Below are 57,671 nucleotides of genomic sequence, written 5' to 3' on the forward strand. Positions count from 1 at the left end.
TCTTTAGGATATTTAGAAGTATTCGCAAGTATCGGTATTATCGTAATCGTACTCGGATTAGTACTTCTTATGTTCTCTAAGAAAATTGCACATATGATGGAATAAGAAATAAAAAGACGCTTCTAAACATTTAGAAGCGTCTTTTCTATTACTTCTCCTCTAAAGCCGTCACGTTCACGTGGACGCTTTCTCCAGGATTAGATACATCATACACTTGAGCAACCCCACTCTGCTCGTCACAGCTCTCAATCCATACTGGTACACCTTCATATGTAACGTCGATTCTACTTGAAGAAGATAAAATTTGTTTCACACGTTTTACATCCATTCTACTATCCCTCCTTTTACTTATTACACTCCTTTCTATCTTTTCTTTTCCTTTTAGAATATATTCCATATAGCAACATTTTAATGGTTAGCCTTTTTTCCTTACATATTAACATTCTTTCTCATATCATCCTTCTAACAAAAAAAAGACGTAGATCCCATACGTCTTTTTCCATAATATTCAAATTTTAAGAAAGTAATGTTTTTACTACTTCACTTACTTTATCATTATGAATTTGATAATACACTTCCAGTCCTCGTCGTTCAAAGCGTACTACTTTATTTTGTTTTAATTTCGTTAAATGTTGCGAAACTGTTGATTGCGGAATTTCTAACACTTCCTGTAATTGTGTTACGTTACATGTTCCACGTTGCATTAGTTCCATTACTAGGCGTAGACGCAACGGATGCGCTAACGCTCTTAACATTTGTACATCTTCTTCTGAAATACGACATTCGAATTGATTTTGGCTCATAAAGTTCCCCTCATTTTCGTTTTTATTTTCTTTTTATTTATTTATATATCTGTTCTTATATTTCCTGTTACGACATAACTTTATCAACCTATAAAGCTGAAAATTTTTTCCACCTTAACCAGCAAAAAACTCAGGAAAAATTCCTTGCTGATTTTGAATATTATACTATATGATATAACGAAAAAGCAAAACAACGGGCTGCAAATACTTTGCTTGCAAACGTTGTTTTATCAGGCTTTTTGTTATATTTTCACCTCATTGCAACGTACAGTAATGATATTGTAAAATACCGTCTATAATTGATAACCTATCGTAACGTATTTGGGTTATATTTAACCTCTTTGTTACGCTAAAAGGAATTTTCAGTAAAAAGAGCTACCGTAACATTAAATATTAACTTATTACTTTTTAATTCATATTCACTAGCTTGAACTATGATGGAATACTTCCTATTAAATACATTTCCTGTCCCACTCCTAACTTGATCAAATGGGACAAGCGATACATTCTGCAGCTCTATATTCGATACAAAAACGGTCTCTACTATAGAGCTGTAGGATCAATAATGTATAAACAACTATAAGAAAAGAATATGCAAATCATTTATCTCGCCCACTCAAATAGATTTGAGTGGGCTTTTTGTCTACTTTATGAACAAAGCATTTCTTTTAACACTATTATGGAATAATTATACTTTTTTACGTTGACAATAGTGTTGAAGGAGAATATACTAAGCATGTAAGTTGATTGTGAATAGTTTCACAAATAATGTGAATTTCTTCACATAAAATAGATAGGAGTTGTCATTATTATGAGTACTTGGACACAAATTTATGACCCATTAAACAATATTTGGTTATCTGCTCTAATCGCAGCACTTCCAATTTTTTGCTTCATCATTTGTTTAATGGGACTGAAAATGAAAAGTTATATCGCTGGGCTTTACAGTGTGATTGTCGCTATTATTCTTGCTATATTCGTTTATAAAATGCCAGCAACAGTAGCTGTAGCATCTGCCGGATTCGGTATTTTATCCGGATTTTACCCAATTTGTACTATCGTTATCGCAGCAATTTTCCTTTACAAATTAACTGTTAAAACAGAGCAATTCAACATCATTCGTGATAGTATTTCAAGCATTACAAATGATCAACGTTTACAAGTATTATTAATCGCTTATTCTTTCGGTGCTTTCTTAGAAGGCGCAGCTGGTCTAGGGGTTCCAGTTGCTATTACAGCTGCACTACTTGTAGGTATGGGCTTTAATCCATTAAAAGCAGCAGGTATTTGTTTAGTAGCAAACATCGCTGGTGGTGCTATGGGTGCTATGGGTATCCCAGTTACAGTACCAGCACAATTAACTGAATTAGATGCATTAACTATCGGTCGTCAAACTGTTCTTATTCTACCATTCATTAGTATTGTATTACCTTTCTTACTTGTTTCAATGGTCGATGGAATTAAAGGTATTAAAGAAACTTGGCAAGGTATTCTTGTAAGTGGTATTTCTTTCGCAATTACTCAGTTCGTTGTAACTTACTTCTTAGGTGCAGAACTTACTAATATTTTCGCAGCCGTTGTAAGTATGATCTCTCTTGCATTATTCTTACGTGTTTGGCAGCCAAAATCTTCTGCTAAAGAAGAAAAACAAGAAGAAAAAGAATCTCATACATTCAATCAAATTTTATATGCTTGGTCTCCATTCGTATTCTTAACTGCATTTGTAACAATCTTTAATTTAAAACCAATTAAAGCTTTATTTGCTCCGGATGGCGCACTAGCAAACCTAGTATTTAACATTCAATTCCCTGGTCTTCATAACGCTGTTATGAAAACTACACCAATTACAAAAGCTGATACACCTTTCGCAGCGGTTTTCAAATTTGATGTATTCTCATCTACAACTACTGCAATCGTATTAGCAATTATCGTTTCACTTATCGTGTACCGCGTAAAAGGTAAAATGGTTAAAGAATTAATGGTTGAAACAATAAAAGAACTAAAAGCTCCAGTGTATACAATCTGTAGTGTTATCGCTTTAGCTTACGTGGAAAACTACTCTGGTATGTCATCTACACTTGGACTTGCATTCTCTTCTACTGGTAATGCATTCCCAGTTCTTTCTCCAATCTTAGGATGGATTGGCGTATTCATTACAGGTTCAGTAGTATCAAGTGGTTCATTATTCGCACCGCTTCAAGCAGTAACTGCAGATCAATTAAACATCGTTCCTTCTACTCTTGTTGCATTAAACGTAGTAGGTGGTACAATGGCAAAAATGGTTTCACCACAATCTGTAGCAGTTGCTTGTGCAGCAGTTGGACTAGTTGGTAAAGAATCTGCCCTATTTAAAACAGCAATGAAATACAGTTTAATCTTCTTAGCTATCATTAGCTTACTTCAATTAAACGCTGTATTTAATATCTTTTAAAAAAAGGAAAAAGTCTCGATTTGTAACGGGACTTTTTCCTTTTTTCAATTCAAAAAACATCTTTTTATAAGACGTTTTTTCTTGTTATATTGCTGTTCGTCTTATATAATCCCCCCCCTCTCAACATGAAGTAAATTTGAATAGTAATATAAAAACACCTCCTGAATTTGCATACTACGTATGTAAATTCAATGGAGGTGTTTTTTCACATTACATCTTCTTATTCTTTAGTAAAGAAGCACCAGCAATTTCAGGATGCGTCATTTCGAATGGATCTAAAATAATATCCAATTCTTCTTCTGTCAGTACACCATGTTCTAAACATAACTCCCGAACAGATTTTCCTGTTTCAATTGCTTCACGTGCAATACGTGATGCTGCTTCATAACCAATATGAGGGTTAACTGCTGTAATAATTCCAACACTTTTCTCAACATATTGTTTCAGCAGTTCTTCATTTGCTGTAATTCCTTTAATACAATATTCACGGAATACACGGAATCCGTTATTCATAATACTAATAGATTGAATTAAATTAAATACAAGCACAGGCTCCATTACGTTGAGCTCCAGTTGTCCTGCTTCTGACGCTAAGCAAATTGTATGATCGTTACCAATTACTTGGAAAGCGACTTGATTAATTACTTCTGCCATAACAGGATTTACTTTACCCGGCATAATAGATGAACCTGGTTGACGAGCTGGTAATTGAATTTCCGCCAATCCAACACGTGGACCAGATGCCATAATCCGAAGGTCGTTCGCAATTTTAGACATATTCATCATACATACTTTTAATGCTGCAGATACTTCTGTGTATGCATCTGTATTTTGCGTTGCATCAACTAAATGCTCTGCACCAACAAGTGGGAATCCGCTAAATGTTCGTAAGTGTTTAACCACTTGCTCAATGTAGGTAGGGTTTGCATTTAATCCCGTACCAACAGCTGTCGCCCCCATATTCACTTCATATAAATGTTGGCGAGATTGTTTAATTCTTTTTATATCACGCGCAAGCACTCGGCTATACGCTTCAAATTCTTGTCCAAGACGAATCGGAACAGCATCTTGTAAATGTGTACGTCCCATTTTAATGACGTGATCGAACTCTTTTGCTTTTGCACAAAAAGCAGCATGAAGTTCTTCCATTGTAATAAGAAGTTCTTCTAACATCATAAGAGTTGCAATATGAATCCCCGTTGGAAACGCATCATTCGTTGACTGAGCCATGTTTACATGGGTATTTGGGCTAATTTTTGCATACTCGCCTTTTTCATATCCCATACGTTCTAACGCTCGATTAGCGATTACTTCATTCGTATTCATATTAATAGAAGTTCCAGCACCGCCCTGAATTGGATCTACAATAAATTGATCATGAAATTTCCCATCAACAATTTCTTGTGCTGCCTCTGCAATTTCGTGTCCAATGTCTTTCGCTAAGTAACCAGTATCGATATTTGCAAGTGCCGCCGCTTTTTTCACAATTGCCATTGCCGTAATGAGTGACGGATGAATGCGATACCCTGTAATCGGGAAGTTTTCTACCGCACGTAATGTTTGTACACCGTAATAAGCTCTACTTGGTACTTCCTTTTCACCTAAAAAATCTTTTTCTATACGTATATCCTTCGTTGCTATCATTTTCATCACCTATACTTTTCATTCTAAATCCCTATTTAAAAAATTCGCCCTCTAAAAATACGAGTATCATTCAGAAGAATTTTTCAGTGTCCACCTTCACTATATAGCACCTTTTTTGAAAGCGCAAACATTTAATTTTCTATATATACCTTTTATAGAAAATCATTCTTCTCCCTTCTTTATTTCCACTCGTTTAATTTGATGCATATCTTTTTCCAGAACTTTAAAAGAAAAGCCGTGTTTTTCAATAATATCTCCTTCAGCAACGATTTGCTTTTGTACCATAATCCAGCCACCAATTGTATCTACATCATCAGCGATTAAGTGTATGCCAAATAAATCATTTACTTCACTAATAAGCACTTTCCCCTCTACAATTTTACAGCCTTCACTTATATGTTCTATAGGCGGGTGTTCATCTTCATCGTATTCATCTCGAATTTCTCCAACAATTTCTTCTAAAATATCTTCTAATGTAACAATCCCCGCTGTACCACCATATTCATCATACAACACAGCTAATGGAATGTGTTTTCTTTGCATTTGTAATAGTAAATCATGAATTGGAATATTTTCTAACACTTCAATAACCGGCCTTGTATATGGCATAATCGAGCACTCCTCGTCCCGATTACCATCCATATAACGAATAAATAAATCCTTTACATTAACCATTCCAATGATTTCATCTTTATCTTCACCAAATACAGGATACCTCGTATATTTTTCTTGTGCGATTATTTTAATATGTGTTTCAAATGGTTCGTCCTCATATAAACCTACAACTTCCGTACGAGGCACCATAATTTCCTTTGCTACTCTATTATCAAATTCAAAAATATTATTTACATATTTAAATTCCCTTTGATTAATCTCCCCGCTCTCATAACTCTCAGATAAGATTAATCGTAATTCTTCTTCCGAATGAGCAACTTCATGCTCAGAAGCTGGATGTAACCCGAATAGTCCTGTTACAAGCCTTGCAGAACCATTTAAAGCCCAAATAAACGGATACATTACTCTGTAAAAGTAAATAAGTGGCTTCGATAATAATAAGCTAACTTGCTCTGCTCTTTGTATGGCGAACGTCTTAGGAGCAAGTTCACCAATAACAACATGTAAAAACGTAATAACTGCAAAAGCAATAATAAATGAAACGGTACTTGCAATTGCAGAAGATAGGTGTAGTTTTAAAAACAACGGCTCAAGTAAATGTTTTATAGTCGGCTCGCCTAACCACCCAAGTCCTAAAGCGGTAATTGTAATACCTAACTGACATGCTGATAAATATTCATCTAAATTTGAAGTTACTTTTTTTGCTGCCAATGCTCCTCGTCGTTTCTCACTAACGAGTTGGTCAATACGACTGCTACGCACCTTAATAATTGCAAACTCAACAGCTACAAAAAAACCTGTTAATGCAATAAGAATGACTACCATCAGTAATTTTAAAATATCCACATATATCCTTTAGCTTTCTTAGCTAAAGTGACACCTCCTTTAAAAAAGAAGTTTCACTTTAGTTTCTTCATTTACTCAAAAGCAACCCTATATAAAATTCACCAATTTCAAACCTCATACAATTCTAAAGGTAGACCATCCGGATCTTGGAAAAAAACAAATTTCTTTCCGGTTATTTCATCAATACGTATCGACTCAGTCTCAACACCACATTCGTTTAAATGTTTTACAGCCTCTTCTATATTTGTAACAGCAAATGCTAAATGTCTAAGTCCAGACGCTTCTGGAAAACTCGGGCGCTCAGGTGGACTTGGGAATGAAAATAATTCAATTTGATACTCTCCCCCTACACATAAATCTAACTTATAAGAATCTCGTTCCTTTCTATATACCTCATTTACCTCTTTAAAACCTAATATCCTAGTATAAAAATCTTTTGATACATCATAATTTGAACAAATAATTGCAACGTGGTGTACTCTACATATATTCATACTCTCTCTATTCCTTTCTTTACCAAAGATGCATATTCTCCCTTGAAATGAAAAACATATATAGCAGAATATCTCTATTAGGGGGCTTACTATGAAATTCATTACTTTTTTCGTGGGACTTATCGTTGTTTTTTTCCTTGCTTATATTGCTAGTAACAATAAGAAACATATTAAATTGAAACCTATTTTCATCATGCTTATTATACAGTTAATTTTAACCTATTTATTATTAAATACAGAATTTGGCCTCATACTTATTCGGGTCATTTCTAGTCTGTTTACAAAGCTACTCGAGTATGCTGCTGATGGTATAAACTTCGTATTTGGCGGCCTTGCCAATAAAGGTGAAATGCCATTTTTCCTTACTGTCTTATTACCAATTGTCTTCATTTCCGTCTTAATTGGTATATTGCAACATTTCAAAATACTGCCATTTTTCATTCGTTGGATCGGTTACTTCCTTAGCAAAATAAATGGTCTTGGGAAATTAGAGTCTTACAATGCTATCGCATCTGCCATTGTCGGCCAATCAGAAGTTTTTATTACGGTCAAAAAACAATTAGCTCAAATTCCAAAACACCGTCTTTATACACTTTGTGCATCTGCCATGTCAACTGTATCTATGTCTATCGTAGGTGCCTATATGACAATGATCGAACCTAAATATGTAGTAACCGCACTCGTTCTCAATTTATTTAGCGGCTTTATTATCGTACTTATCATTAACCCTTATGACGTGAGGGATGACGAAGATATTTTAGAAATAAAAGGCGAAAAGCAAAGCTTTTTTGAAATGCTTGGAGAGTACATTCTAGATGGCTTTCGAGTAGCTATCGTTGTCGGTGCTATGCTTATCGGATTCGTCGCATTAATTAGCTGCATTAATGATCTATTCCTCATTATATTCGGCATTACTTTCCAGCAATTAATCGGCTACGTCTTTGCACCAATTGCGTTTCTTATCGGTGTACCAAGTACTGAAATTGTCACAGCTGGTAGCATTATGGCAACGAAGCTTGTAACGAATGAATTTGTAGCCATGATGGATCTTAGTAAAATTTCTAATAGCCTTTCTCCTCGTACAGTTGGTATTATTTCTGTCTTCCTCGTCTCTTTTGCCAACTTTTCTTCTATCGGCATTATTTCAGGTGCGGTAAAAGGATTAAACGAAGAACAAGGAAACGTCGTTGCCAGATTTGGCCTTAAATTACTATACGGAGCAACTCTCGTTAGCATTTTATCTGCAATTATCGTAAGCATTATGTTGTAATTAGGTAAAATTTTATCATTTTCTTCTCCCTATCTTTTGTATACAATAACGAATAGATGTCTTTATAAATAATCAAGACATCTATTTTTTATACATGTACAATCGCTTTTATTTAGCGTACAATATTTTTTATGTGTTTGAATGCGCTTCTAGATGTATATACTTTGATAGTTTTAAAGGAGAAAAAATGATGAAATCCGATATGAACAAAGATACTCGAGCCAAAAAAGGACGCTCAAAGAAAAAACGCCTACTTTGGTTCCTGCTTATTCCATTACTGGTTGTAGCACTTGGAGCTGGGGGCTATTCCTTCCATATATACAGTAAAGCAAAGTCTGTGTTAAGTAATGCCTATTCTGAACTGGGCCGTGGGGATAAATCCAGCAAACGTGAAAAAGCCGTTAAACCTATGACTGATAACATTTCTGTACTCATTATGGGGGTTGATGAAAGTGAAATCAGGGACAAAAATTACGGAAAAGCAACTCGTACAGATGCACTATTACTTGCCACAATTAATAAAAACGATAAATCTGTTAAGCTTGTCAGTATTCCACGTGATTCACGTGTATACATTAAATCACGTGATAAATACGATAAAATTACACATGCGCACGTATTCGGTGGTGTAGATAGCACGATTGATACGGTAGAGAACTTTTTAGATGTTCCAGTTGACTACTATGTAAAATTCAACTTTAAATCCTTTATCAAAATTGTTGATTCCCTTGGTGGGATTACTGTAGATGTTCCAGTGGAGTTCACAGAACAAAATAGTAAAGATGAAGCAGATGCAGTTCACCTTAAAAAGGGACGTCAACATTTAAATGGAGAGGAAGCACTGGCACTAGCAAGAACTCGTCATATCGATAGTGATTATATGCGCGGTCAACGACAACAGCTTGTTTTAGAAGCTATCGCTCAAAAAGCACTATCACTTAATTCCATTAATAAGATCGGTGGTCTATTAGACGCTGTCGATAAAGACTTAAAAACAAATTTAACTTTTGATGATATGATGACAATTGCAAAAAATTCAATGGATTCCAATTTAAAAATGGACAAAATGCAAGTAGAAGGTACTGATAAATATATAGGTGGTATTTATTATTACGTTCCAAAGGAAAAAAGCGTCAATACGATTTCGACAAAACTACAAGAACATCTCGGTGTTACGAATAAAAATGAACATAAAAAATTATAATAAAAAGGCTGCTAGAACTTTCTAGACAGCCTTTTTATTATAATTTTCAACATATTTTTCGTACATATTGTGACAAAAAGAGACAATTATTACAACAGTGTAACATTTTTTATAAAAACATTACACACATAGTGAAAATAATAGTATACTAGTACGTACATAATGTTATTTTCATCATTTTTATACAAAAAATGTAATACATATATTTATACAAAAATTTCTGGGGGGAAATAAATGAAGCTAAGTAAAATACTGATCGGTTCTGCAATTGCTGGAGGCATATTACTTTGTGTTGGCGGTGTTGGCGGATATCAATATGTATCCAAACTAAATAATCAATTAGATACTACTGCATTACCCAATACTTCATTTGAAGGTATTTCTCTCGATGGAAAAAATAAAAAAGATATTCAAGCTATTATTAATCAAAAAATCACTGAATTAGATCAAAAATCACTTACGTACATATTCCAAAACGATAAACAAACTTACACATGGAAAGATTTAGGGATAAATTATAAAGAAAAAGATATTATCGACAAAATCTTTAAAGAACAAGAAGGCAACGCAATAAATCGTTACAAAATGCGGAAACAAGCTGAGAACGGTGAAGTAAAACGTGACTATAAATTAACACCTCAATTAAATACAACTGCTTATAAAAACTTTATGAAGGATAAATATAATGAAACATTAAAAAATCCCGTTAATGCTGAATTAAGTATTGAAGGCACTACAGTAAATATTAGCCAGAGCCAAAATGGAGAAAAAATCGATAAAGAAAAGTTAACTGATTTAACGCAGCAAGCCATTACTTCTGGCACATCTGACGTTACATTACCCGTTACACTATTAAAGCCTGAACGTTCTACAGAAGATATACAGAAAATGGGGATTAAAGAAGTAATTGCTGAATATTCAACTCCAATGGCTGGTCGTAATGGGAATCAATCCTTTAACGTAAATAAGTCAGCTAATACTTTAAGTGGAGTGATTGTCGCACCTGATGAAACATTTAGTTTTAATGGCCGCGTTGGCGTAACGGATGCTGCTCATGGTTATAAATCCGCAGCTGTATATTCACAAGGGAAAGTTATACAAAGTGCAGGTGGAGGCGTTTGCCAAGTTAGTAGTACTTTATATAGCGCAGCTTTAAGAGCAGATTTAGGAATTGTTTCTCGAAGTAATCATTCTATGCCCGTAAATTATTTACCACTTGGGCAAGATGCAGCAGTAGCAGATTATGGTCCAGATTTAAAATTTAAAAACAATACAGGCAATCATATTTATATTCAAGCATTTTCAAATGGAGGTAGTATTACTACACGTATTTTCGGCACAAATACTGGTAAAAATGTTGAAGTTTCTTCTCAAGTAATTAGTAGAACTAATGATAAAATAACAGCAGTTACATATAAAAAAGTTACACAAAACGGTGAAGTAATATCTAATGGGCAAATTTCAAAAAGCGTATATAAAAGCGCTCCAAAAGAATAAGACACTATTAAACGAACAAATTTCAAAAAGAAAAAGGCGTGAATAAGTCACGCCTTTTTCTTTTGCAATAATACTAAAAAGGTTGCAAGATGGTCTTTCGTTTCTTCTAACGACCACATACGATTTCCTTGCTTCGCAGCTAATACGCACGCCTCTTCCCAAGCATCCTTTTTCTTCATATATAATAATTCATCGCGTAATTTCAAAACAATTTCTTCGTCCTCTTGCTCTATAAACTCTTCCATCACGCCTACTACTTCATCCTCATGGATACTTAACGTACAATACGATTTGAAAAAATATTGTAATGTCGTATACATATTTACTCCCCCTTCTTATTTATCAGATGGATAAGAAGTAATGATCTTATATCCTAAATCTCCTGACTTATCTCTCGCTAAAACAGTAACAGTTTTGACTAACTTGTCTTTTACATTCATATTTTTCTTTATTACCGTTTTTCCAACCGGGAATGAATGTGTTGTATTTAATACGAGACGAGCCTCTTTAGAATTTTTTAACCAATCTTGAATTTCCTTATCATGCTGCTTCAAACTATCTTTTACAGCTTTCGTTGCCGTTTCCTTGTCATAGTATGTACTTGCTGCTGATACTTTATCTGTCTTCAAGCGATTCTTCAAATCTTCTTCTGATTTGCCTACATGTCTTTCAATCGTGTGACCATTTTTAGGTGGCCCTTCCATTTCGTCTAAAATATTATCACTAATTTTTTCTACTGATGTCGATTGATTCCCTGTTTGTTTCTCTGTTTTTTGTTCTTTTCCTGCACATCCACTTAAGATCAGTATTAATGCCAATAAACTACTCAAGAAAAGACTACTTATTCGTTTCATCATATCACCTCTTTCATGATTATTATCGTAACTTCACTAAAAGTCAATTTCACACCGAAAAAACATATACATTTTTCAAATTCCTCATCTATTTTTCATAAAATCGCTATTTTTGACCTTTTATAAATATACCCCTATGTTTTTATAATTATTTCCCAAGTTTAAACACCTATAAAAAACACCAAATAAACCCTTTAAATAAAGGGTTTATTTGGTGTTTTTTAAGTTATATAAATATACCCCTTATTACATATACCCAATACCTATATAAGGTATATGAATGGTGTTTTATCAACGTTTTCTACATTATGTAAATTTGCACTTGCCTATACAATGGAAATATGGTGTAATGCAAAAAAAGATAAAGGATTTTAAACAATGGCTGAAACAATTCAAAACTTCTTAACAGACTATTATTCAATCGCAATTCCACTTAGCATCTTAATCAACATAGTCATTAGTCTTTTAGGCGTTATCCCTAGTATTTTTTTGACCGCTATTAACATACAGCTCTTTGGTGTAACAAATGGAACTATTATTTCGATCGCTGGTGAGGCATTAGGGGCTATTATCTCGTTTTATATTTATCGTATAGGTCTTCAGAAATTCACTCACAGCAAAGTAAATAAGTATCCAAAGGTAGAACGCCTACTTTATGTAGAAGGTAGAGAGGCCTTTCTACTCGTCCTATCGTTCCGCCTCATTCCTTTCATTCCGTCTAGTATCGTGACTTTATTTGCAGCTCTAGGCAAAATGTCATTACTATCCTTCAGTATTGCCAGTACAATAGGTAAAATACCGGCATTGTTAATCGAGGTATATTCTGCATACCATGTCATGAATGGCACAAATGAAGCGAAGTGGATTGTAACAATCGCAGGTTGCATTGGGTTGTATTATTTGTGGAAAAAATGGAGAAAAAAATAAAGAAGGAGCCTATGCTCCTTCTTTATTTTTGAGGTATTTTATTAATAGCTATCCTCTAAAGCCTTAGTTGATACCAACAGCACTAAATGATTGCTTAACTGCTGCTACTTCTGCAGAATTCGCACCATATAAGTCAGCTGCAGCTTGTACTGCACCAGCACGAGCTTGGCTAAATGTAGTAGATTGCGTGTAATATTGTGTGTTTGCACGGTAGTAAATTGCACCTAGCTTATCTTTACCGATACCAGTCACAGTTACACCGTAATGTGTTCCACCATTTGCTAATAAATAAGCTTGTTTATTAATAATACCACTGTTTGTATGAACCCCACCGTTATCACTTGAACCTGTGTAACGCTTAGAATAATGATCTGGATCACCATACTTCGTAGGGTCACTCATAGAACGAAGCGCATCTCCCGCTTTACCAGGTGTGTAAATATCTTCACCAATCTCCCAATCTGGGTTACGGTTATCATAGAATTCTACTAAAGTACCAAAGATATCAGAAATTGCTTCATTTAAAGCTCCTGATTCATTTTGATAAATTAAATTAGAACTATTTTCCGTAACTGCATGCGTTAATTCGTGACCAATTACATCAATTCCACCAGATAATGAAGTGAACGTTACACCATCACCATCTCCATATACCATTTGTGATCCGTTCCAGAATGCATTATTATAATTACTTCCGTAATGAACTGTTGATTTTAACGGTGCTCCTGCATCATTAATAGAATTTCTATTAAATGTAGCTTTATAGTAATCATATGTTTTACCTGCATAGTAATGAGCATCTACTGCTGCTGCATCATACGCTGCATTGAAAACATTATCTGCATCTGCCCATAATGTTCCTGGTAATGTTGAGCGGTTTTTCGCATCATATGTGAAAATCGTTGCTCCGCGCGTATTATCTTGTAAATAGTAAGAAGATCCAGATAATGTTGTATTAAGCGACTTCGTATCTCCTAATACCCCTTTACCAGTTCCTACTTTATTTGTTCCTGTTACAGGCTTTACAACTGCTTTTGCATCTTGCTTAGGAGCCTCTTGTTTAACTGGTGACTTATCATCATTTGTCACATGATCGATTGTATTAAACTTATTTAATACTTTACCGCTTTCTGCCTCAATGAAATAGTAGTAGTTTCCTGGACTTGGATCTAAGAAGTTTAAATTCACAACATATGCGTATGTTGTATCTTCACCGTTTTGATATACATATAAGTCCGCTTTTGGTTCTACCTCATATTTAGGTGTAATCCCTAAATCTTTTTGCGCAATTTCAATTGCTTTTGCGCCTTCAATCTTATTTTTATTTTTCAGCTTGTCTTTTTTGTCTAAATCAGCCGCAACTGTTCCAGACAATACTTTTAAAGAGCCATCTTTACTCACATGAGCTACTTGAGTAGAACCCCATACAGGTACTCCTTCGTATACTTGTTGCAAACGTACTACCGTTGAATCAGTTACAGCATCTTTCTTCACTTGTTTCACTTTGAAAGAATCTTGCGCACTCTTTTCCCCTAACTTGTAATCGCCTTTTGCCGCGTTTAAGTAATCAAACACAACAGATTCTGCTTTCTTACCAGTTGCTTCAGTTAGATCACCAGAAATAAACTCTGGTGACTGTACTGTCTCATTGTACTTCTTCGTAGAGAGCACATTTTTAGAATCCGCAAACGCAGAGCCTGTCCCTCCAAACGTAGTAACTGCCATTCCTGTCGCTAACACTAATGCTAAACTTTTCTTTTTCATGAACCTTCCCCCTAATAAATTATTTTTTGAAAAAGAGTAGTTTCATATTAGCATTATGTTTTCACTATTAATATACTAAAAATTCAAATAATTATTTTCTCAAGTTTTGTAGAATTTTGAGGAACAAATATTGAAAAACCCCTTTCCGGTTGGAAAGGGGTTTTTTATTAAGAATTTACCAATTCAACTACTTTTTCTCCTTGACCATAGATATCCGATGTCCAAGCATATTGTGGTTCCAATACTACCAATACAGCTATCAAAGCCAAAGCACCAATAATTATTTTCTTTTTCATACTATTTTCCTCCCTTTTCTTCTAATAAATTAATTGCTAGTTTATAGTAATTATTACTTTCCCTATACTCTAATAATTCTTCATGGTATCCCGCTAGTTCTAAATACACCATTTTTAATTCTTTTTTATTCTCTTCACTTCTAAAGAACGGGATTGCCTCAACCTCTAAAAACTTTTTATAAACATCTTTAGTTTCAAAATATTTATGCTTAAGTATTAAAAGTATATATAGCATACTTTTATACTTTTCATCCCTCTTCGCGACATCTATCCCTTTATCAATCCAATCTTTTGCTTCTTCAAATTCTTTTAATTCAATGCACTGCAAAGCGATCTCATATACTGCATCAATATAATTTAAATCCTCTTCCTTTTTGTACTTTAGACATTGCAAATAATAATCTTTAGCTTTCGCATAATCTTTTAAGTTATAGTACAAGAAGCCTAAATTATTTAAAGCAATAGCTATTATACTTTCTTTATCGGCAAAAGAATTTGCTTCTCTCAAAATATTATTATAAATAGCTAGTGCTTCATTATATTGTTTTTTTTGTATATAACTCAATGCAATAAGTAACTGGCAATTTATCACATAACGGAATTTATATTCATTCTTAAATCCTTCCATTGCTACATTAGCAAAATGTAAAGTCATATGTTCAACTTCCAATTCATTATAAACAAGAGCTAAGTTGAAATATATTCCATTTTCATGATAACCTTGTTCCTTTGCCATTACTTCTGTTCGAGTCAAATACTCCAATGCCCTCTTATATCTATGTTGTAAAAAATAATACAAGCCTTTGCTATACGTATATAATAATTTTTGGAATGGTGAATACTTTTTGTACATCTTCTTTAAGCTCTCTAATTCTTCTTTGACAGCAGGAAAATCTCTCTTCATAATTAAATACCGCGTATAAAGTAACTTATAATAATTTATAATTTCAAAATCCAAAACATGCTTCATTTCACCTTGTAATTCTTCATATATGCGCTCTACTTGTGGCTTGTCCAAATGAACTAATGCATTTAACCATTCATCCAGCTTCCCCTTCACATCTTCTTCTACATCTCTCAAATCCGTCACGGCAATTTCTAATCTTGCGCAGAGCAATTGTAGAATCTCTTCTGATGCTTCGATCTTTCCATTTTCGATTTTACTTAAGTATGAGACAGAACAAATGCCCTGACATAATTCTTCTTGTGTCATTTTTTGCTGTAGCCGCTTATAAAAGACTTGTTTGCCTATCTTTTCTAATGTTTGTTGCATTGTCCTCCTCCATTCTCATTTACCCCCATTACTTTAATAATACATAAAATCTTGAGAAATATAAATTGATAAATGTTAATTTTCTAAAAAATATGCAATATTTCATTTTTTTCCCACTTGACTATACTTTCATATCCATTCTTTGCTACGAGCCGTGAAAAATTGGTATACTATAACCAAATTATGGAGGTGTTTTCGCGATGACTTATTATAAAGACGATAGCTATGCCTTACATACAGATTTATATCAAATTAATATGGCTTATACATATTGGAAAGATGGTATTCATAACCGCCGCTCGGTGTTTGATTTATACTTTCGAAAACTTCCATTCGAGAATGGTTATGCTGTTTTTGCTGGTCTTGAAAAAATTGTAGAGTACATAGAAAACTTCAGCTTTACCGAAAGCGATATCGCTTATTTAGCAGAATTACAATTTGAAGAAGAATTTCTTCAGTATTTACAAAATATGAAATTCACTGGGACGATTCGAAGTATGCAAGAAGGTGAAGTTGTCTTTAATAACGAGCCTTTATTACGTGTCGATGCACCACTCGGCGAAGCACAAATTATTGAAACCGCCCTGTTAAACATTGTGAATTACCAAACATTAATTGCAACGAAAGCAGCTCGTATGAAGCACGCTGCAAATAACGATGAACTTTTAGAATTCGGCACAAGACGTGCCCACGAGTTCGATGCAGCCCTTTGGGGTACACGTGCTGCCTTTATCGGTGGTTTCTCATCTACGAGTAACGTACGGGCTGGGAAACGCTTCGGAATACCTGTAGCCGGCACACATGCACACTCTTTCGTTCAAGCATACCGTGATGAATATGTTGCGTTTAAGAAATACGCTGAAACTCATAAAAAATGCGTCTTTCTCGTTGATACATATGACACATTAAAATCTGGTGTTCCAAATGCAATTCGCGTGGCGAAAGAGTTCGGGGATCGCATCGATTTTTACGGAATTCGCCTTGATAGTGGTGATATGGCTTATTTATCTAAAAAGGCAAGAAAACTACTAGATGAAGCTGGCTTTACACATACAAAAATTATTGCTTCTAGCGATTTAGATGAATACACAATTATGCACTTAAAATCTCAAGGAGCAAAAATTGATGTATGGGGCGTTGGAACAAAATTGATTACCTCCTTTGAGCAACCAGCTTTAGGAGCTGTTTATAAACTCGTTGCGATTGAAGATACTGATGGAAAATTAAATGATACAATTAAAATTTCATCTAACCCTGAAAAAATTACTACTCCAGGACTGAAACGAATTTATCGCATTATCAATCGAGTGAACGATCATGCTGAAGGCGATTATATTGCATTAGATTGTGAAGAACCAGGAAAAGAAGAGCGCCTAAAAATGTTTCATCCTGTTCACACGTATATAAGTAAATTTGTAACCAACTTTGAAGCACGCGAACTGCATAAAGACATTTTCGTTAACGGTGAAAGAACATATGAACTACCAGGCATATTAGATATTCAAAAATATAATGAACAAAGTCTCGCACTATTTTGGGAAGAATATATGCGAACTTTAAATCCTGAAGAATACCCTGTCGATTTAAGTCAAGAATGCTGGGATCATAAAATGAATTACATTCAAACTGTTCGAGAACAAGTTGAAAAAAATATACAAAAATAAAACAGAGAAGCTGCCCTTCTCTGTTTTTTTCAATGCTATATATCTTTGTAAAAAATATATTAAAATAACAAGACGAATATTTTTTATTTGTAAATTTTAATATTACGTTATTTATTTTAAAAATAATATTTGTTATTATTTTATTGAGTCAATTTCAACAGAATAACCTAAAAAAGAGGACGCAGGTTGCGTCCTCTTTTTTATAAATCTTTCACTCTTAGTACACGCATTGCATTTAACACTGCCAGTAGTGTCACACCAACATCTGAGAAAACCGCTTCCCACATTGTTGCAATACCGAAAGCACCAAGTAGTAAAACTAATCCTTTTACCCCTAATGCAAAGATAATATTTTGCCACACAATGCGTCGTGTACGTTTTGCAATGTTTACAGCTGTTGCAATTTTTGAAGGCTCATCAGTCATAATAACAATATCTGCTGCTTCAATTGCTGCATCTGATCCTAAACCACCCATTGCAATACCAACATCGGCTCTTGCTAATACCGGTGTATCATTAATACCATCACCAACGAAAGCAACTTTTTCTTTTCCATGCTTCGCTGCATCAATTTTTTCAATCTCTTCTACTTTTTGTTGCGGTAATAGTTCTGCGTGAACTTCATCTAAACCTAATTCTTTACCAACAGCTTCACCAACTGGTTTTGCATCACCAGTTAACATGACTGTCTTCTTAATACCTAGTTCTTTTAACCTTTGAATTGCTTGTTTTGAATCTTCTTTTACCTCATCAGAGATAACAATATAACCTGCATATTTTCCATCTACAGCAACGTGAACTAATGTACCTACTGTTTCTGGTTGCTTAAATGTAATGTTCTCTTTTCTCATTAATTTAGCATTACCTGCAAAAATTTCTTTTCCTTGTACTTTTACGACTGTACCGTGACCAGAAATTTCGTTATAATCATCGATTATTTTTTCATCAACTGATTTTCCATATGCATTTCGAATCGATTGTGCAATTGGATGGTTAGAATACACTTCAGCAAATGCTGCATACTCTAATAATTCTTCATTTGTAATGCCTTCGCTTGGTTCCATTTTTGTAACTTTAAAGACACCTTTTGTTAATGTGCCTGTTTTATCAAAAACAATATATTTCACATCATTTAAAGCTTCTAAATAGTTACTTCCTTTTACTAACACACCACTTTTAGATGCGCCACCGATACCTCCAAAGAATCCAAGAGGAATAGATACAACTAACGCACATGGACAAGAGATTACTAAGAACACTAAAGCTCTATAAATCCAATCAGAGAATGTAGCTCCTTCTAGAATAAGTGGTGGAATAAACGCCATGATCGCTGCTGTAATTACTACAACTGGAGTGTAGTAACGCGCGAACTTCGTAATAAAGTTTTCTGTTGGCGCTTTTTTACTGCTTGCATTTTGAACTAAATCTAAAATTTTTGATACAGTTGATTCACCAAATTCTTTTGTAACTTCAATTGTTAATACACCATTTTGGTTCACAAAACCACTTAATACATCATTTCCAACTTCAACTTCACGTGGTACAGATTCACCAGTCAATGCTGAAGTATCTACCATTGATGTTCCTTCAACTACTTTTCCGTCTAACGGTACTTTCTCACCAGGTTTCACGATAATATAATCGCCGATTTGTACATCTTCTGGTGATACTTGTTTCGTTTCATTTCCAACCTTTACATTAGCGTAATCAGGACGAATATCCATTAATGAAGTAATTGATTTTCGAGAACGGTTTACCGCAATACTTTGGAATAGTTCTCCTACTTGATAGAATAACATTACTGCAACCGCTTCTGGGTATTGTTGAATTGCGAAAGCTCCTAGTGTTGCAATTGCCATTAAGAAGTTCTCATCAAACACTTGACCACGAGTTATGTTTCTTACTGCTCTCCAAACGATATCTCCACCGATTAATACATACGCAAGGACGAATAACGGAATTGTGATCATTTGTGGTAAGCCAGCTAATGCAGCAATTGCTGTCAAAATTCCGCCGACCACTAATCGTCCTACCATCTTTTTCACATTTGCTTCACCATGATCATGACTATGTCCATGGTCATGACCACCCTTTTCTTCACGAACAACTTTCACATCTGGTTCTAACTTTTGAACGACATTTGTTATATTAGCTACAGTCGCTTCTAGTTCCCTTTTATTCGCTACTTCAACTCGTAATTTCTTTGATACGAAATCAACAGTTGCTGCTGAAATGGTCGGCATTTCTTTCACTTTATTTTCAATCTTCATCGCACAATTTGCGCAATCTAAACCTTCTAATATAAACACTTCTTTTGCCATTTTTGTGTTTTTTTCTTCTTGCACTTTAATGTGCGGTTCTAATTTTGTAACGAGTTGTTTTGCTTCTGTAACAACTTCGCTTTCTTTATTTTGCGCTGTTTCTAAAACCATTGTTTTTGTCGCGAAATTTACAGAGCAAGAATTTACTCCTTCTATATTTCCAACACCTTTTTCAATTTTCATTGCACAGTTCGCACAATCTAAACCTTCTAACATCAGTTTCTTTTTCACTAATGCTTCAGCCATCGTTCTCCCTCCTCGCGTTCTATTTATTCTTCCTCGTTTACGTGTTCAAACGCTTGCTCGAAGATATGAATTACGTGTTGGTCAGCTAACGAATAATAAACGACCTTTCCTTCTTTACGATTCTTTACAAGTTTCGCTTGCTTTAACACACGAAGCTGATGTGAAATAGATGATTGTGTCATTCCTAATAAATACGCTAAATCACAAACACACATTTCAGCTTCAAATAACGCATGTAATATTCTCGTACGTGTACGATCGCCTAATACTTTAAATAATTCTGCTACTTTACTTAAACTTTCATCCGTTGGAATTGTTTGTTTTACTTGATCAACAACTTCTTCATGAATTATCGTTTGAGAACATGTCTCTTGTGGTGTTTCTACTTTATTTCCAGCCATTATAGCTCACCTCTTTATTTGAACATATGAACAATCATTCATATATCTTATACCTTTATTATATGAGCGTCCATTCATATGTGTCAATGAAATCTCATACATTTTTTTGAACATTTCGTTCACATTTAAAAAAGATCTACACATATTTTCCGCATCCATTACATTCTCATACAAAAAAGAATATACACTTTGCACAAAAGAAAAAGCCTTGCGCGTTCCCTAGACGCACAAGGCTTACTATACTTATATCCCTTTTAACTAAGCTTTTAATTAGCTTGTTCTAAATTATCCTGCGAACTTCCATCGTCTTTTAAATGACTATGTTTTTTCGAATAAACAAAGTATACAACTACTCCAATTGCTAACCAAATACCGAAGTAGATCCATGTTGTTAATGGTAGGTTAAACATTAAGAATAGACAACATGCGATTGAAATAAGCGGTAGCGTTGGTACAAGTGGTACCATAAAGCCACGTTTTAAGTTCGGATGTGTTTTACGAAGAATAATAACTGACACACCTACCATCGCAAATGTTAACAATGCTCCAATATTCGCTAAATTCGACAATTCTTTTAAATCGATAAATCCAGCAATTAAAGCACTACCAATACCTGTTAACCAAGTTGAAAATACTGGTGCTTCTGTCTTTTTATTAATTTTCGCAAATGATTTTGGTAATAAACCATCACGGCTCATCGCGAAGAATACACGTGTCGTTGCATAAATGTAAGCAAAGATTACAGCCATAATACCAATTACAGCTCCAACTGCGATTACACCCGCTACTTTATCTTGTCCTACAACTTCTAACACATATGCCATAGCTTCTGGTACATCTAATTCTTTATAAGAAACCATACCTGTCATAACGAGACATACTACAACATAAATAATTGTACAAATAACTAACGAAGCAATAATACCAATCGGTAAATCACGTTGTGGATTTTTTACTTCTTCAGCAGAAGTTGCTAATGCATCAAATCCTAAGAAAGCAAAGAATACTGCTGCTCCGCCGGCAAAGATTCCGCTAATACCGTATGGTGCAAATGGTGTCCAGTTTTCTGGTTGTACGTAGAACGCACCAACTGCAATGAATAAAATAACAATACCAATTTTAATTAATACCATTATGTTATTCACACGCTTACTTTCTTTCGTACCTCTTGATAGTAACCAAGTTAAAACTAATGTAATGACTACTGCTGGTAAATTCACGATCCCACCTTGTGATGGAATCTTTAACAACTCTGTTGGAATTTCTAATCCGAATCCACTCACTAAGTTATTAAAATAACCTGTCCATCCACCTGCTACTGCAGCAGTTGTTACGACATATACAGATAGTAATGTCCATCCCATTAGATGGGCAATAAACTCACCAATTGTCGCATATGAATATGTGTACACACTACCTGAAACCGGAAGTGTAGATGCAACTTCTGCATAACATAATGCTGCAAATCCACAAACAATCGCTGCAATCATGAATGAAAAGATAACTGCTGGACCAGCATCTCTTGCTGCTACTAATCCTGTTAATACTAGTACTCCTGTACCAATTATCGCACCAATCCCTAGCATTGTTAGGTCAAATGCCCCTAGCGTTTTCGTTAAAGTTTTACTTTTACTTTCCCCTAACAATTGCGTAACGGATTTCTTTTTAAATAGGTTGGCCACGATGTATGCCCCCTTTTGCCAAGAAGAGCTAAGAGATATTCACTCTTAGCTCTTATCATGTTGGTTTATATATTGTTCGATTTTGTTTTGTATAATGCTTCTATTAGCAAGATACTGTTTCTGCTTCTAATAATTCTTTAGCACCTTTGTACTCTACACCGTGAGCTTCTGCAACTGCTTCGAATGTTACATAGCCATCTAATGTGTTAATACCTTTTAGTAATGCAGAGTTGCCTAAGCAAGCTTCTTTGTAGCCTTTGTTAGCAATTTGTACTGCGTATGGTACTGTTACGTTTGTTAATGCAAGAGTTGATGTACGTGGAACCGCACCTGGCATGTTTGCAACTGCATAATGAACAACGCCGTGTTTTTCGTAAGTTGGGTTATCATGAGTTGTAATACGGTCAGTTGTTTCGAAAATACCACCTTGGTCAATCGCGATATCTACAACAACAGAACCTGGTTCCATTGATTTAATCATTTCTTCTGTTACAAGTTTTGGCGCTTTTGCACCTGGGATTAATACTGCACCAATTACAAGATCAGACTCTTTTACAGCTTCTGCAATATTGTACGGATTAGACATTAAAGTTTTTACTTGGTTTCCGAAAATGTCATCTAATTGACGAAGACGTTCTGCACTTAAGTCGATGATTGTTACATCCGCACCTAGTCCAACTGCAATTTTAGCAGCATTTGTACCAGCTTGTCCACCACCGATGATTGTTACTTTACCACGTTTAACCCCTGGAACACCTGCAAGTAAGATACCTTTACCGCCTTTGTTCTTCTCAAGGAATTGTGCACCAATTTGTGCAGCCATACGACCAGCTACTTCACTCATAGGTGCAAGTAATGGTAGAGAACGGTTTTCTAATTGTACTGTTTCATATGCAATAGAAACAACTTTCTTTTCGATTAATGCTTTTGTTAATTCTGGTTCTGGAGCTAAGTGTAAGTATGTGAATAAGATTAAACCTTCGCTGAAGTGTTTGTATTCGCTTTCAATTGGTTCCTTAACTTTCATAACCATTTCCATGTTCCAAGCTTCTTCAGCTGTATCAACAATTTTTGCTCCTGCTTCAACATACTGAGCATCTGTGAAACCAGATCCTAAACCTGCACCCTTTTGAATGAATACTTCGTGATTGTTACGAATTAAATGTACAACACCTGCTGGTGTCATTGCCACACGGTTTTCGTTGTTTTTAATTTCTGCTGGTACCCCAATACGCATAATGAAATGCCCCCTTATAATTAACAGAAAAAAGAAAGTCTTTTTTCTTTTTGTAATAATTAATAACTTATGTCCTTATTCTAGCATAACTTAAAAGTTATGAAAACGCTAACATACTATATTTTTAAAGTTTATATATTTAGAATAGTGTAAATATATGGAACATTGATTCTATTAGTCTCTTTGTTCCATCTCGTTATCTATCAATCTATTTTTATTATACTCCTTTAAAATAAACAGCAATCATTTATTATTCGACAATAATGTAACAATGTAAGAAACACCAATGATGCCGTATACATATACATCTATGAGTTTAAACAATACTTTAGGGATATATTCTTTCCAAAAAAAACAGCTGCTAGCATTTAGCTAGCAGCTGGATAACTTATAAATAACTTGGAAAATAAATCATCTGTTGTTTCAGTAATTTTATCAAACAGATCACTTTCTTCCTCTTCTTGCTCTTTTAACATCTTAATTGTTTCACGTGCATCTTCAGGATAATCGGTAATGATACCATCTACGTTCAATTTATAATATCCCTTTAAACTTTCCATATCATTTACTGTCCATACGTAAATTGGTTTGTTTAACTTCCTTGCTTCTTTTACTAATTTCTTATTTAACATGTATTCTTCTGCTACATAAAAATCAGCTTTCACATTCTTTAAGTTGGCTCTACTTGCATACAGTATATATCCGACTTTTATATCTGAATTTGCACGCTTAAACTCTTTTATAAGTGGGTAATGTAACGTTTGAATAACACATTGCTTCTCAAATTCATTATCTTTAATCGTTTTTAATACTTTATTTACAAAATCTTTTTCACCACCATGAAGCTTCACTTCAATGTTAAGTTTGATTTTACCCTTAGCCAGCTTAATGATTTCATCAAGTGTACTGATTTGTCCTGAAAACCCATCTTGACTAAGGGTAAGCTGCCTTAACTCGTCCATCGTTAAATCCGAAACATGAACATTAGCATTAGCAAGACGTTTCAACTTCAAATCATGTATAACTGCTAGTTCACCGTCTTTCGTTTGTAGTACATCAATTTCAGCGTAGTCTGCTTTCGCATCAATAGCTCCCTGCACAGCTTCTTTCGTATTTTCTACACCTTTTGAAATATAACCGCGATGAGCCATAATAATCGGTTCTTTATATGTGTTTGTAATAAAGGTCACAATGAAAGCAACAACCATTCCCGCCGTAATAATTCCTACAATATATACACCAATAAATTTCCAACGATGTTTTTGGAAGAAACATTTATCTGCCTTCGTCTTTGAATAATCTAATCCTTCTTCTAATAAAACATCTTCGACTGGAACCTTTTGTAAATACAATCTTGTTAACGCCATAATATAGAACGGCGTCATAATAAAGCTAAATAGATACAATGTACTTGTTAGGAAAACTGAAATAGTTGACTCTGCTAGTAGTGCAAATGTCCCTTCTGGGTTTGTAAATTCATATACTCCCCACAGACAAAGTAAATAAATTCCTACACATAAAAGAAAAACAATTCCTACAGATATGAAAAAACCTACTAAAAAGAACAACACTTTAAAGAAGCTTTCTTTTACTAAGTTTGCGCTTTTGCGTGCTGCCGTACGGAACGGCTTCTCCTCTAAAACAATAATAGGTAAAACAAAAATCCAACGAAGGTTCAAATAGGCAACTACAGCAAAGAAAGTATAATATCCAACTTGCCCCATTGTTGTCTTAAATAGTTCACCTGTAATAAAATTAGGAATTTGAATTTCAGGAATCAATGCAGATTTATATCCCATACTTAATAGTGGTAATAGTACAACCGCATATAAAACAAATCCAGGTAAGCAATATGTAAACAGAGAAGGTAAATACGTTACTGTTTTATATAAAATCGGACGTAATCTCACCTTTTGCCTTTTATGAGCGAAGTACGAAATGATAATAAGTACTGCAAACTCTGTAAAGATCAGAAACAATGCCAATATAGATAAAATTACAATCGCTAAAATCCCGTATGGTGTTTTCAAAAATGCTAATAACTCATCATTTGTTGCGTTTGCATACCCACCAAAGTACAACAACTTATTGAAAATAATACCGAAAAGTGGGATAAACACAATCGCTGCTAATAATTTATAAGCAAGTTGGAATGTTAACACATTCCAAAAAGCAAATCTAACAGTTTGAAAGGAATGTCTCATTACTCCTGGTATAGATAGTCTTTTACGGTGTTGCATATATTCCTCCACATTCTAAAACGATATTTGAGATGGATTCCACATTTCCATTTCTAACCCATCCCTTTAATAATAATATATTCCGCTTAACATGAACACTCTTATACATACAATGAAAAAAGTGATGGCTACTTCCCATCACTTTTTCACTTACTCTATTTTTTCTCTAACCCTTGCCCAAATGCTTTCAAAAAACTAAAACCGAATGTAATGGCTCTATTGATATCTGGATCTTTTAATACTTTAAAGAAATCCATCACTTTTGTTTTTTTACCACTATTTAATTCATCTGTTGCAAATTGCAATCCAGTGACTAAGCTCGATGTAATTTGCTTCGTTACTTCTGGGTCAACTGAGGATAGTGCTTCCCCCGCACCCATCATATTGTTAAGTGCATTTTTAACTGGTTCACGATTTAATTGCTCCACAGCGATTTTTGAAACATCTTCCTTCGCAGCAAGTAAACTAATCGCCGCATCTAATATTCCAGCCTTCTGCAACTGCGCTAACAGCTGCATCGTTTCTTCTACTGCTTCACGATTATTAGATAGCTCATTTAGAAGTTCATCTGCTACTTGCTGTTTCTGTTCTTCCTCTGTTACAACTTTCTTTTTAATTAAAGTAATTTCTTTCGCCACTATCTCCGCCCCCTAGTCCACGAGTGATACGTATTGTTTTCTTTGCCATTTTTGCTCGATTTCAACACCATTTTGCGGATTACGCTTTTTATCTCGCGGGTTTGAAGATGGTAACGGACGATTTCCTTTTTCACGTAATACACGCATTTTCACCATCGTTTGTTTGTACGCCGGTGTACACGTATAAAGGTCTGTTGCCGTCCCAGTTAAAATATTGATCGCTTCTTCATTTATCGTTGCATGCATCGGTAAGTATAGCTCTTTCCCCGTTACACGATCAGTAATAAGCGCTTGTACTTTAATTTTGCCAAATGGTGATGCTAATTCTACAAGACCACCATCTTTCACATTGCGTTCTATAGCAAGTTCAGGTGAAATTTCAACGAACACTTCAGATACTTTAGATAAAATACCAGCCGACTTATTCGTCATATTCCCTTCATGGAAATGTTCTAGCATACGTCCATTATTTAAAAGTAAATCATACTCATCTGGCGCTACAACTGGTGGTACCCATTCATCTAATGATAAACGAGCTAGTTTATCTGGGAAGTTAAATCCGTCTACATATAATAGCGGTGTATCACTACCATCATGGCTACCCCAACATAAACTATTCCATCCTTCTAGACGATCGTACGTTGCTTGAGAGTATAACGGTGCAAGCGATGCAATTTCGTCCATAATTTCACTTGGACTTTCGTAATTCCAATCCCCGCCGAGTGCACGAGCAACTTTTTGTAAAATCCACCAATCTGGTTTTGAATCACCCAGTGGTTTTAATACTTCATATAATCTTTGAATACGTCGCTCTGTATTCGTAAACGTTCCTTCTTTTTCTAAGCTTGGTGCCGCTGGTAAAATAACATCAGCAAAACGAGCTGTTTTTGATAAGAACATATCTTGAACAACGAGGAAGTCTAAATTCGCTAAAATATGTTGCACATGGTTCGCATTAGAATCGACTAAAGCCATTTCTTCTCCCATGACATACATACCACGTAGTTTTCCTTCTTCTGCCGCAAGTAACATTGCAATATTATTTAATCCTGGTGCTTTCGGAATCGTTGTGCCATATGCTTTTTCAAACTTAGCACGAAGCGTATCATCCGATACTGCTTGATAACCTGGAAGCCAGTTTGGTAATGTCGCCATATCACAGGCACCTTGTACATTATTATGACCTCGTAATGGATATGCGCCTGCACCAGGACGACGATAGTTCCCCGTAACAAGCAGTAAATTTGAAATAGCAGCAGATGTTGTACTTCCTCCTGTATTTTGCGTTACCCCCATTCCCCAAAGTATACAAGTTCCATCTGCTTCATATACCATACGAGCCATTTCTTTCAGGTTTTCTTTCGAAATCCCCGTAATTTCTTCTGTATAATCAAGCGTATACTTTTCTAACATTATGCTATATTCATCAAAGTTCTTCACATTTTCAGCTATGAACTTTTTATCATGCCAATCTTGATCAATAATATATTTCGTAATACCAGCAAGCCATACGTAATCCGTACCTTGGCGCGGATGAATAAATAAATCCGCACGCTCTGCCATTTCATGTTTACGAAGGTCTGCTACAATCAGTTTTTGCTCGTGTAATTTATGAGCACGTTTTACACGCGTCGCAAGTACAGGGTGTCCTTCTGTTGGATTCGCACCAACGATAATGACAAGGCCTGCTTCAGCTATATCTTTCACTGTTCCTGCATCGCCGCCCATACCGACAGTTTTAAATAAACCATCTGTTGCTGGAGATTGACAATAACGAGAACAATTGTCTACATTATTCGTTCCATATATTTGTCGAGCTAGTTTTTGCATAAGGTAATTTTCTTCATTCGTTACTTTCGATGAAGAAATGAATCCAAATGCATCGCTGCCGTATTCAGATTTAATATGCTGCATGTTAGAAGCAACAACTTCTAACGCTTCTTCCCATGAAGCTTCAACAAACATATCTCCTTGGCGAATTAATGGCTTCGTAATTCGATCTTCACTATTTACAAAGTCCCATCCAAATTTACCTTTTACACATGTGGAAATACCATTAACCGGTGCATCTGAAACAGGTTGCACTTTTAATATATGGCGATCTTTCGTCCATACTTCGAATGAACAACCGACACCACAAAATGTACAAACTGTTTTTGTTTTATTCACTTTCGTCTTACGCATCGCAGCCTCTACTTCTGAAACCGCTAAAATACTACTATATCCAGGTTCTACATCCTTTACAAAATCAATCATCGGATCTAACACGTCTGGTTTTAATCCTGTCATAAATCCAGCTTCACCTAACATTGATTTTTCCATTAACGCATTACATGGACATACTGTTACACACTGCCCACAACTTACACAAGATGAATCATTTATACTTACACCATTATCCCATATAACACGCGGACGATCTAAGCTCCAGTCTATCGATATAGTTTCATTAACCTGTAGGTTTTGACATACTTCTACACACTGTCCACAAGCAATACATTGATTTGGATCATACCGATAAAACGGATGTGACATATCCACTTCACAAGCACTTACTTTCGGCTCATACGGATATTTCTGTTCTTCAATTCCCATCATATGTACGGTGTTATGGACTTTACAATTACCATTATTGTTATCACACACGGTACAATACAATAAATGATTCTCTAATATTCGGTCCATCGCCTCAGTCTGTGCTTCTTTTGCACGCTGTGACTGTCTTTCAATATGCATACCGTTCTCTAATTTCGTTGAACAAGCACGCATTAACTTCCCATCTACTTCTACAATACACGTATCACAAGTTTGAATTGGATCTACTTCTGGTACATGACAAATTTGAGGATGTTCCAAATTACTCTCATTAAATAATTGTAGTATTGTCTTTTCACCTGATGCTGAAAATTCTTTACCATCCACGGTTACACGGACTGTCTGTTCTGCCATAGTTTCCCCTCTCCTTACAACCAACTGTACAACCCACTTGTGAATCCGTTTTCATAAGTGGGTTACTGTACATATTTTTGAAACGCTCTGCGCAAATACTTTTCTTATGAAGTCGATTCTAGATGTTATAAGGTATAACTACGAAAGCTTGAAAATATCACTATTCTACAGTTCTATTATATCGTACATATACAATAATAACCAAAATAATCTGTGATCTTCTTCCTAATAGGTGTTTTTATTTTTTCCATTGTTTTATGATAAATATGGGAGAGAAATACATAAAAAAGGGGAATTTAATATGGAGCCTACGCAAGAAACGTATACAATTGTACGCTATCAATCTGGTACATTTTCAAAACAACTGGATGAGATTGTTACAGAATCTCCTATTACAATTAAATTGAATGGTAAAGAATATGTAACAGTCGTATGCACACCAACCTATATTGAAGACATGGTCATTGGTTTTTTAATTTCTGAGGGGATTATTTCTTCTTATAAAGATGTTGAAGAACTATGGGTGCAAAAAGATAACGGAATTGTCCATGTAACATCATCAAAAATAAATCCGCTCTATCAAAATTTATATAATAAACGATACATCACTTCCTGCTGTGGAAAAGGTAGACAAGGTTTTATTTTCGTTAACGACGCAGCGAAAGCAAAAGATTTACATGATATACATGTAAAAATTACTCCTGAAGAATGCTTTTACTTAATGAATACTTTACAACAATCTTCCACTACCTTTCGTCAAACCGGCGGTGTTCACAATACCGCACTATGTGATCGAAACAATATCCTCCTATCAAGAATGGATATTGGAAGACATAATGCATTAGATAAAATATATGGACATTGTTTACGCAATGATATATCTGTTAAAGGAAAAATCATTGCATTTAGCGGGCGCATTTCATCCGAGATTTTACTCAAAGTTTCAAAAATCGGATGTGAAATTGTTCTATCTAAATCCGCACCAACAAAATTAGCATTGCAACTCGCTCACGATTTAGGCATTACTGTCGTAGGATTTATTAGAAATGAATCTTGTAATATTTACACACATCCACATCGAATTGATGGTTATCGATCGAATAACTAAAATAACTCCTCAATCGAGGAGTTATTTTAGTTATGAAAATGTAATATATTAAACACTTGAATAGTTAATAAAGTTAATATACAATTTCATTACATAATTAAAAACAAAATATTGTAGCATATATCTTTTCATTCTTTTACAAATTAAAAGAGACTGCTAACAAAACGCATACACATTCTTATATATGTAATGGATTTATTTGATTTAAAATCGACCAAGGAGGTTACAACGATGGAAATTCGCTTATTAACGACAGAGGACGCAGAAATATATTTAAAAGTTTGTATGGAAGGTTTAACGAAGAACCCGGAAGCTTTTAGCTCTTCTTATGAAGATGTTCTGAAACATGAGGATCCTGTAGCTGCTATGGCAAAACGATTAAGCAATCCGGATAAGTATACTCTAGGGGTCTTCAAAGATAATGATTTAATCGGCATTGCTACTTTAGAAACAAAGCCTTTCATTAAACAAGAACATAAAGCAAAAATCGGTTCCGTTTTTGTTTCCCCTAAAGCACGTGGCCTTGGAGCAGGACGGGCTCTCATTAAAGCAATTATCGAGAATGCCGATAAATTACATGTAGAACAACTTATGCTTGATGTTGTAGTTGGTAACGATGCAGCAAAAAAATTATATGAATCATTAGGTTTCCAAACTTACGGCGTACAAGAGCGTTCATTAAAACATAACGGTCAATATTGGGACGAGGAACATATGGTTCTATTCTTAAATGATTAATACTTCAATATAAAGTGAAACTTTACTAAATAGTTATTTTTTCCAAAAGCATCTTTTTATTAAGAAAGATGCTTTTTTCATTACAACAATGTAATCTTCATGTCACCTTTATCGATCGTACCAAACCTTTCCATTCATTATACTAAAAATATAAAGTGACACTTTACTCAGTGGGGAACTACATCCCACGCTGATCGCATGTACTTGATATGTAGAGGAGAATGTGACATGAAACAAAACAAACGAGCTATGGTTTTAATATTTACTACAGCAATTGTAACTTCTGGATTAGCAATTTTACCTTGGTTTATTATATAAAGTGACACTTTACTCAGTGGGGATTTTCTTCATCCCCCACTGATTATCAGCCCCCACCTAACTTCTTTGCTTTCGCTGAATTTTGAGGTGGGGTCTTACTACCCATTAAAGTCGGATAAAAATACTCCCCCTAACAACGAAAAAAGCTTATTACTTCTTAAGAAGCAATAAGCTTTTTTTATATTATAAAATCCCCAAAATTTTATTTACACAACTTATAATAATAGCCATAGATACGGCAACGCACATGACAACCGTATTACGATCTTGCTTTTCTTTTTTTGAAATTTCTTCTTTTGGATTCATGTGTATGATCTCCTTTTAAAAAAAGTGTGAGATAGGAAATTTTTCTTATCCGATGCGAGGTGAATACGAAAACCCTCTCTATCTCACATACACAATAGAATGGAATTGTCATTTTATAAATAAAATGACATGACGTTATGTCGCAACATAGGGTATTTTGTGTCGCTACGTTTTCTATTATAAAAAATAGTTGTGCAAAACTAGTGCATTTTTTATGTCAATTACTCTGAGCGAGAAATCACTCTTCCACTCAATCACATAAAAAGAGTTTTTTATCATTTTCATGTAAACTATACAAGTAGAATGAACAGTTTGGGGTGCACAAGATTATGGTAAAAATTTTATTAGTAGACGATGAAGAACGTATGTTACGATTATTAGATCTGTTCTTAAGTCCTCGTGGCTATTTTTGTATGAAAGCTACCTCTGGCCTTGAAGCACTAAAGTTAATAGAACAAAAAGACTTCGATATTGTTTTGTTAGATGTAATGATGCCGAATATGGATGGATGGGATACTTGCTATCAAATCCGTCAAATTTCCAACGTTCCCATTATTATGCTAACAGCTCGTAATCAAAATTACGATATGGTGAAAGGCCTTACTATCGGTGCAGATGACTATATTACAAAACCATTTGATGAGCATGTATTAGTTGCACGAATTGAGGCTATATTACGCCGTACAAAGAAAGATGGATTTGTTAGCTTCAATGGTATTGAGTGGGATAAAACGAAACATACTGTCACAGTGTATGATGAAAAAATCTCACTGACTCCTATCGAATTTTCGTTACTTGGACTATTTTTACAAAATACAAACCGTGCTTATAGCCGAGATGATTTAATCGAAAAAATTTGGGGTTATGAAACAGACATTGAATATAGAACAATCGATTCACATATTCGCAATATCCGTGATAAATTGCGTAAAAAAGGATTTCCAGTTGAAAATTACTTAGAAACTGTTTATAAGGTCGGATATAAATGGAAAAGTGAATAATTACTTCGGTCAGTGGACAATAGTATATCACTGACCCTTTATATGAAATAAGGTATGGTGAGAAAATGAGTAAACTTTCACTTAAAATTGGTACATACTTTTTAATATTAGCTTTATGTATTGAAACAATTGCTTTCGTATCTTTTTACAAAAGCATTTCAACAATGCGGATTGAGGAAGAAACACTTGCTCTTTTAGAGAAAGGGAATCGCTATAGTAAAATGCTAAAAAAACGTGCAGAGTGGAATGAACGTACTAAACACCAACAATACACTGAACGTCCAAAACGTTATGGGTATCAGGAGTTCACTATCGAACATGCGGCTGAAGGATTAATTGAATCCGAGTTAATTGCTAACTCGGATATAACTATCATTATCACTGACAATGACGGGAAAATTATCTCTAACTCAGAACCCGTAACAAAGGAAATGCAAAAACAGCTTACTTGTAAAACAGAACCTATTCCAAAAGACGGATTAATCATTGAAAGAAATTGGAAAAAATCAAAATTCATCTCAACAGTAAGTCCAATTGAAATTCAAGGATTTCAAGGTAATTTATATATGTTATTAAAAACATCTTTCTTAGAAAGAATGTTACTTAAACTCATGAATCAATTCCTTATTATTAGTATATTGACGGTTATTTTAACAACTATTTCTGTCTTTGTTTTTTCTCGTGTTATTACAGAACCGCTTATAAAAATGAAGCGGGCAACAGAAAAAATGCCAAAATTAAATAAGCCAATTCAATTAGGTATTAAACGGAATGATGAACTTGGAAGCTTAGCAAAAACGATTGAAGATTTGTCCAGTGAACTGACTTATATGAAAAAAGAACGCAATGAATTTCTTGCTAGTGTCGCCCATGAACTATTAACTCCATTGACCTATATGAAAGGTTATGCGAAAGTAGCAAAGAGAGACACTTTAACGAAAGAAGAGCGAGAAGAATACTTACAAATCATTGAGGATGAAACAGATAGTGTAACTGATCTCGTTCAAGATTTATTTATGCTTGTACAATTAGAACAACACCAATTTGTTATAAAAAAACAAAAAGTGACCCTTCAACCATTTTTAGAACGAATGGTTGAAAAGACAAAAACAACATTAACTAACAAACAAATGCAACTCCATGTATATTGCAAAGACGATTTAGAAGTTTGCATAGACGAAAGACGTATGGAACAAGTTATGTTAAATTTATTACACAATGCTTATCAACATTCGCTAGAAAACACCACTATTACAATACGCGTACTCACAGAAACAAATTCTTTTACAATAAGTGTACAAGATGAAGGTGAAGGTATTCCTGAGGAAGATATTCCGCATATTTTCGATCGTTTTTATCGTGTTGATAAATCTAGAACGAGAGCTACTGGAGGAAAAGGTATCGGGCTAGCTGTTGCGAAAGAAATTGTGGAATTGCATAACGGTTCCATTCTAGTAACAAGCAAATTAGGCGTAGGAACAACCTTTATAATTGAGCTACCTTTTGAATAATATATGTGTGTGAAAACACCAGTAGTAGTAAACACTACTGGTGTTATTTTGTTCATAAAATCAGCTCATATAAGCTAAGCTTTTGAAATTATTCTTATTTCAATATAAAATAAAGATACATTTGTCAAAGATTTGGAGGGTGATATAATTGGATATCCATGTATTAACAAAAGACGAAGCGGAAATTTACTTAGAACTTCGTGTAGAAGGATTAAAGCAAAACCCTGAAGCTTTTAGCTCTTCTTATGAAGATATTATTAATAAAGAGTGTGCGATTGAATATAAAGCACAAAAATTAGCACAAGATGAAAACTATACGCTAGGTGCATTCAAAGATGGAAAATTAATCGGGGTTGCAACACTGGAAACGAAACCATATGTAAAACAAGAACATAAAGCTAAAATCGGTTCTGTATATGTGTCTCCAAAAGCACGCGGACTTGGAGCAGGAAAAGCACTTATTAAAGAATGTCTTGAACTTGCTAAATCTTTAGAAGTAGAACAAGTTATGCTTGATGTTGTTGTTGGCAACGATGGAGCAAAAAAACTTTATGAATCATTAGGATTTAAAACATTCGGTGTGCAAGAACGTTCATTAAAATATAACGGACAATATTGGGACGAAGAGCATATGGTCTTATTCTTAGACGAAAATAAATAAATAAATAAATAAATAAATAAATAATAAAAAACATCCTCTCATGTATGAGGATGTTTTTTTACTTTTTTTCTAAACCACGCTGTATTTAATAGTTGAATCGCTTTTGCAATTTCTTCTTCTGATAAGATCGCAAACCCAAGTAAAACGACATTTTCAGGTGCAGTACCGTCTTTATAGTACGTAGAAACAGGATATACTTTAATACTATATTTTGCAGCTTCTTGAATGAGTTCCTCTTCTCGCATTCCATTATGCACTTGTAATAAAATGTGCAATCCTGAATCTTCTCCTATCACTTCAACACGATTAGAGAAATACTTTTCTATTTCAAAGACAAGTCGATCCCTCTTTTTTCGGTAGACGACACGCATTTTATGAATATGTTTTTCCCAATAGCCTTCATTTAAAAACTTTCTAATCACTTCTTGATCCATTCTTGAAACGCTTTGTGTATAAAACAAATATTCTTTTTGATACTTTATAATTAAATTCTTCGGTAATACTATATAGCTCATCCGTAACGAGGGCAATAAAGCTTTTGATAGCGTCCCCATATAAATAACTTTCCCCTCTGTATCTAATCCTTGTAGTGCCGGAATTGGCCTTCCTGAATAGCGAAATTCACTATCGTAATCATCTTCAATAATATACCTGTCTTTCGCTTTCTTCGCCCATTGTAAAAGCTGCGTCCTTCTCGTAATAGGCATAATCATTCCATATGGGAATTGATGAGAGGGAGTTACAAATACAACATTTGCATCGCTATTTTCTAAATCTGCCATACAAATGCCGTCCCTATCTAAAGACAACATTTGAACCTTCTCTTCTCCCTGTTCAAAAACGACCATTTTCCTATGATAACCTGGGTTTTCAACTGCATAATTGCTTCCCTTTAACAATTGAAACAATAGTTTCACTAATATTTGTGTTCCCGCTCCTAATACAATTTGACTAGCTGAACAACGCACACCTCTAGATTCATACAAATAGTTCGCAATTTCCTCTCGTAAGCTTAATTCTCCTTGAGGGTGTCCAAGAAAAAGCAAATCATTATTATGCGGCTGCCATACATCATTTATAAGCTTGCGGTACATAGTGAAAGGAAAAGTATTCGTATCAACCCCTGTTTGGGTGAAATCAAATGTATAGTTCTCCTCTCGAAACGGTACTTCTTCTACTTTCGCTTCGCTTCCTTCTACATCAATCATTTGTTCAACTTTACATACAAAATAACCTTTTCTTGATGCCGACTCAATATAACCTTCTGCAAGTAATTGCTCATAAGCCGCTTCTACTGTATTCTTACTCACTTGTAAATAACTCGCCAGCTTTCTTTTTGCAGGTAATTTTGTAAAAGCCGGAATCGTTCCATCTTTAATCTCTTTTTTTATATACTCATACAATTGCACGTACAATGCTCTTTTACTATTCACATTTAAATTAGGTGTTAATTCTAACATAATATCTGACCCCTTAATAAAACTGAAATCTGATACTTTTTACAGTACCAGAAGTTATATATAATTCCTTTTATCATGTCACACAAAAAAAATCAAATACTGGAGAGGAGAAACATGATAATGAACAATGGTAGACGTATCGGACTCATTATGATTATTACAGGAGCTACATTATGGGGGTTATCTGGCCCAATGATTCAGTGGCTATTTCAGCATACTAATGTATCCTCAATTGATTTTTTAACAATTCGATTGCTGCTTGCGGGAATATTTATTTTATCTTTTTTACTGATAAAGAAACAAAACATTTTTCAAATTTGGAAACACCCTAGACATTCTATACAACTTATTATTTTCTCTATTCTCGGCATGCTTGGTGCGCAATACGCCTTTATCGAGACGGTTCATATTAGTAATGCGGTCACAGCGACATTATTTCAATTTCTAGGTCCTGTTCTTATTACCATTTATGTCGCATTTGAACAACGAAAATTCCCTGCTTCTATGCAACTACTCGCAATTGTAACTGCGCTAACAGGGACATACTTTATTATTACAAACGGTTCAATTGAAAATATTGTTTTATCGAAAGAAGCCATTATTTTTGGTCTATTAACAGCAATTGGATTTGCATTTTATACCCTCCATCCAGCTTCCCTTATTAAAGAATGCGGAACAACTGTAGTAATTGGCTGGGGGATGTTAATTGGCGGCATTGCCCTGCTTATTTGTAATCGCTCGTTTGGATGGCATGAGCTTTCGCAAACTTTTACAACAAAAACTTTTTCAATGCTTATTCTTATCATCATAAGTGGAACTCTTTCTTTTCTTCTTTATATCGGTAGTCTGAAATATTTAGCAGCAACAGAAACAAGCATTTTATCTAGTATTGAACCACTTGTAGCTGCCATCGTTTCAATCGCTTGGCTGAATGAATCTTTTGGAGCATATCAATTATTAGGCGGCGTATGTATCGTTCTTTCTGTTATTTTCTTAACGATGCCGCAAAAAGAGAATGAGCCAGCCTTTACACCTGAACAAATATAGAAAATGTCAAAAGAGGTCGTACAAAACTTACGACCTCTTTTTATACTTTAAAGGAATTGTCCCGCTTTCTGGCAAATACAATTACACTAACAATCAAAATTAGGAGTGTGGCACCATGAAAAAAATCGGAACTATGCTACTGTTCTTCTTTCTCATCACTGGATGCTCGCAATTGCAACCTGATTCAGAATTACCTAAAAAAGAAGCTATCGCAACGTCATCCACTCAAGTTAATGCACCTTCCTTCTTTCACCTTAGCGTTTTAAAAGATGTAAATTGGGAAGAAACACCCTCCTTCATACAAGAAAAAATACCTTTAAGAGGTATCGAAGACAAAATCGCAATGGCTGATAGCCCTATTATCGCAAATGAAAAAAGCGAAATGATGTGGTACTTTTTAGATCCTGAAATGCCAACTGGAGAATTATCTATTATTGCACTAAAGCAAGGATCAGTAACTCCAACACCCGTACTCTTTCAACAAGAAACTTCCAAACCAACTTGGACTACTTCAAATACAATTGATTCTACTACAAGCGAACTTCCTCTCACTATGTCACTACCTTCATCTGGATTATGGGTATTAAATATATATGTGAATGAAAAATATTATGATCAGTTTGTAATTACTGCTGAGTAAAGTGACAGAACTAAATTAGTTTCTTACAACCATGTAATTTCCACGTCATATACTTCGATAGTTGAAGTCTCTCTCTTCTCTTATACTTAAAGTAAGAAATGACACGAGGAGAGATGAGAGATGAAAAAAATGATAGAAGTGATCGTAGCAGTAACTGAGGTTTTAGTAAATGGTAAACAAGTTGCAATGGAATTAAATAAATAATGAGGAAACATAAATAAATAATGTTACACTTCTTCATTATTTTGATTTCTTATCTCAAAAAAGCAGTGCCTCTTTAGGCACTGCTTTTAGCTATTAATAACTTGGTATTTTCGTAATTTGTGCCACGCCTGAATCAATGGCTGCTTTCGCTACAGCTTCCGCAACACTTGGAACAACTCTTTTATCTAACGGATTCGGGATTACATAATTCGCATTACGTTCTTCGTCCGTAATGATGTTAGCGATCCCATATGCTGCCGCTAATTTCATTTCTTCTGTAATATCAGTCGCGCGCACATCTAACGCACCGCGGAATATTCCGGGAAACGCCAATACATTATTTACTTGATTCGCATAATCCGAGCGCCCAGTTCCTACTACAGCTGCCCCAGCCGCTAATGCATCCTCAGGGAAGATTTCTGGAATTGGATTCGCCATTGCAAACACAATTGCTTTCTCATTCATCGTCTGTACAAGTTCTTTCGTTAATACGTTAGGAGCAGATACGCCAATAAAAATATCAGCCTGATGAATTGCTTCTTTTAACGTTCCACGCACATGTTCTCGATTTGTCTGTTTTGAAACTTCAATTTGCGCTGCGTTCATCCATGTTTCACCTTCACAAACAATACCTTCTAAGCTAACTAACGTAATGTGCTTTGCACCAGCTTTTAATAATAGTTTCCCAATTGCAATTCCTGCCGAACCCGCACCGTTAATAACGATTTTTACATTATCCATTTGTTTGCTAACAACCTTTAATGCATTAATAACAGCTGCTAAAACGACAATAGCTGTTCCATGTTGATCATCATGAAATACAGGAATATTCGTTTCTTCTTTTAATCGTTTTTCAATTTCAAAACAACGTGGTGCTGCAATATCTTCTAAATTGATCCCTGCAAATGTAGGCTCTAAATTTTTTACAAGGGTAACGATTTCATCCACATCAGTCGTACCTAAACATAACGGGAAAGCATCTACATTCGCAAATTTTTTAAATAAAATACTCTTCCCTTCCATAACAGGCATAGCTGCTTTCGGGCCAATATTCCCTAAACCGAGTACCGCTGTTCCATCTGAGATAACTGCCACCATATTACCACGTGCTGTATAGTCATACACTGTTTCTTCATCTGCTGCAATTGCTTTGCAAGACTCCGCTACACCTGGTGTATATGTCAGACTTAAATCATCCGCTGAATTTACTTCTACCTTACTTGTAATTTCAATTTTCCCTACTAATTCTTTATGCAATAACAATGATCTTTCATTAATTTGATTTTCTAACATACTTATAATCTCCCCTTAATTTGACAAGCTAGCTATATGAATATAGCTAGCTTGTTTGATCATGAAAACATTTTTAATAAAATTGTCGCTGTTACAACCATTGCTGCCCCGCCTAAACGAGTCGAAATTTGCGCGAATGGCATTAATTCCATTCGATTTGAAGCTGATAAAATAGCAACATCTCCAGTTCCACCTAAACCACTATGACATCCAGTTACAATCGCTGATTCAACTGGATACATTTTCATCACTTTCCCTACAAGAAAACCTGATGCTACCATTGTAAGAACAACTGATGCGCACACGACAACATATCCTACTGAAAGAACTGCTGCTACGTCTTTTAGCGGAATATATAGTAATCCTAGTCCAACCATTAAAGGCCAGGTTAAATTCTTCGAAATGAATTTATATAGATGGAATGCTCCTTGCTCCATTTTTGCTGGCATTAATTTAAAGTATTTCACAAGTGCTGCTGAGAAGATCATAATGATTGCCCCAGGAATACCGATGAACTTAGAAGCAAATCCTCCGAAGATGAAGAATGTACATGCAATTAATAAACCTGCTCCCATTAATGAGAAGTCAATTGGCTTCTCTGTATTTTGTTCTTTTAATAACTCGGCTTGATTATCTGTTTTTACTAATACACCGTTACCACTAAGCTCCGGTTTCTTCTCACCTAAACGCTTCATATACCCTGCACTCACAATAGCAAACATATTTCCAATAATAGCCGCTGGAATAAGCTGTGATACAAATGTTGCTGATGATTCATTTAAAATATCACTATAAGCTAGCGACAATGGTAAAATCCCTTCCCCGATACCACCACTCACAATTGGTACGATGATAAAGAAGAATGTTTGCTTCATTTCAAATCCAAATAGTGAACCAACCAATAATCCTACTGCTACAGAAGCTAACGTCCCTACCACTAAAGGTATAAACATACGAACGAAACCTTGCACTAATACTTTACGATTCATTCCTAAAATACTTCCGACTACTAAACAAGAAATATATAAATATAAAAAGTTCGATTTTTTCATTAACATAGTCGCAGCTTCCATTGAAGCTGGATTCATCCAGTTAAAAAATACAAGTAATGATGGAATAAATAACGAAAGTATTGCTGGACCACCGATATTTTTTAAAATTGGAATTCTCATCCCAATGTCTCCTAAGAAAATACCCATGATCATAATAACTGCAAATCCACCAATCATATCTGCTGGCAATTTATTATATACAGATGCCCCATAAATAATAGCAGCCAATACTACATATAACGGTAAAGGTATAACACCGATTTTCACATTCATAATTTTAGAAGCGAAAGATTCTCTTTGTACTTCATTTCCTCCAGAAAATGATACCGCTTCCACATCCTTTTGAATTCCCATATGGCACCCCCTTGTTTTCTTAATAACAATATTAAAACGCTTTCAATAGTAAAAATAGTTTTTGTAAGTTTTGTAATTGATTTTGTAATTAAAAAAAGTATAAGCGACTTATAATAAGTCGCTTATACGTAAAACTCTATTTTATTTTGGTCAATACATCTTAATTTACTCACCGGTCTCCCTACATGTTGATACACCATTTCGTTTTCTAACACTCCAATTTCAGTTAAAAACATTACATACTTTCGTATAGAAACCCTTGAAACACCAACTAATTGCGCCATTTCCTCTGTTGTAAACGCTTGTCCATTTAGCGACTCGATCTTCTGCCAAATTAATTGCATCGTTTGCTTCGTTAATCCTTTTGGAAGCTCTTTAGTGACAGTAGGCTCTCTTTTTTCTTTTTGCAAAATTAACGAATCTAATTCCGATTGACTAATTTTTTGTTGTTCTTTCATGAAAGTAAGTTTTTCTCGATATATAGTTAATGCCTCTTTAAATCGTTCAAATGTAAATGGCTTAATTAAATAATCTACTACGCCATATTGTAATGCTTTTTTAATACTCCCCATATCATGTACAGCTGAAATCATCATAATATCGATTTCTTTTTCTTGGTTCCGAATATACATTAAAAGCTCAAATCCAGTCTCTTCAGGCATAAAAATATCAAGTAATACTAAATCTACTCGTGATTCCTCTAATACTTCTATCGCCGATTTTACCGAATTAACTGCTTGAACAAGTTCAAACCCTCCTACTTGCTCTAAATAATGCGTATTTAACATTGCTACCATCGGGTCATCTTCTACAATTAAAACTTTAATCATATTTGCCTCTCATCCCTACCTTTAGGTATTTCAATTGTTATCGTTGTTCCCTTTCCTACTAATGAATGCATATGAATTTCCCCATTTATTCGCTGTATACTTTCTTTTACAAGATACAAACCATAACCACGGTTATCTCCCTTTGTGGAATAACCTTTCGTAAATAATGCCCCTATTTCTTCTTCTTGTATACCTTTCCCCGTATCTTGTACTGTAATGATTAATGTATCCCCATATTGTATCTCAAGTTCAACTTGCTTCTTTTCACAATTCGTCACTGCCTCTAATGCATTATCAATTAAATTTCCGACAATCGTAATTAGTTCATGAATAATACTTTCATCATCTATTTCCGGCATGTAAGAATCTTCACTTATAATTAATTTTATATTTTTCTCTCTAGCATAGCTAAGTTTCCCGAGTAAAAAACCAGCAAATACTGGACTTTTTATTCTTTCCATAACCCCACCAATTTCATATTGATGCTCTGATACCATACCGCTTATATACTTCTGTAATTCTTCATACTGCTTCATGTGTGTAAGCCCTAATACGACATGCATTTTATTCATAAATTCATGCGATTGTGCCCGTAAGGCTTCTGCATATAGTCTAATACCAGTTAATTCTTCTGCTAACTTTCTAATCTCTGTTTTATCACGAAATGTTGCAATCGCACCAACTATTTCTCCTTTTACATATAAAGGAACACGATTCGTCACAATCGTAATTCCATAAATATTTTGTTCTTCGTTTAATTGTACTTCTCCCGTTTGTAATACTTCTTTTATACGTGAATTAGGCATATACAACTCAACATCTTTACCAATAAAATCTTCTTCAAGACCACTTTTCTTAAACAATCGTTTTGCCTCATTATTTATTAAAGTTACATTGGCCTCTTTATCTACAGCAATAATACCTTCTTTTACAGATTGTAACATCGTATTTCTTTCTTCGAGAATTTTCGCTATCCTGTGAGGTTCAAGACCGAATAAACTTTTCTTTATATGTCTAGCTAGCAATATTGCTCCTATAATTCCGACTAGTATTCCAACTCCGACACCAATATAAATGATATGTCTGCTTTCCTTAACTCTCTCTTTTACATTATCTGCTGAAATACCAACGGCTACCGCTCCAAGCTGTTCACCTGTTTCAGAAAATACAGGTACAAACACTCGCATTGAAATACCTAAAGTTCCTTCTGCCAGCGATACATGTTCCTTTCCTTTCAATGCAGGCCCTTCATCTCCCCCAATAAAATGATGACCTATTTTTTGAGGATTTGGATGTGATTTTCTTATTCCATTCATGTCCATAACTACAATAAATTGAACACCTGTGTTTTTTAATATTCTATTTGTATACGTTTGGATTGCAGTAATATCTGCTTTCCCAGTCAAACCGTCGATTACAATCGAATCATTCGCCACAATGTGTGCAATTGTTTTTGCTTTCTCTGCTTGGCTATCCTCCGTTGTCCGTTCTACATTATGACTAATTAATATATCTGTCACAAGTAAAGAAAAAATTACAACTGTACAAACTAACAATGTAATCGTTTTCCATAAATTCCATAGTCTTTTTCTTTTTTTCATCCCGTTAATGACTCCCCTAATTGCTGAATAGAAAAATAAGTAAGGTGATATTATTTTCACCTTACTTATCTGCTGTTATTATACTTTAAATTTACTAGTCATCGCTTGTAGTTCTTCGGCCATCTCAGCTAAATTTTGCGAAGCTGAACTAATTTCTTCCATGGAATTAACCTGTTCTTCTGTTGAAGCTGCAACACTTTGCATACTAGCTGTATTTTCTTCTGCAGCAGCTGCAATTTCATCAATAGCATTTGTCACTTCATTTGCATCTCCAGCAATTCTCTTCGTTGTTTCTACCATTTGATTCACTTGAGAAACAATATGTGTAGTAGAACTTAAAATTTCCGTAAAACTTACTTTTGTTTTTGTTACAACATCAAGGCCTTGTTGGACTTCCCCATTCACATTATCCATCGCCTTAACAGTATGTTCAATATCAGCCTTAATTTCTGCAATTAAATTTGCAATCTCTCCAGATGATTCTCCGGACTGCTCCGCTAATTTTCTAACTTCATCTGCTACAATAGCAAATCCTCGGCCCTGTTCACCTGCTCTTGCTGCTTCAATAGCCGCATTTAAAGCTAAAAGATTCGTTTGAGTAGCGATATTTTGAATTGCTTCAGAAATAGCCCCTACCTGCTTAGATTTCTCATCAAGAAGTTTAATAATGGCATCTGACTCGGATACCGACCTAGAAATAGACTGCATTTGTTTTGCTGTTTGTTCAACTAATTCTTCCCCTTCTTCAGCTCTTTCTCTCGCATGCAATGAGGATACAGAAATTGATTCTGCACTTCCAGTTACATCTTGAATTGCTGTATTTACTTGTTGTAATGTAGCCGCACCTTCTTCAACACCTTGACTTTGTGATTCAGCCCCACCTGATACTTGTTCCATTGCAATTGTAATTTGATCTGTCGCATCATTTGCTTGCTGTACGCTCGCTGTTAACTCCTCAGCCGATGCAGCGACATGCTCTGCTGAAAAACTAATTTGAGTAATCACATCTTGTAAAGAGGCAGACATTTCATTAAAGGAATTCCCCAATTTCCCTATGTCATCCTTGGAATGGATTGTAATTTTCTCTGTTAAATCTCCCTTACTAATTTTATGTGCCGAGTCAGCTATTTTTCTTAATGGTCTTGTAATAGACTTTGTAATGAAATAAATTAATACACTACCAAATACAATAGCGATAGCAATAACAATAAAAGTCTTATAAAACACTGGATTCGCAGCCTGGTTAATTTCTTCATCAAACATAACTCCAACTACTTTCCAACCCGTTTTCTCATTTGTTGCAAAGATTAAATGCTTTTTATCATCTTGTTCTGTATAAGAGACATTTCCTTGTTTTTCTTCATAAATTGGTTTAATCCAAGGATCAGTAACTTTTGCACCTGGTTTTCTAGATGGATGACTAACAATTTGCTTATTTTGATCTAAAATAACTGCATAACCTTTTTCACCAATGTTAATCATTTTGGAAATTTTCAAGATGTTATCTAGATTTAAGTTAATTCCTATAACACCTTTACCATCTTTTACTTCTTTTGCAATTGTCACTACCATATTTTTTGTAGATGCTGATTGATATGGTGCAGTAACAATTACTTTCCCTTTATTTTCATGTGCTTCTTTATACCAAGATCTATCTGTTGGATTATACCCATCATCCATTTTGATAAATGGTTCTCTTATAAACTTTCCTGTCTGCGTTCCAATATAAATACCTTCTACTTCTGGATGAAGTTTTATATATTGCGCTAACTTCGTTCTTACTATTTCTTCTTGTCCGTTTGGATATGTATCCTCTGTTAAGATGTCTGCAAAGTATGCTGCATCAACAAATTTCTCTTCTATATTTTGAGAAATAACAGTATTTAAAATCGAAATGTTTTCCTTTGCTTTACCTGTGATTTGTTGTTCAAAATTTGTTTTGGCGGTTTGATATGAAACACCACCGATAATAAGTCCTGGTATAGTTAAAATAAGAAAAAATGAAATGATTAATTTTTTCTTGATGCTCATACATTTAACCCAGTTAAATATTTTTTGCATAATAAGCCTCCTTTATGGAATGTGGATACTTGTGTAATTTTATACAAGTAACATATATAAAACAATATATAATGATAACATATAATATTTTCGTCAATTATGCATTTTTACATATTCACTACTTCTAAATATTTAATCATAAAAAACAAAAGAACTTTAGCTTATATAATAGGCTAAAGTTCTCTTATTTCTTAACAAAAAAACCAACAAAACTCCTCTTATAATTCCTTACTAATTCATTTAGAGCTTTTCACATAACTAATCGCCTGACTCCCCATTTGTACCCATGCCTTTTCAAAACTTTCTCTCGGTACTTTTACATCTAAACTATCACTTAGAGGATCTCGAATATATACAAATTTCTTATCATATCCAATAAGCACTACACAATGTTCATTATACGTAATAGAAACATCCCCACTATTTGTGTCCCATGTAGTAAATTCATCTTCATCTAACGGCGCAAATGTTGCATTCGTAATCATGACTACCGGTTGTCCTGATTTTACACTCTTATAAAGTTCTTCTATACTCTTCCCCGTTAAGTCCACAGCTTTATTAGGTAAATACTGTTTCGCTAATTGAAATAATGGTCCATGATATACACCATATCCAGATTCAGAAAAGGTATAAATATTCCCTACAAATCCTTCATTCGGGTTCCCACGTATACCATCGTTCATAAAATCAACTTTCTTTATTTCGTTTGCTAATTTCATCTTATCCACTGTAATACCTGCGTATTGTAGCATCATCGCTAAGCTCGTTACTTCACAGCCTCTATCTAACTCTGGTAATTGCTGAATGAAAGGTACATTTGATAAGATGACCTTTTCACCATTATTACTAATCTTCGCTTCTTTTCCACTTTGTATATTGAAGAATGTTAACTTCTCCACATACTTTGTAATTCCATTTGTATATACGTTCCATACTGCTATACCGAGTAAGGCCATACATAAATACCACTTCCATTTCCGTATCACTCTCACACCGATACGATAAACTTAACTAAATCTATACAATTCAATCAAATTTACACAAGTTAGTGCTTCATCGTGTTCTCGCAGCCCCAAAGGGACGAGGGGTATAACACTCCACACGAGGCAGTATCGTTACCTCCTATTATCAAGCATTTATTTTACCCATCTTGATAAATTTATCGCAGCATTTACATCCCTATCGTGATGGCTATTGCATGAAGCACAACACCACTCACGTATTTTTAAACTCCACTGTCCTTCTGGTTGAACTGAATGGTCGTATTTTACTCCGCAACATGAGCAAATCTTGCTTGAGGCGAAACATTTATCAGCTTTTACATACGCAATGCCGTACTTCTCGCACTTGTATGATAAACATTGAAAGAAGAAGTTTAATTTTTGAAAGGAAAGTGCCTTCGATAGTTTTTTGTTTTTTAACAGGTTTGAGATAGATAAGTCTTCCACAACAATTCTCATTGGTTTGGTTTTCACCAATTTAGCTGTTGCTTGATGGATATGGTTATTTCGGATATTCATAATTTTCCTAGATAACCGCAGGTGCTCGATTTTTGCTTTTTCATATCCAGCAGATTGAATTTTCACACCTTTTTTAAATCTCCTAGACATATCTCTTTGTGCTGACTTTTTCCTTCTCAAAAGTTTTTTAACCTTGGCATCTTTGTTTATATTTCGTTCTTTCATACCATTAGAAGCTACAAAAAGTTCTTTTAAACCAACATCCACACCAATCGATTCATTCGTTAGTTCTTGTGATTCAAAGTCTTCTTGGAATCCTACACTAATCCACCAGTGACGACCATCAAAGGTAACTCTTGGATTGGATGGTTTTTTATTTCTTGGTAGTTGTTGGCTTGTTTTCACTTCTCCAATAGACTGAATATGAACTACTCTCTTTCCTATAATCAGTCTTTCATAATTGGCATAAAATCCTTGAATCAAATCTTTTTTGGATTTATAAGAAGTGTGATACCCATTTTTGTACTTTTTGAACGAATTTTTTCTCGCCGTATCAAAATCTTTTGAAGCCTGTTTGGGCACTTGTGCATTGATTTCTTTTAACCACTCATAATTCTTTCGCTTCTTGATCTTTGTAAATCGTTTCTGTAAAGCTAACTGTGAAACAGATTTTCCAAATAGCTTATAATATCTATCACTCATTCTTTTACAATAGTTATAAGCGAATCTTGCAGCTCCAGCATGGTTTCTCAGCACTTGTTCTTGTTCAGGCGTTGGAATCAGTCTAACTTTCTTCGCCAATATCATCAGAATGTAACTCCTTTAATGAAAGATTTGTTCTTCTGAATCGTAGCGTGTTCCACCAGCATTCTCCTGAGACTACTCGGATGCAAACCTGTTAATTCTGATACTTGACTAACTCGTAAAAATTTCATTATTATTCTTACCTCATTGAACCTATCATAGCACGTACGTTCGGTATGTTCAATGAGGTTTGATAGATTTAATTAAATGTATCTCGTTCAACTAAGGGCGCAATTCCTTAGCCAGTTCTCTTATGAACTTCTCCTGTTTTCACATGAGCGCAGACTATATGTTTATCTCTTTAGAGATAGAGGATTTTTCCACCACCATAGGCTTGTGGTGTACTCTCGTCAGTTATACGAGATAGTCGTTGAACGTTCATCTTATCCCTTTTGACTTAGATGATTCGAGGCGGAAGACCCATTGTTCTAGTGTTTAGGATTTAACCTTGCACCATCTAATTGATTTTTTCTGCTTTCGCAACATTCACGCTCGCCATTTCTAGCCACGTTGTAGTTCAATCAGCTTTAGGGATTGCCCGCAGTTAACCCTCACTACTAGCCAATCACTTGACTAGCAGGGCTTACTGATATATTTAATTAACTTTCGTTATAATTGGTTAAATAAATCGTAACAGTTAGTTACCCTTCTTAGTTCGTTAAATACGAATAAAACGCGTCCGCATCCGTGCGAATTACCGGTACAAAATTTAGTTCTTTTCCTTTTTCAGGCTGATCTTTTTTTATTTTTTCTGCTAGTTCTTGAGTGTTCATATTCGTTTTATCCATATTAAGTTCATCTGCCATTTGTAACACCTTTTGTTCATTAATTTCACTTAATACTTGATATATATCTTTCCCATACAAATCAATATGATATTTTTTTGCCTCTTCTTGCACTTTTTGTTCGTACACTTCTTGTGCTAACTCTTCTATCTCTTTTCCTTTTTGTGAAATCCCTAACTTCCCTGCTTCCTCTCTTACTTTCGTTCCATAGATTTCTTCCGCAATTTCCTCTATTTCTTTTCCATTTGTTGAAATACCTAATTTATCCGCCTCATTGCTAATTTTAATCGTATTAATTTGAGTAATCAAATTTACAATTGATGTATTTTCTATTGATATGCCTAGTTTTAACGCTTCTTGCTTCACTTTTGTTTCATAGATTTCTTCTGAAAGAGTTCCAACATCTTTTCCTTCAATCGAAATTCCTAACTGTTCTGCTTCTCTTCCTACTTCCGTCTCATGGATTTCTTTTTCTAGCGTAATTTGTTCTTTCCCTGCCGTTTCAATCCCTAAATTCTCCGCCTTTTCTTCTGTATGCACAGCATGTATCTTTCCATTGTTTAATTGTTCTTTGCTGCGCTGCTTGTAATCTGTCTTTCCTTTTGATGTTTCAGAAGGAGAGGCACCCCCTAATATACTTAAACTCATTACTCCAATAGTGAATACCATCATCATTTTCTTTTTCAAAATTAATTCCTCCCTCTTACACTTTCTTTTCCATCATTCCCATAAAATTTTAATACTATATTATGATCGATGTAATCTACTCAAATACCTTTTTATAATCGCTTCTTTATAGGGCGAACTTTCCGTATATAATACATGTTAAAAATAGTTTCTTAACTTTCCCTTAAAAAAAGACGACCTTGTAAAAACAAGATCGTCTTCTCACTTATATTCTTTGGTTTTTCGGAAGAATCACTTCAAAACAAGTACCCTCTCCCCATCTGCTCTCTACTAATATTTTCCCATAATGCTTTTCTACAATCCAGTTCGCGATTGAAAGGCCTAATCCCGCTCCTTCTGACGCACTTCTCGCTTTATCCCCTTGATAAAAACGATTAAATAGTTTTGGGATATCCTCATCTTTCACTCCTATCCCATCATCTTTCACTCGTATACGAATTGAACTGTTCATTTGCGTACAATCGATTTGAATATGACCACCTTCATTCGTATACTTCATCGCATTATCTAACAATATGACCATCATTTGATGAATCCGCTCTCTATCACCCATAAAAGATACGCCACGTTCTACTTTTAATATCATTTCTTTTTCTTGATAAGAAGCAATCTCCTTATATGGAGCTACTATTTCTTCTAACAATTTATCGAGTTCAAATGTTTTCTTATCCATCTCAATTTGATTAGAATCAGAACGTGCTAGCAATAATAAATTACTAACGAGTTTTGATAACCGCCTACATTCTTTTGAAATTGTAGAAATATCCATCGCTTTTTCTTCTATCGTAGCGGATGGTGACTGGAATAAAACATCTGTTTTTGATTGAATAACTGCAAGGGGTGTCCTTAGTTCATGTGATGCATCAGAAACGAATTGCTGCTGTTTTTCCCATGAATTTTGAATGGGTACAAGTGCCCTGCCAGCTAAGAAAAAGCCAATTCCTATTGCACATAAACTTCCTACGCTACAACCTATCACAAGAATTAAAAATAAAGTATGTAACATTTCTTTTTCAGCTGTTATATCCCTTGCAATTTGAACTATTTTTGCATCTTTCTGAAATGCAAATATTCTAAAATATTGCCCTTGTACTTCTATATCTTGCAAAGTTCCTAATTTCTTTGGAGAAAACTTTTCCAAATTGTCTTCAAAGATAAAACGACGTTTGCCGTTTTCAATATCTATCTCCACCGTGTTTCCCATCCAAGTTAACTCCATTATCCTTGGATCCCCAATTGGAGGATATCCCCTAATTTTTTTAGGTAGTTTTTTATCATCTGCATTCTTTCTATGTTGAACGGCTTTTTCTATCGATTCATTTACTCCACTATAAATACGCTTATATGTGTAAGAATAAATGATACTACCTAATACGCCTATCAAAATGATAAATACTAATGAATTCAATATAGTCAATCGAATACGCGTCTTCTGAAACATACTTCCCTTTTTCATTGTTCTTTTAATATATATCCAATACCTCGAACGGTTTGAATATCTTTCTGATAACCGAATGGCTCTAATTTTTTACGTAAATGATGTACATACACTTCTACAATTGCCACTGTCGTATCTGAATCAAATCCCCAAACACGATCAAAAATTTGTTCACGCATTAAAATCTTTCCGCTATTTTGAACGAGGTACTCTAGAAGCTCATATTGTTTTAATGTTAACTTCATACTTTGTCCATCTACTTGAACATCTTTATCTTTTCCAAACAGTTCAATCCCTTTATAGCGAATAGTCTGCTTTGTTGTTAAACTACCGCTTCGCCTTAATAAAGCACGAATTCTCGCTTTTAACTCTGGAGCTTGAAATGGCTTAACGATATAGTCATCTCCACCAAAATCCAACCCTTTTACGCGATCTTCTAAAGAATCTCTCGCTGTTAAAAACAGGACTGGTGTTTCAATCTTTTCATCACGTATTTTTTGAATTACTTCAAAACCGTCCATTTCTGGCATCATCACATCAAGTAAAATAGCGTCATATATATTTTGTAATGCTAGAAATAATCCATCTTCTCCATTCAATGCTGTATCTACTTCAAATTCGTCGTGTAATATTTGGACAATAGATTCTAATAAAGAAGCATTATCTTCTACTACGAGTAAGCGCATATTCTCACCTTCCACCATATCATTCGATTCTATTTATAATCACATTCCTGCTTTTCCTAACAAAAGAATATAATCATATTTTGTAACTTCATTTTTAATTCGTTCTTTCTACACTTTTTCTTGATACAGAATTTTAAAGATTAATTATAAAGACTCTTCCTTAAATTTACCTTAATAAAAAATTGAAAGAAATAAGATTTCCCTTATCTCTTTCAATTTTTTACTACATATACCCTTTTGCTCGGCAATTCTAAACAATTTAGCTGGCCGCCATATACAGCACCGCCATCAATTCCTATAATACGATTGCTCCCAAAATATACGCCACAATTCTCACTACCGTGAAGCGTTTTTGTTTCCGTATGACCAAATACAACAACCTTTTCACCACTATACCCACTATGAAACTCATTACGAATCCACATTAACGTATATGGTTCACATTCAGAAACTCGTTTCAATGGCTCAACACCAGCATGTACAAATATATACTTTTCTGTTTCAATGTAATGATCTAATTCCTGAATAAACTTTACATGTTCATCTAATACACGAGATTGTAAAATCTTTTTTTGGAAATTCTCCTCATTAACCACAATATCTTCTTCTACAAATCCATAGCTGTATAACGTCTTGTCTCCACCATTCCTTTTTACCCAATGGTTCCATGAACGTTCCTCATCAGTCGTTAACGCCTTAATCATCATATCTTCATGATTGCCCTTTAGAACGAAGGCTCCATCTTCTTTTAACTCTTTTACTTTTTCAATTACTGCACGCGCATTTGGACCACGATCCACATAATCTCCCAGTAAAATTAATTGATCCTGTTTTGCATCGTATTGAGCTTCTTCCAGTAACTGTTCGAACTTTTCTATTTCTCCATGAATATCACTAATAACAAGAATTCTTTTCATATTATCACCCCTCTTTCTAATTATAGTTCAAAACGACAGAAACTTCAGAATTGTAATTTAAAACCGTATTTATTACAGATACAACGATTATCCTTACAACAATGTAAGTCTCTTGTCATCCAATTCGATAGTTGCGATTGCTATATTTCCTTATACTAAAAGTAAGAAATGAAACAAAAAACAAGGAGAGATGAGATATGAAAAAAGTGATGGAAGTTATGGTAGCCGTGGCAGAGGTTTTCGTAAATGGCAAACAAGTTGCAATGGAGTTAAACAAATAATGAAAAGGACAAGATTCATTCTAGACCCTTTACTCATATAAAGGAGATAAGACTTCTTCATTTTTTTGATCCCTTATCTCCTAAAAAAAGCCGTATCCTTTTTCGGATACGGCTTTCTCTTATTTTTGACTCGTACGAGCTGAAATACTAATTGCTCTATCTGTAGCTTTTGCAGCTTCATCTAACGCTTCTTTACTATTCTTTCCGTCATACATTGCTTCTAATGCTTTTACAACTGCATCTCGTGATTCTGGGAATACACTAATTAAAGCACCTTGTGTTGATGGAGATTGTTTCGTCGCTTGCAATTGATCTACTGTTACTTTTAACTGTGGATATTTTTCATATTGCTCTTTTACTAATGGTTCATTATATGCATCTGGATTAATAGAGAAGTAGCCTGTTGCAGTATGCCATTTTGCTTGTACGTCTGGCTTCGTTAAATATTTCATAAAGTCCCAAGCACCTTGTTGTGTTTCTTCTGAAACCATATTCGTCATCCATAATGATGCTCCACCAATAATAACACCATTTTGTTTTGAATCTTCTGGGTATGGAATATATGAAACGCCTACATTAAACTTAGATGCATCAATTAAATCACGAACACCTGCTGAAGAATCTAAATACATAGCAACTTGTCCAGACTGGAACGCCGCACGAATATCATCCCAACTTGCTCCATATTTTCCTAGTGCACCAGCTTTATTTAACTCATCTAGCATCCCAAATACTTTCTGTCCTTCTTTACCGTTAAATACAGCTTTCTTTGCAGCTTCTTTACGACCATTTTCATTATCTACATATAAAGCGCCTTGTGTCGCTAACAATTCTTCAAAGAACCAACCGTAGTTAAGCATGGAGAATCCATATTGTTTTACATTTCCGCCTTCTTTAATCGTTAACTTTTTCGCTGCTTCTTGTAATTCCGCATATGTTTTTGGAGCTTTCTCTGGATCTAAGCCCGCCTTTGCGAAAGCATCTTTATTATAAATTAATACTGGTGTAGATGAATTAAATGGCATAGAATACATTTTTCCATCAACTGAATAATAATTTGTAATTGCTTTTTCCAATTTTGAAGTATCGTACTTATCTTTTTTTATCCAGCTATCAATTGGTGTGATTTTTTTGCTATCAATCATATATTTCGTTGTAATTTCACTCGATTGAACAAGAGCTGGCGCTTCTTTCGTTGCAGACATCGTTCTAAATTTCGTTAAAGACTCTTCATATGTCCCTTGGAACTCCGCCTTTATCTCGTATTTATTTTGCGACTTATTATAGTCTGCAACAAGCCCATCTAGCACGCCTTGTGTTTTTCCACCCATCGCATGCCAAAAACGAATTACAGTTTTATCACCATTTTTTTCAACTGGTGCTACTTTTGCCTGTGCTTCAGGTTTTCCTTCTGTTTTACTATTTGAACAAGCTGCACTAGATAATGCCATTGTTGCTATCATTAATAGAGCAGCACCTTTTTTAACTAGACTCATTTTAATCTCACCTTCTCTTAGTTATTTAATTGCACCTTTTGTTAATCCTTGTTGTAATTGCTTTTGCCCTAAAAATAGTAGAATCAATGTCGGAATTACGATAACCGTAACACCGGCCATTACGCTTCCCCAATCAGTTGCAACTTCTTGAGACTGAAGCTGCTTCACACCAATTTGGACTGTTCTTACCTTTTCATCAGTGGTCACTAAAAGTGGCCATAAATACATATTCCATGTTGTTAAAAAACTATATACTCCAAGCGTAATAAAACTCGTTTTACAATACGGAATTACAACGCTAAATAAAAACTTTACATTTCCAATCCCTTCAATAAAAGCAGCTTCTTTCAGTTCATTCGGAAGCGTCATAAAGTGTTGACGTAGTAAGAAAATACCGAAAGCTGTTGCAAAAAACGGCACTGTCATTCCAGCGAAGCTATTGATCCAACCAAAGTTTTGAATCGTTAAAAAGTTAGGTACCATCGTCGCTTCCCACGGAATAAGCATCGTTGAAATAAACAGGAAGAAAATAAGATTTCTTCCTTTAAACTGAAGAAAGACGAAAGCATACGCTGCTAAGCTTGATACGATAAGTTGTCCAATCATAACAACTGTCGATACAACTAAACTGTTATATAAGTATGTAAAAAGCGGTACTTTTTGAAAAATATTAATAAAATTATCAAAAGTAAATTGAGTCGGAAATAACCTTCTCATTTGAATATCGTCTGGTGTCATAAAGCTTATTAAAAATGCATAGAGTACAGGAAAAAACACCATTACTGCACTAATAATGAGTAGCATGTATAATAGGAAATTTTGTTTCCACTGTTTAACGATCATTTATAATGCACCTTTCTCTCAGCAAACTTGAATTGAAGTAATGTAGCAATGAAAATGAAAATAAATAATACCATCGCTTGTGCACTTGCTGTTCCAAATTGATGATTCACAAATGCCTCTTTATAAATCGAATATACAATTAAATTCGTTGCATCATTTGGTCCACCATGCGTTAAAATATCAATTTGTCCGAAGCTTTGGAACGCACTAATTAACGTTACTGTCACGATAAAGAATAAAGTTGGTGATAGCATCGGTAATGTAACACGACGAAGCTTATATAAATAGCTAGCACCATCTATAGATGCACTTTCATATAAAGACGTATCAATGTTTTGTAAACCACCTAATATAACTAAAAATGCAAATCCTGTATTCACCCAAACCGTTGTAACTGATACAGAGAACAATGCCCAATCTGGACTCGTTAACCATGCGATTGCAGGTAGATTCATAGAGGCTAATATATTATTAAATAATCCGACACTTGGATGAAATAAAAATAGCCAAATCACCGCACTAGCAGCTACTGATATTCCCATAGTGGAAGAAAATAACACACGGAATACCCCAATACCTCTTACTTTTCCATTTGCAATCAATGCAAGAAATAAAGCGAGTATAATACTCGTAGGCACTGTATATACAACAAATAATAAAGTTGACTTTATGCTTTTGTAGAAAGCAGGATCAGAAAATAAGTATTGATAATTTTCTAAGCCAACGAAAAGATTAGCTTCTCCGTGTATATCTGTTAAATAAAAGCTATAGTAAATCGTCCTAAATAATGGATAAAAAAGAAAAATCGAGAACAATAAAATAGATGGCGCTAAAAATAATAATCCTATTCTTAAATCTTTCGTTCTACTCCATAAACTCTTCTTTTTTGCCACCTTTGCTTGGGCTGGTAACTTGCCTACTTCAATCATTATTTCGCCACCACTTTCAACTCTTCTTCAGCTACCACTTTTAATCGTTCATTCGTATTTTGATGAAAGAAGCATAACTTATCTTGTGAGAATAATAATTTTACTTTGTCACCTTTGTTCAGGAGTAGCTGTCCAATGACTTTTGCACTCCAAGTTGTTCCATTTATTGCGAAGTTTAATATAGATTCGTTGCCTAATACTTCTACAGATTGTAGCGTAACTTCTTGTCCTTCCTCAGACAGGGCAATATGCTCAGGACGCATGCCTATGCGAATTATTCCTTCTGGTAATTGCTTTAACTGTCCAATAGATAACGGAATTTGCAATTGCCCTATATGTAATACACCTTTTTCTTTGTCTACTTCTCCATCATTTATATTCATCGAAGGAGACCCTATAAAACTTGCAACAAATTCATTTGCTGGTTCGTTATAGATGTCAAGCGGTGTTCCAACTTGCTGTATACTTCCTTTATTTAAAACCATGATACGGTCCCCCATAGTCATCGCCTCTATTTGATCATGAGTAACGTAAATCATTGTAATTCCTAAACGCTGCTGAATTTCTCTAATTTCAATTCTCATTTGCGCACGTAATTTCGCGTCTAAATTCGAAAGTGGTTCATCCATTAAACAAATCGGTGCTTGGCTCACGATTGCTCTAGCAAGCGCAACACGCTGTCTTTGTCCACCTGATAATTGACCTGGTTTCATTTTCACATACTCTTTCAGCCCTACCATTTCAATAGCTTCCATTAATCTCTTTTGCCGCTCTTCTTTTTGTACTTTCCTTACCTTAAGTCCAAATAAAATATTTTCTTCTACAGATAAGTGTGGGTATAGTGCGTAATTTTGAAATACCATTGATAGATTACGATCTTTCGGCTCTAAATCATTTGCAACACGTTCATTAATAATTAAATCCCCCGAAGAAATTTCTTCTAGGCCAGCGATCATTCGTAATAATGTGCTTTTCCCACATCCTGAAGGCCCAACTAAAACAAAAAACTCGCCCTTCTTAATGTGAACCGATACACCCTTAACCGCTGTCTCTTCTGCATTTTTATATACCTTTGAAACATTTTTCAATTCAATCACAAGATTGCACTCCTTTTTTCTTCTTGTATCCATACTTCATAGTGACTCGTCGAAATCGCACTCGCTCCTGCACGAATGGCAACTTCTGCATCTTCTCGCGTTTGAATCAATCCGCCTGCAATGATAGGAAATTCTATTTCCTCTGCTAACTGCTTAATAATGGAAGGCATAATACCAGGCATAATCTCTACTGCATTCGGTTTAGTCGTTTTACAATTTTCAATTGATTTTGTAAGAGATAAAGTATCGACAATAAAAATACGTTGGATCGTTTTTAATCCAATTTTATTGGCATTTCGAATTGTCGATCCTTTTGTTGAAATAATGCCTTGTGCTCCGATAACGTCTTGAATATACAAAAGTGCTTCCTCTGTATTCGTATTTAAACCTTGTATAAAATCACAATGAAGAAAGACATCATGTCCATGTTTCTGTAATTCATATACACGCTCTGGTAATTCCAGCATTGAACCCGTCATAAGAAAAACTGTTTTCGGTAATTTTTTGTATGTGTTGTATCCTTTCCAATCCTTTATCATCGCAATATAAGGTTCTTTAAACATTCATTCCACCTAACTTTTCTGTTTTTATCCAAACTAAAAACACCTACTTACATAGAACACCTTTCTCCTTATTTGAACTCTAGGGAATAGAGCACACCTAAGAAAGTGGCACGTTATATGTAAGCGGGTGTTCTCAAATGTTCTCTACCCTAGTTATTTTGTTACCTTTACTATATTACGTATTTATTAAGTCAGTTTTGATAA

General features: G+C 34.7%; 49 protein-coding genes and 1 pseudogene (1 of these 50 cut by a window edge). 14 read left to right on the forward strand and 36 right to left on the reverse strand.

Translation table 11 applies throughout. The annotated features are described in order from the left end of the window. Window positions 1-105 carry the 3' portion of a peptide MFS transporter gene (locus ACTFRS_RS24255; RefSeq protein WP_440025235.1) on the forward strand. It extends 1,245 nt beyond the left edge of the window, so 105 of the gene's 1,350 nt are visible here — the last part of the coding sequence; its start codon lies beyond the left edge, outside the window; the stop codon is at window positions 103-105. A 43-nt stretch (window positions 106-148) separates the two neighbouring features. Here the strand turns inward: ACTFRS_RS24255 and ACTFRS_RS24260 are convergent, their stop codons facing one another. Both ACTFRS_RS24260 and ACTFRS_RS24265 read right to left on the reverse strand, forming a co-directional pair. After that, on the reverse strand, window positions 149-328 hold the full coding sequence (locus tag ACTFRS_RS24260) for an acid-soluble spore protein H (RefSeq protein WP_000382683.1): 180 nt from the start codon (window positions 326-328) through the stop codon (window positions 149-151). A 187-nt stretch (window positions 329-515) separates the two neighbouring features. Beyond that, window positions 516-803 carry an ArsR/SmtB family transcription factor gene (locus ACTFRS_RS24265; RefSeq protein WP_440025233.1) on the reverse strand — a complete coding sequence of 96 codons (288 nt, stop codon included), beginning with the start codon at window positions 801-803 and terminating at the stop codon, window positions 516-518. An 811-nt stretch (window positions 804-1,614) separates the two neighbouring features. Here ACTFRS_RS24265 and ACTFRS_RS24270 point away from each other — a divergent pair. Then, on the forward strand, window positions 1,615-3,234 hold the full coding sequence (locus ACTFRS_RS24270) for an L-lactate permease (protein WP_139869373.1): 1,620 nt from the start codon (window positions 1,615-1,617) through the stop codon (window positions 3,232-3,234). A 210-nt stretch (window positions 3,235-3,444) separates the two neighbouring features. Here the strand turns inward: ACTFRS_RS24270 and aspA are convergent, their stop codons facing one another. The 3 genes from aspA to gloA2 form a co-directional block, all read right to left on the reverse strand. Further along, window positions 3,445-4,878, reverse strand: coding sequence for an aspartate ammonia-lyase (gene aspA / locus ACTFRS_RS24275; RefSeq protein ID WP_242294214.1), 1,434 nt, complete (start codon window positions 4,876-4,878; stop codon window positions 3,445-3,447). A 162-nt stretch (window positions 4,879-5,040) separates the two neighbouring features. Continuing rightward, window positions 5,041-6,339: a hemolysin family protein gene (locus tag ACTFRS_RS24280; RefSeq protein ID WP_000353305.1), complete on the reverse strand. Its 1,299-nt coding sequence runs from the start codon at window positions 6,337-6,339 to the stop codon at window positions 5,041-5,043. Between the two features lie 107 nt (window positions 6,340-6,446). After that, complete coding sequence (gene gloA2 / locus ACTFRS_RS24285; protein WP_001017669.1) at window positions 6,447-6,833, reverse strand: SMU1112c/YaeR family gloxylase I-like metalloprotein; 387 nt, start codon at window positions 6,831-6,833, stop codon at window positions 6,447-6,449. A 91-nt stretch (window positions 6,834-6,924) separates the two neighbouring features. Between gloA2 and ACTFRS_RS24290 the strand changes: the two genes are divergently transcribed. The 3 genes from ACTFRS_RS24290 to ACTFRS_RS24300 all read left to right on the forward strand — a co-directional run bounded on the left by ACTFRS_RS24290 (window position 6,925) and on the right by ACTFRS_RS24300 (window position 10,804). Continuing rightward, on the forward strand, window positions 6,925-8,103 hold the full coding sequence (locus tag ACTFRS_RS24290; protein WP_000668861.1) for a NupC/NupG family nucleoside CNT transporter: 1,179 nt from the start codon (window positions 6,925-6,927) through the stop codon (window positions 8,101-8,103). 187 nt (window positions 8,104-8,290) lie between these two features. Further along, window positions 8,291-9,307, forward strand: coding sequence for an LCP family protein (locus ACTFRS_RS24295; protein WP_440025229.1), 1,017 nt, complete (start codon window positions 8,291-8,293; stop codon window positions 9,305-9,307). A 234-nt stretch (window positions 9,308-9,541) separates the two neighbouring features. Further along, window positions 9,542-10,804 (forward strand): VanW family protein, encoded by a 1,263-nt coding sequence (locus ACTFRS_RS24300; RefSeq protein WP_000777344.1) that lies wholly within the window; start codon window positions 9,542-9,544, stop codon window positions 10,802-10,804. Between the two features lie 47 nt (window positions 10,805-10,851). On the opposite strand, the gene ACTFRS_RS24305 is transcribed toward ACTFRS_RS24300, so the two are convergent. Both ACTFRS_RS24305 and ACTFRS_RS24310 read right to left on the reverse strand, forming a co-directional pair. Then, window positions 10,852-11,124, reverse strand: coding sequence for a hypothetical protein (locus tag ACTFRS_RS24305; RefSeq protein WP_000288789.1), 273 nt, complete (start codon window positions 11,122-11,124; stop codon window positions 10,852-10,854). A 15-nt stretch (window positions 11,125-11,139) separates the two neighbouring features. Then, window positions 11,140-11,658, reverse strand: coding sequence for an RNase A-like domain-containing lipoprotein (locus tag ACTFRS_RS24310; protein ID WP_000822707.1), 519 nt, complete (start codon window positions 11,656-11,658; stop codon window positions 11,140-11,142). A gap of 378 nt (window positions 11,659-12,036) precedes the next feature. Here ACTFRS_RS24310 and ACTFRS_RS24315 point away from each other — a divergent pair, with 378 nt between their 5' ends. Next, the gene (locus tag ACTFRS_RS24315; RefSeq protein ID WP_000852208.1) at window positions 12,037-12,585 is read left to right on the forward strand and encodes a TVP38/TMEM64 family protein; all 549 of its coding nucleotides are present in this window, start codon (window positions 12,037-12,039) and stop codon (window positions 12,583-12,585) included. 63 nt (window positions 12,586-12,648) lie between these two features. Here the strand turns inward: ACTFRS_RS24315 and ACTFRS_RS24320 are convergent, their stop codons facing one another. From ACTFRS_RS24320 to ACTFRS_RS24330, 3 genes are all read right to left on the reverse strand, one after another. Next, window positions 12,649-14,349 (reverse strand): M4 family metallopeptidase, encoded by a 1,701-nt coding sequence (locus ACTFRS_RS24320; RefSeq protein ID WP_134198224.1) that lies wholly within the window; start codon window positions 14,347-14,349, stop codon window positions 12,649-12,651. 167 nt (window positions 14,350-14,516) lie between these two features. After that, window positions 14,517-14,645: an NprX family peptide pheromone gene (locus ACTFRS_RS24325; protein ID WP_138322496.1), complete on the reverse strand. Its 129-nt coding sequence runs from the start codon at window positions 14,643-14,645 to the stop codon at window positions 14,517-14,519. 1 nt (window position 14,646) lies between these two features. Beyond that, window positions 14,647-15,918, reverse strand: coding sequence for a tetratricopeptide repeat protein (locus tag ACTFRS_RS24330; protein ID WP_139869370.1), 1,272 nt, complete (start codon window positions 15,916-15,918; stop codon window positions 14,647-14,649). Between the two features lie 200 nt (window positions 15,919-16,118). Between ACTFRS_RS24330 and ACTFRS_RS24335 the strand changes: the two genes are divergently transcribed. Beyond that, on the forward strand, window positions 16,119-17,582 hold the full coding sequence (locus tag ACTFRS_RS24335; RefSeq protein WP_016716431.1) for a nicotinate phosphoribosyltransferase: 1,464 nt from the start codon (window positions 16,119-16,121) through the stop codon (window positions 17,580-17,582). A 200-nt stretch (window positions 17,583-17,782) separates the two neighbouring features. Here ACTFRS_RS24335 and ACTFRS_RS24340 read toward each other — a convergent pair whose 3' ends face one another. From ACTFRS_RS24340 to fdhF, 7 genes are all read right to left on the reverse strand, one after another. Beyond that, window positions 17,783-20,149: a heavy metal translocating P-type ATPase gene (locus tag ACTFRS_RS24340; RefSeq protein WP_139869368.1), complete on the reverse strand. Its 2,367-nt coding sequence runs from the start codon at window positions 20,147-20,149 to the stop codon at window positions 17,783-17,785. Window positions 20,150-20,172: 23 nt separating this feature from the next. Beyond that, window positions 20,173-20,550 carry an ArsR/SmtB family transcription factor gene (locus ACTFRS_RS24345; protein WP_000918377.1) on the reverse strand — a complete coding sequence of 126 codons (378 nt, stop codon included), beginning with the start codon at window positions 20,548-20,550 and terminating at the stop codon, window positions 20,173-20,175. A 266-nt stretch (window positions 20,551-20,816) separates the two neighbouring features. Continuing rightward, complete coding sequence (locus ACTFRS_RS24350; RefSeq protein ID WP_001284877.1) at window positions 20,817-22,232, reverse strand: amino acid permease; 1,416 nt, start codon at window positions 22,230-22,232, stop codon at window positions 20,817-20,819. A gap of 103 nt (window positions 22,233-22,335) precedes the next feature. Continuing rightward, window positions 22,336-23,469: an alanine dehydrogenase gene (ald, locus tag ACTFRS_RS24355; RefSeq protein ID WP_001219742.1), complete on the reverse strand. Its 1,134-nt coding sequence runs from the start codon at window positions 23,467-23,469 to the stop codon at window positions 22,336-22,338. Between the two features lie 368 nt (window positions 23,470-23,837). Continuing rightward, a complete protein-coding gene (locus ACTFRS_RS24360; protein WP_127813846.1) occupies window positions 23,838-25,709 on the reverse strand; it encodes a glycerophosphoryl diester phosphodiesterase membrane domain-containing protein in 1,872 nt (623 codons plus the stop codon). A 155-nt stretch (window positions 25,710-25,864) separates the two neighbouring features. Continuing rightward, window positions 25,865-26,347 (reverse strand): DUF1641 domain-containing protein, encoded by a 483-nt coding sequence (locus ACTFRS_RS24365; protein ID WP_001040529.1) that lies wholly within the window; start codon window positions 26,345-26,347, stop codon window positions 25,865-25,867. Between the two features lie 12 nt (window positions 26,348-26,359). Continuing rightward, a complete protein-coding gene (gene fdhF, locus ACTFRS_RS24370) occupies window positions 26,360-29,296 on the reverse strand; it encodes a formate dehydrogenase subunit alpha (protein ID WP_242294211.1) in 2,937 nt (978 codons plus the stop codon). Between the two features lie 301 nt (window positions 29,297-29,597). Between fdhF and fdhD the strand changes: the two genes are divergently transcribed. Both fdhD and ACTFRS_RS24380 read left to right on the forward strand, forming a co-directional pair. After that, complete coding sequence (gene fdhD, locus ACTFRS_RS24375; RefSeq protein ID WP_062821327.1) at window positions 29,598-30,404, forward strand: formate dehydrogenase accessory sulfurtransferase FdhD; 807 nt, start codon at window positions 29,598-29,600, stop codon at window positions 30,402-30,404. A gap of 231 nt (window positions 30,405-30,635) precedes the next feature. Then, window positions 30,636-31,142, forward strand: coding sequence for a GNAT family N-acetyltransferase (locus tag ACTFRS_RS24380; protein WP_000405875.1), 507 nt, complete (start codon window positions 30,636-30,638; stop codon window positions 31,140-31,142). A gap of 501 nt (window positions 31,143-31,643) precedes the next feature. Here ACTFRS_RS24380 and ACTFRS_RS24385 read toward each other — a convergent pair. Beyond that, window positions 31,644-31,766, reverse strand: coding sequence for a hypothetical protein (locus tag ACTFRS_RS24385; RefSeq protein WP_431084932.1), 123 nt, complete (start codon window positions 31,764-31,766; stop codon window positions 31,644-31,646). 329 nt (window positions 31,767-32,095) lie between these two features. Between ACTFRS_RS24385 and ACTFRS_RS24390 the strand changes: the two genes are divergently transcribed. From ACTFRS_RS24390 to ACTFRS_RS24400, 3 genes are all read left to right on the forward strand, one after another. After that, entirely contained in the window at window positions 32,096-32,767 is a 672-nt protein-coding gene (locus ACTFRS_RS24390; protein WP_000238954.1) for a response regulator transcription factor, read from the forward strand. A 65-nt stretch (window positions 32,768-32,832) separates the two neighbouring features. Beyond that, window positions 32,833-34,278 (forward strand): HAMP domain-containing sensor histidine kinase, encoded by a 1,446-nt coding sequence (locus ACTFRS_RS24395; RefSeq protein ID WP_000041015.1) that lies wholly within the window; start codon window positions 32,833-32,835, stop codon window positions 34,276-34,278. Between the two features lie 148 nt (window positions 34,279-34,426). Continuing rightward, the gene (locus tag ACTFRS_RS24400) at window positions 34,427-34,939 is read left to right on the forward strand and encodes a GNAT family N-acetyltransferase (protein WP_000351212.1); all 513 of its coding nucleotides are present in this window, start codon (window positions 34,427-34,429) and stop codon (window positions 34,937-34,939) included. A 38-nt stretch (window positions 34,940-34,977) separates the two neighbouring features. Here the strand turns inward: ACTFRS_RS24400 and pdxR are convergent, their stop codons facing one another. Beyond that, window positions 34,978-36,399, reverse strand: a complete 1,422-nt coding sequence (gene pdxR / locus ACTFRS_RS24405; RefSeq protein ID WP_139869366.1) for a MocR-like pyridoxine biosynthesis transcription factor PdxR — start codon at window positions 36,397-36,399, stop codon at window positions 34,978-34,980. A gap of 120 nt (window positions 36,400-36,519) precedes the next feature. On the opposite strand from pdxR, the gene ACTFRS_RS24410 reads away from it, so the two are divergent. Together ACTFRS_RS24410 and ACTFRS_RS24415 are read left to right on the forward strand one after the other, a co-directional pair. Beyond that, window positions 36,520-37,446 carry a DMT family transporter gene (locus ACTFRS_RS24410; protein WP_431084935.1) on the forward strand — a complete coding sequence of 309 codons (927 nt, stop codon included), beginning with the start codon at window positions 36,520-36,522 and terminating at the stop codon, window positions 37,444-37,446. Window positions 37,447-37,561: 115 nt separating this feature from the next. Next, on the forward strand, window positions 37,562-38,086 hold the full coding sequence (locus ACTFRS_RS24415) for a DUF4871 domain-containing protein (protein WP_431084936.1): 525 nt from the start codon (window positions 37,562-37,564) through the stop codon (window positions 38,084-38,086). Window positions 38,087-38,383: 297 nt separating this feature from the next. Here ACTFRS_RS24415 and ACTFRS_RS24420 read toward each other — a convergent pair whose 3' ends face one another. From ACTFRS_RS24420 to ACTFRS_RS24500, 17 genes and pseudogenes are all read right to left on the reverse strand, one after another. Further along, the gene (locus ACTFRS_RS24420; RefSeq protein WP_431084937.1) at window positions 38,384-39,583 is read right to left on the reverse strand and encodes an NAD(P)-dependent malic enzyme; all 1,200 of its coding nucleotides are present in this window, start codon (window positions 39,581-39,583) and stop codon (window positions 38,384-38,386) included. A 59-nt stretch (window positions 39,584-39,642) separates the two neighbouring features. Beyond that, on the reverse strand, window positions 39,643-40,989 hold the full coding sequence (locus tag ACTFRS_RS24425) for a 2-hydroxycarboxylate transporter family protein (protein ID WP_000512693.1): 1,347 nt from the start codon (window positions 40,987-40,989) through the stop codon (window positions 39,643-39,645). A gap of 122 nt (window positions 40,990-41,111) precedes the next feature. Further along, window positions 41,112-41,819, reverse strand: coding sequence for a response regulator (locus ACTFRS_RS24430; protein ID WP_029437405.1), 708 nt, complete (start codon window positions 41,817-41,819; stop codon window positions 41,112-41,114). Beyond that, window positions 41,816-43,420, reverse strand: a complete 1,605-nt coding sequence (locus ACTFRS_RS24435; protein ID WP_139869361.1) for a sensor histidine kinase — start codon at window positions 43,418-43,420, stop codon at window positions 41,816-41,818. Before ACTFRS_RS24435 ends, ACTFRS_RS24430 begins: the two co-directional genes overlap by 4 nt. 78 nt (window positions 43,421-43,498) lie before the next feature. Next, entirely contained in the window at window positions 43,499-44,446 is a 948-nt protein-coding gene (locus ACTFRS_RS24440; protein WP_440048719.1) for a methyl-accepting chemotaxis protein, read from the reverse strand. Beyond that, window positions 44,438-45,481, reverse strand: a pseudogene (locus tag ACTFRS_RS24445) (HAMP domain-containing protein); the annotation flags it as partial. The pseudogene ACTFRS_RS24445 and the gene ACTFRS_RS24440, both read right to left, overlap by 9 nt. Before the next feature lie 236 nt (window positions 45,482-45,717). Beyond that, entirely contained in the window at window positions 45,718-46,467 is a 750-nt protein-coding gene (locus ACTFRS_RS24450; protein WP_242294208.1) for a C39 family peptidase, read from the reverse strand. A 150-nt stretch (window positions 46,468-46,617) separates the two neighbouring features. Next, complete coding sequence (locus ACTFRS_RS24455; protein ID WP_440025219.1) at window positions 46,618-47,748, reverse strand: RNA-guided endonuclease InsQ/TnpB family protein; 1,131 nt, start codon at window positions 47,746-47,748, stop codon at window positions 46,618-46,620. Between the two features lie 647 nt (window positions 47,749-48,395). After that, window positions 48,396-49,217 (reverse strand): transporter, encoded by an 822-nt coding sequence (locus ACTFRS_RS24460; protein WP_431085353.1) that lies wholly within the window; start codon window positions 49,215-49,217, stop codon window positions 48,396-48,398. A gap of 205 nt (window positions 49,218-49,422) precedes the next feature. Beyond that, entirely contained in the window at window positions 49,423-50,673 is a 1,251-nt protein-coding gene (locus ACTFRS_RS24465; protein WP_011039988.1) for a sensor histidine kinase, read from the reverse strand. Further along, complete coding sequence (locus ACTFRS_RS24470) at window positions 50,670-51,341, reverse strand: response regulator transcription factor (RefSeq protein WP_138322501.1); 672 nt, start codon at window positions 51,339-51,341, stop codon at window positions 50,670-50,672. Before ACTFRS_RS24470 ends, ACTFRS_RS24465 begins: the two co-directional genes overlap by 4 nt. A gap of 212 nt (window positions 51,342-51,553) precedes the next feature. After that, window positions 51,554-52,258: a metallophosphoesterase family protein gene (locus tag ACTFRS_RS24475; RefSeq protein ID WP_000821960.1), complete on the reverse strand. Its 705-nt coding sequence runs from the start codon at window positions 52,256-52,258 to the stop codon at window positions 51,554-51,556. 400 nt (window positions 52,259-52,658) lie between these two features. After that, a complete protein-coding gene (locus ACTFRS_RS24480; protein WP_431085354.1) occupies window positions 52,659-54,035 on the reverse strand; it encodes an ABC transporter substrate-binding protein in 1,377 nt (458 codons plus the stop codon). 21 nt (window positions 54,036-54,056) lie between these two features. Then, on the reverse strand, window positions 54,057-54,878 hold the full coding sequence (locus tag ACTFRS_RS24485; RefSeq protein ID WP_000635951.1) for a carbohydrate ABC transporter permease: 822 nt from the start codon (window positions 54,876-54,878) through the stop codon (window positions 54,057-54,059). Next, the gene (locus tag ACTFRS_RS24490) at window positions 54,875-55,807 is read right to left on the reverse strand and encodes a carbohydrate ABC transporter permease (RefSeq protein ID WP_139869356.1); all 933 of its coding nucleotides are present in this window, start codon (window positions 55,805-55,807) and stop codon (window positions 54,875-54,877) included. The genes ACTFRS_RS24485 and ACTFRS_RS24490 overlap by 4 nt, the downstream gene beginning before the upstream one ends. Then, complete coding sequence (locus ACTFRS_RS24495; protein WP_016716416.1) at window positions 55,807-56,904, reverse strand: ABC transporter ATP-binding protein; 1,098 nt, start codon at window positions 56,902-56,904, stop codon at window positions 55,807-55,809. The genes ACTFRS_RS24490 and ACTFRS_RS24495 overlap by 1 nt, the downstream gene beginning before the upstream one ends. Continuing rightward, window positions 56,901-57,467 (reverse strand): glycerol-3-phosphate responsive antiterminator, encoded by a 567-nt coding sequence (locus tag ACTFRS_RS24500; RefSeq protein WP_000472010.1) that lies wholly within the window; start codon window positions 57,465-57,467, stop codon window positions 56,901-56,903. The genes ACTFRS_RS24495 and ACTFRS_RS24500 overlap by 4 nt, the downstream gene beginning before the upstream one ends. Window positions 57,468-57,671: the final 204 nt, after the last annotated feature.

The sequence above is a fragment of the Bacillus cereus group sp. MYBK139-1 genome (genome assembly GCF_051916915.1).
GTDB classification, from domain to species: domain Bacteria; phylum Bacillota; class Bacilli; order Bacillales; family Bacillaceae_G; genus Bacillus_A; species Bacillus_A pacificus.

Excerpts from the sequence above, each read along its gene's own strand:
- ACTFRS_RS24260 (WP_000382683.1), bottom strand. The coding sequence starts at position 328 with ATGGATGTAAAACGTGTGAAACAAATTTTATCTTCTTCAAGTAGAATC.
- ACTFRS_RS24265 (WP_440025233.1), bottom strand. The coding sequence starts at position 803 with ATGAGCCAAAATCAATTCGAATGTCGTATTTCAGAAGAAGATGTACAA.
- ACTFRS_RS24270 (WP_139869373.1), top strand. The coding sequence starts at position 1,615 with ATGAGTACTTGGACACAAATTTATGACCCATTAAACAATATTTGGTTA.
- aspA (WP_242294214.1), bottom strand. The coding sequence starts at position 4,878 with ATGATAGCAACGAAGGATATACGTATAGAAAAAGATTTTTTAGGTGAA.
- gloA2 (WP_001017669.1), bottom strand. The coding sequence starts at position 6,833 with ATGAATATATGTAGAGTACACCACGTTGCAATTATTTGTTCAAATTAT.
- ACTFRS_RS24290 (WP_000668861.1), top strand. The coding sequence starts at position 6,925 with ATGAAATTCATTACTTTTTTCGTGGGACTTATCGTTGTTTTTTTCCTT.
- ACTFRS_RS24295 (WP_440025229.1), top strand. The coding sequence starts at position 8,291 with ATGATGAAATCCGATATGAACAAAGATACTCGAGCCAAAAAAGGACGC.
- ACTFRS_RS24300 (WP_000777344.1), top strand. The coding sequence starts at position 9,542 with ATGAAGCTAAGTAAAATACTGATCGGTTCTGCAATTGCTGGAGGCATA.
- ACTFRS_RS24305 (WP_000288789.1), bottom strand. The coding sequence starts at position 11,124 with ATGTATACGACATTACAATATTTTTTCAAATCGTATTGTACGTTAAGT.
- ACTFRS_RS24310 (WP_000822707.1), bottom strand. The coding sequence starts at position 11,658 with ATGAAACGAATAAGTAGTCTTTTCTTGAGTAGTTTATTGGCATTAATA.
- ACTFRS_RS24315 (WP_000852208.1), top strand. The coding sequence starts at position 12,037 with ATGGCTGAAACAATTCAAAACTTCTTAACAGACTATTATTCAATCGCA.
- ACTFRS_RS24320 (WP_134198224.1), bottom strand. The coding sequence starts at position 14,349 with ATGAAAAAGAAAAGTTTAGCATTAGTGTTAGCGACAGGAATGGCAGTT.
- ACTFRS_RS24325 (WP_138322496.1), bottom strand. The coding sequence starts at position 14,645 with ATGAAAAAGAAAATAATTATTGGTGCTTTGGCTTTGATAGCTGTATTG.
- ACTFRS_RS24330 (WP_139869370.1), bottom strand. The coding sequence starts at position 15,918 with ATGCAACAAACATTAGAAAAGATAGGCAAACAAGTCTTTTATAAGCGG.
- ACTFRS_RS24335 (WP_016716431.1), top strand. The coding sequence starts at position 16,119 with ATGACTTATTATAAAGACGATAGCTATGCCTTACATACAGATTTATAT.
- ACTFRS_RS24340 (WP_139869368.1), bottom strand. The coding sequence starts at position 20,149 with ATGGCTGAAGCATTAGTGAAAAAGAAACTGATGTTAGAAGGTTTAGAT.
- ACTFRS_RS24345 (WP_000918377.1), bottom strand. The coding sequence starts at position 20,550 with ATGGCTGGAAATAAAGTAGAAACACCACAAGAGACATGTTCTCAAACG.
- ald (WP_001219742.1), bottom strand. The coding sequence starts at position 23,469 with ATGCGTATTGGGGTACCAGCAGAAATTAAAAACAACGAAAACCGTGTG.
- ACTFRS_RS24360 (WP_127813846.1), bottom strand. The coding sequence starts at position 25,709 with ATGCAACACCGTAAAAGACTATCTATACCAGGAGTAATGAGACATTCC.
- fdhF (WP_242294211.1), bottom strand. The coding sequence starts at position 29,296 with ATGGCAGAACAGACAGTCCGTGTAACCGTGGATGGTAAAGAATTTTCA.
- fdhD (WP_062821327.1), top strand. The coding sequence starts at position 29,598 with ATGGAGCCTACGCAAGAAACGTATACAATTGTACGCTATCAATCTGGT.
- ACTFRS_RS24380 (WP_000405875.1), top strand. The coding sequence starts at position 30,636 with ATGGAAATTCGCTTATTAACGACAGAGGACGCAGAAATATATTTAAAA.
- ACTFRS_RS24385 (WP_431084932.1), bottom strand. The coding sequence starts at position 31,766 with ATGAATCCAAAAGAAGAAATTTCAAAAAAAGAAAAGCAAGATCGTAAT.
- ACTFRS_RS24390 (WP_000238954.1), top strand. The coding sequence starts at position 32,096 with ATGGTAAAAATTTTATTAGTAGACGATGAAGAACGTATGTTACGATTA.
- ACTFRS_RS24395 (WP_000041015.1), top strand. The coding sequence starts at position 32,833 with ATGAGTAAACTTTCACTTAAAATTGGTACATACTTTTTAATATTAGCT.
- pdxR (WP_139869366.1), bottom strand. The coding sequence starts at position 36,399 with ATGTTAGAATTAACACCTAATTTAAATGTGAATAGTAAAAGAGCATTG.
- ACTFRS_RS24410 (WP_431084935.1), top strand. The coding sequence starts at position 36,520 with ATGAACAATGGTAGACGTATCGGACTCATTATGATTATTACAGGAGCT.
- ACTFRS_RS24415 (WP_431084936.1), top strand. The coding sequence starts at position 37,562 with ATGAAAAAAATCGGAACTATGCTACTGTTCTTCTTTCTCATCACTGGA.
- ACTFRS_RS24420 (WP_431084937.1), bottom strand. The coding sequence starts at position 39,583 with ATGTTAGAAAATCAAATTAATGAAAGATCATTGTTATTGCATAAAGAA.
- ACTFRS_RS24425 (WP_000512693.1), bottom strand. The coding sequence starts at position 40,989 with ATGGGAATTCAAAAGGATGTGGAAGCGGTATCATTTTCTGGAGGAAAT.
- ACTFRS_RS24430 (WP_029437405.1), bottom strand. The coding sequence starts at position 41,819 with ATGATTAAAGTTTTAATTGTAGAAGATGACCCGATGGTAGCAATGTTA.
- ACTFRS_RS24435 (WP_139869361.1), bottom strand. The coding sequence starts at position 43,420 with ATGAAAAAAAGAAAAAGACTATGGAATTTATGGAAAACGATTACATTG.
- ACTFRS_RS24440 (WP_440048719.1), bottom strand. The coding sequence starts at position 44,446 with ATGTCTGCCTCTTTACAAGATGTGATTACTCAAATTAGTTTTTCAGCA.
- ACTFRS_RS24455 (WP_440025219.1), bottom strand. The coding sequence starts at position 47,748 with ATGATATTGGCGAAGAAAGTTAGACTGATTCCAACGCCTGAACAAGAA.
- ACTFRS_RS24465 (WP_011039988.1), bottom strand. The coding sequence starts at position 50,673 with ATGAAAAAGGGAAGTATGTTTCAGAAGACGCGTATTCGATTGACTATA.
- ACTFRS_RS24470 (WP_138322501.1), bottom strand. The coding sequence starts at position 51,341 with ATGCGCTTACTCGTAGTAGAAGATAATGCTTCTTTATTAGAATCTATT.
- ACTFRS_RS24475 (WP_000821960.1), bottom strand. The coding sequence starts at position 52,258 with ATGAAAAGAATTCTTGTTATTAGTGATATTCATGGAGAAATAGAAAAG.
- ACTFRS_RS24480 (WP_431085354.1), bottom strand. The coding sequence starts at position 54,035 with ATGAGTCTAGTTAAAAAAGGTGCTGCTCTATTAATGATAGCAACAATG.
- ACTFRS_RS24485 (WP_000635951.1), bottom strand. The coding sequence starts at position 54,878 with ATGATCGTTAAACAGTGGAAACAAAATTTCCTATTATACATGCTACTC.
- ACTFRS_RS24490 (WP_139869356.1), bottom strand. The coding sequence starts at position 55,807 with ATGATTGAAGTAGGCAAGTTACCAGCCCAAGCAAAGGTGGCAAAAAAG.
- ACTFRS_RS24500 (WP_000472010.1), bottom strand. The coding sequence starts at position 57,467 with ATGTTTAAAGAACCTTATATTGCGATGATAAAGGATTGGAAAGGATAC.